Annotated in this window: 50 protein-coding genes, 3 tRNA genes and 3 rRNA genes; 23 read left to right on the forward strand and 33 right to left on the reverse strand. The window is 63.6% G+C overall.

Annotated elements, in window-relative coordinates; all coding sequences use genetic code 11:
• The 4 genes from DM872_RS10900 to DM872_RS10915 form a co-directional block, all read right to left on the reverse strand.
• The coding region (locus DM872_RS10900; protein ID WP_179059514.1) for a biopolymer transporter ExbD at positions 1-110 on the reverse strand (110 nt) is incomplete at its 3' end.
• A 1-nt stretch (position 111) separates the two neighbouring features.
• Complete coding sequence (locus DM872_RS10905; protein ID WP_179059515.1) at positions 112-819, reverse strand: MotA/TolQ/ExbB proton channel family protein; 708 nt, start codon at positions 817-819, stop codon at positions 112-114.
• Positions 820-834: 15 nt separating this feature from the next.
• On the reverse strand, positions 835-1,650 hold the full coding sequence (locus DM872_RS10910) for an energy transducer TonB (RefSeq protein ID WP_179059516.1): 816 nt from the start codon (positions 1,648-1,650) through the stop codon (positions 835-837).
• Between the two features lie 702 nt (positions 1,651-2,352).
• The gene (locus tag DM872_RS10915; protein ID WP_179059517.1) at positions 2,353-3,255 is read right to left on the reverse strand and encodes a TauD/TfdA dioxygenase family protein; all 903 of its coding nucleotides are present in this window, start codon (positions 3,253-3,255) and stop codon (positions 2,353-2,355) included.
• 163 nt (positions 3,256-3,418) lie between these two features.
• Between DM872_RS10915 and DM872_RS10920 the strand changes: the two genes are divergently transcribed.
• Positions 3,419-4,333: a LysR family transcriptional regulator gene (locus tag DM872_RS10920; protein ID WP_179059518.1), complete on the forward strand. Its 915-nt coding sequence runs from the start codon at positions 3,419-3,421 to the stop codon at positions 4,331-4,333.
• Positions 4,334-4,362: 29 nt separating this feature from the next.
• Here the strand turns inward: DM872_RS10920 and DM872_RS10925 are convergent, their stop codons facing one another.
• The 3 genes from DM872_RS10925 to DM872_RS10935 all read right to left on the reverse strand — a co-directional run bounded on the left by DM872_RS10925 (position 4,363) and on the right by DM872_RS10935 (position 6,160).
• On the reverse strand, positions 4,363-4,653 hold the full coding sequence (locus tag DM872_RS10925) for a type II toxin-antitoxin system RelE family toxin (protein WP_077521628.1): 291 nt from the start codon (positions 4,651-4,653) through the stop codon (positions 4,363-4,365).
• A complete protein-coding gene (locus DM872_RS10930; protein ID WP_179059519.1) occupies positions 4,646-4,921 on the reverse strand; it encodes a type II toxin-antitoxin system Phd/YefM family antitoxin in 276 nt (91 codons plus the stop codon). The genes DM872_RS10925 and DM872_RS10930 overlap by 8 nt, the downstream gene beginning before the upstream one ends.
• A gap of 186 nt (positions 4,922-5,107) precedes the next feature.
• Positions 5,108-6,160 (reverse strand): ABC transporter substrate-binding protein, encoded by a 1,053-nt coding sequence (locus DM872_RS10935; protein WP_179059520.1) that lies wholly within the window; start codon positions 6,158-6,160, stop codon positions 5,108-5,110.
• Positions 6,161-6,460: 300 nt separating this feature from the next.
• Between DM872_RS10935 and DM872_RS10940 the strand changes: the two genes are divergently transcribed.
• Together DM872_RS10940 and DM872_RS10945 are read left to right on the forward strand one after the other, a co-directional pair.
• Complete coding sequence (locus tag DM872_RS10940; RefSeq protein WP_179059521.1) at positions 6,461-8,047, forward strand: ABC transporter permease; 1,587 nt, start codon at positions 6,461-6,463, stop codon at positions 8,045-8,047.
• Complete coding sequence (locus tag DM872_RS10945) at positions 8,044-8,907, forward strand: ABC transporter ATP-binding protein (RefSeq protein WP_179059522.1); 864 nt, start codon at positions 8,044-8,046, stop codon at positions 8,905-8,907. The genes DM872_RS10940 and DM872_RS10945 overlap by 4 nt, the downstream gene beginning before the upstream one ends.
• Positions 8,908-9,070: 163 nt before the next feature.
• Here DM872_RS10945 and DM872_RS10950 read toward each other — a convergent pair whose 3' ends face one another.
• From DM872_RS10950 to DM872_RS10960, 3 genes are all read right to left on the reverse strand, one after another.
• Positions 9,071-10,042, reverse strand: coding sequence for a GGDEF domain-containing protein (locus DM872_RS10950; RefSeq protein WP_179059523.1), 972 nt, complete (start codon positions 10,040-10,042; stop codon positions 9,071-9,073).
• Positions 10,043-10,117: 75 nt separating this feature from the next.
• Positions 10,118-11,146, reverse strand: coding sequence for a DUF2955 domain-containing protein (locus DM872_RS10955; protein WP_179059524.1), 1,029 nt, complete (start codon positions 11,144-11,146; stop codon positions 10,118-10,120).
• Complete coding sequence (locus DM872_RS10960) at positions 11,146-12,207, reverse strand: HlyD family secretion protein (protein ID WP_179059525.1); 1,062 nt, start codon at positions 12,205-12,207, stop codon at positions 11,146-11,148. The genes DM872_RS10955 and DM872_RS10960 overlap by 1 nt, the downstream gene beginning before the upstream one ends.
• Positions 12,208-12,359: 152 nt before the next feature.
• Between DM872_RS10960 and DM872_RS10965 the strand changes: the two genes are divergently transcribed.
• Positions 12,360-13,325, forward strand: a complete 966-nt coding sequence (locus DM872_RS10965) for a LysR family transcriptional regulator (protein ID WP_179059526.1) — start codon at positions 12,360-12,362, stop codon at positions 13,323-13,325.
• An 89-nt stretch (positions 13,326-13,414) separates the two neighbouring features.
• On the forward strand, positions 13,415-13,618 hold the full coding sequence (locus DM872_RS10970) for a hypothetical protein (RefSeq protein ID WP_179059527.1): 204 nt from the start codon (positions 13,415-13,417) through the stop codon (positions 13,616-13,618).
• A gap of 498 nt (positions 13,619-14,116) precedes the next feature.
• Here the strand turns inward: DM872_RS10970 and desA are convergent, their stop codons facing one another.
• Positions 14,117-15,304, reverse strand: a complete 1,188-nt coding sequence (gene desA / locus DM872_RS10975) for a delta-9 fatty acid desaturase DesA (RefSeq protein ID WP_179059528.1) — start codon at positions 15,302-15,304, stop codon at positions 14,117-14,119.
• A 171-nt stretch (positions 15,305-15,475) separates the two neighbouring features.
• Here desA and dibA point away from each other — a divergent pair, with 171 nt between their 5' ends.
• The 7 genes from dibA to DM872_RS11010 all read left to right on the forward strand — a co-directional run bounded on the left by dibA (position 15,476) and on the right by DM872_RS11010 (position 22,755).
• The gene (dibA, locus tag DM872_RS10980; RefSeq protein ID WP_179059529.1) at positions 15,476-17,380 is read left to right on the forward strand and encodes a phosphodiesterase DibA; all 1,905 of its coding nucleotides are present in this window, start codon (positions 15,476-15,478) and stop codon (positions 17,378-17,380) included.
• A gap of 199 nt (positions 17,381-17,579) precedes the next feature.
• The gene (oscA, locus tag DM872_RS10985; protein ID WP_077524552.1) at positions 17,580-17,762 is read left to right on the forward strand and encodes a sulfur starvation response protein OscA; all 183 of its coding nucleotides are present in this window, start codon (positions 17,580-17,582) and stop codon (positions 17,760-17,762) included.
• A 127-nt stretch (positions 17,763-17,889) separates the two neighbouring features.
• Entirely contained in the window at positions 17,890-18,888 is a 999-nt protein-coding gene (locus DM872_RS10990) for a sulfate ABC transporter substrate-binding protein (RefSeq protein WP_179059530.1), read from the forward strand.
• Positions 18,889-19,090: 202 nt separating this feature from the next.
• Positions 19,091-19,909, forward strand: coding sequence for a sulfate ABC transporter permease subunit CysT (gene cysT, locus DM872_RS10995; RefSeq protein ID WP_077524550.1), 819 nt, complete (start codon positions 19,091-19,093; stop codon positions 19,907-19,909).
• Positions 19,910-19,919: 10 nt separating this feature from the next.
• The gene (gene cysW, locus DM872_RS11000) at positions 19,920-20,792 is read left to right on the forward strand and encodes a sulfate ABC transporter permease subunit CysW (protein WP_179059531.1); all 873 of its coding nucleotides are present in this window, start codon (positions 19,920-19,922) and stop codon (positions 20,790-20,792) included.
• Positions 20,793-20,797: 5 nt separating this feature from the next.
• Complete coding sequence (locus DM872_RS11005; RefSeq protein WP_179059532.1) at positions 20,798-21,787, forward strand: sulfate/molybdate ABC transporter ATP-binding protein; 990 nt, start codon at positions 20,798-20,800, stop codon at positions 21,785-21,787.
• A gap of 215 nt (positions 21,788-22,002) precedes the next feature.
• A complete protein-coding gene (locus DM872_RS11010) occupies positions 22,003-22,755 on the forward strand; it encodes a sulfite exporter TauE/SafE family protein (RefSeq protein WP_373273703.1) in 753 nt (250 codons plus the stop codon).
• A gap of 39 nt (positions 22,756-22,794) precedes the next feature.
• Here DM872_RS11010 and DM872_RS11015 read toward each other — a convergent pair whose 3' ends face one another.
• A complete protein-coding gene (locus DM872_RS11015) occupies positions 22,795-23,196 on the reverse strand; it encodes a hypothetical protein (protein ID WP_179059533.1) in 402 nt (133 codons plus the stop codon).
• A 125-nt stretch (positions 23,197-23,321) separates the two neighbouring features.
• Between DM872_RS11015 and DM872_RS11020 the strand changes: the two genes are divergently transcribed.
• Both DM872_RS11020 and DM872_RS11025 read left to right on the forward strand, forming a co-directional pair.
• Positions 23,322-24,110 carry an MmyB family transcriptional regulator gene (locus tag DM872_RS11020; protein ID WP_179059534.1) on the forward strand — a complete coding sequence of 263 codons (789 nt, stop codon included), beginning with the start codon at positions 23,322-23,324 and terminating at the stop codon, positions 24,108-24,110.
• 120 nt (positions 24,111-24,230) lie between these two features.
• Entirely contained in the window at positions 24,231-24,983 is a 753-nt protein-coding gene (locus tag DM872_RS11025) for a hypothetical protein (protein WP_179059535.1), read from the forward strand.
• 221 nt (positions 24,984-25,204) lie between these two features.
• Here the strand turns inward: DM872_RS11025 and DM872_RS11030 are convergent, their stop codons facing one another.
• On the reverse strand, positions 25,205-25,729 hold the full coding sequence (locus DM872_RS11030) for an Mpo1 family 2-hydroxy fatty acid dioxygenase (protein ID WP_179059536.1): 525 nt from the start codon (positions 25,727-25,729) through the stop codon (positions 25,205-25,207).
• 84 nt (positions 25,730-25,813) lie between these two features.
• Between DM872_RS11030 and DM872_RS11035 the strand changes: the two genes are divergently transcribed.
• On the forward strand, positions 25,814-26,509 hold the full coding sequence (locus DM872_RS11035) for a Crp/Fnr family transcriptional regulator (RefSeq protein WP_179059537.1): 696 nt from the start codon (positions 25,814-25,816) through the stop codon (positions 26,507-26,509).
• A 28-nt stretch (positions 26,510-26,537) separates the two neighbouring features.
• Here the strand turns inward: DM872_RS11035 and DM872_RS11040 are convergent, their stop codons facing one another.
• Positions 26,538-27,551 carry an AraC family transcriptional regulator gene (locus DM872_RS11040; RefSeq protein WP_179059538.1) on the reverse strand — a complete coding sequence of 338 codons (1,014 nt, stop codon included), beginning with the start codon at positions 27,549-27,551 and terminating at the stop codon, positions 26,538-26,540.
• Between the two features lie 100 nt (positions 27,552-27,651).
• On the opposite strand from DM872_RS11040, the gene DM872_RS11045 reads away from it, so the two are divergent.
• On the forward strand, positions 27,652-28,725 hold the full coding sequence (locus tag DM872_RS11045) for a fatty acid desaturase (protein ID WP_179059539.1): 1,074 nt from the start codon (positions 27,652-27,654) through the stop codon (positions 28,723-28,725).
• 96 nt (positions 28,726-28,821) lie between these two features.
• Entirely contained in the window at positions 28,822-28,986 is a 165-nt protein-coding gene (locus DM872_RS11050) for a rubredoxin (RefSeq protein WP_077524539.1), read from the forward strand.
• 65 nt (positions 28,987-29,051) lie between these two features.
• On the opposite strand, the gene DM872_RS11055 is transcribed toward DM872_RS11050, so the two are convergent.
• On the reverse strand, positions 29,052-29,975 hold the full coding sequence (locus tag DM872_RS11055) for an autotransporter outer membrane beta-barrel domain-containing protein (protein ID WP_179059540.1): 924 nt from the start codon (positions 29,973-29,975) through the stop codon (positions 29,052-29,054).
• Positions 29,976-30,121: 146 nt separating this feature from the next.
• Here DM872_RS11055 and DM872_RS11060 point away from each other — a divergent pair, with 146 nt between their 5' ends.
• Both DM872_RS11060 and DM872_RS11065 read left to right on the forward strand, forming a co-directional pair.
• Entirely contained in the window at positions 30,122-31,024 is a 903-nt protein-coding gene (locus DM872_RS11060) for a DMT family transporter (protein WP_179059541.1), read from the forward strand.
• Between the two features lie 60 nt (positions 31,025-31,084).
• Positions 31,085-32,005: a LysR family transcriptional regulator gene (locus DM872_RS11065; protein WP_179059542.1), complete on the forward strand. Its 921-nt coding sequence runs from the start codon at positions 31,085-31,087 to the stop codon at positions 32,003-32,005.
• On the opposite strand, the gene DM872_RS11070 is transcribed toward DM872_RS11065, so the two are convergent.
• On the reverse strand, positions 31,994-32,566 hold the full coding sequence (locus DM872_RS11070) for a TetR/AcrR family transcriptional regulator (RefSeq protein ID WP_179059543.1): 573 nt from the start codon (positions 32,564-32,566) through the stop codon (positions 31,994-31,996). The two genes, DM872_RS11065 and DM872_RS11070, sit on opposite strands and share 12 nt — an antisense overlap.
• Before the next feature lie 187 nt (positions 32,567-32,753).
• Between DM872_RS11070 and DM872_RS11075 the strand changes: the two genes are divergently transcribed.
• The 3 genes from DM872_RS11075 to DM872_RS11085 all read left to right on the forward strand — a co-directional run bounded on the left by DM872_RS11075 (position 32,754) and on the right by DM872_RS11085 (position 34,861).
• Positions 32,754-33,344, forward strand: a complete 591-nt coding sequence (locus DM872_RS11075; RefSeq protein WP_179059544.1) for a 2-hydroxychromene-2-carboxylate isomerase — start codon at positions 32,754-32,756, stop codon at positions 33,342-33,344.
• 80 nt (positions 33,345-33,424) lie between these two features.
• Entirely contained in the window at positions 33,425-34,165 is a 741-nt protein-coding gene (locus tag DM872_RS11080; RefSeq protein WP_179059545.1) for an SDR family oxidoreductase, read from the forward strand.
• Between the two features lie 105 nt (positions 34,166-34,270).
• The gene (locus tag DM872_RS11085; RefSeq protein WP_179059546.1) at positions 34,271-34,861 is read left to right on the forward strand and encodes a 2-hydroxychromene-2-carboxylate isomerase; all 591 of its coding nucleotides are present in this window, start codon (positions 34,271-34,273) and stop codon (positions 34,859-34,861) included.
• Here DM872_RS11085 and DM872_RS11090 read toward each other — a convergent pair.
• The 4 genes from DM872_RS11090 to gabD all read right to left on the reverse strand — a co-directional run bounded on the left by DM872_RS11090 (position 34,822) and on the right by gabD (position 40,612).
• On the reverse strand, positions 34,822-36,078 hold the full coding sequence (locus tag DM872_RS11090) for an HDOD domain-containing protein (protein WP_179059547.1): 1,257 nt from the start codon (positions 36,076-36,078) through the stop codon (positions 34,822-34,824). The genes DM872_RS11085 and DM872_RS11090 overlap by 40 nt on opposite strands.
• Positions 36,079-36,201: 123 nt before the next feature.
• Positions 36,202-37,413 carry an HDOD domain-containing protein gene (locus DM872_RS11095; RefSeq protein ID WP_179059548.1) on the reverse strand — a complete coding sequence of 404 codons (1,212 nt, stop codon included), beginning with the start codon at positions 37,411-37,413 and terminating at the stop codon, positions 36,202-36,204.
• A gap of 300 nt (positions 37,414-37,713) precedes the next feature.
• A complete protein-coding gene (gene gabT / locus DM872_RS11100; RefSeq protein ID WP_077524532.1) occupies positions 37,714-38,991 on the reverse strand; it encodes a 4-aminobutyrate--2-oxoglutarate transaminase in 1,278 nt (425 codons plus the stop codon).
• A 169-nt stretch (positions 38,992-39,160) separates the two neighbouring features.
• On the reverse strand, positions 39,161-40,612 hold the full coding sequence (gene gabD / locus DM872_RS11105) for an NADP-dependent succinate-semialdehyde dehydrogenase (protein WP_179059549.1): 1,452 nt from the start codon (positions 40,610-40,612) through the stop codon (positions 39,161-39,163).
• A 321-nt stretch (positions 40,613-40,933) separates the two neighbouring features.
• On the opposite strand from gabD, the gene DM872_RS11110 reads away from it, so the two are divergent.
• Positions 40,934-41,010 (forward strand) — tRNA-Arg (locus DM872_RS11110).
• 59 nt (positions 41,011-41,069) lie between these two features.
• On the opposite strand, the gene DM872_RS11115 is transcribed toward DM872_RS11110, so the two are convergent.
• The 13 genes from DM872_RS11115 to DM872_RS11175 all read right to left on the reverse strand — a co-directional run bounded on the left by DM872_RS11115 (position 41,070) and on the right by DM872_RS11175 (position 55,571).
• Complete coding sequence (locus DM872_RS11115) at positions 41,070-42,062, reverse strand: asparaginase (RefSeq protein WP_179059550.1); 993 nt, start codon at positions 42,060-42,062, stop codon at positions 41,070-41,072.
• Positions 42,063-42,124: 62 nt separating this feature from the next.
• A complete protein-coding gene (locus DM872_RS11120; RefSeq protein ID WP_179059551.1) occupies positions 42,125-42,982 on the reverse strand; it encodes an ABC transporter permease in 858 nt (285 codons plus the stop codon).
• 4 nt (positions 42,983-42,986) lie between these two features.
• Positions 42,987-44,000, reverse strand: coding sequence for an ABC transporter substrate-binding protein (locus DM872_RS11125; protein WP_179059552.1), 1,014 nt, complete (start codon positions 43,998-44,000; stop codon positions 42,987-42,989).
• Positions 44,001-44,034: 34 nt separating this feature from the next.
• Positions 44,035-46,689 (reverse strand): TonB-dependent receptor, encoded by a 2,655-nt coding sequence (locus tag DM872_RS11130; protein WP_256873368.1) that lies wholly within the window; start codon positions 46,687-46,689, stop codon positions 44,035-44,037.
• A gap of 113 nt (positions 46,690-46,802) precedes the next feature.
• On the reverse strand, positions 46,803-47,753 hold the full coding sequence (locus DM872_RS11135) for a FecR domain-containing protein (RefSeq protein ID WP_179059554.1): 951 nt from the start codon (positions 47,751-47,753) through the stop codon (positions 46,803-46,805).
• Positions 47,743-48,267, reverse strand: a complete 525-nt coding sequence (locus DM872_RS11140; protein WP_179059555.1) for a sigma-70 family RNA polymerase sigma factor — start codon at positions 48,265-48,267, stop codon at positions 47,743-47,745. The genes DM872_RS11135 and DM872_RS11140 overlap by 11 nt, the downstream gene beginning before the upstream one ends.
• 117 nt (positions 48,268-48,384) lie before the next feature.
• A complete protein-coding gene (locus tag DM872_RS11145) occupies positions 48,385-49,176 on the reverse strand; it encodes a phosphate/phosphite/phosphonate ABC transporter substrate-binding protein (protein WP_373273704.1) in 792 nt (263 codons plus the stop codon).
• A 3-nt stretch (positions 49,177-49,179) separates the two neighbouring features.
• Complete coding sequence (locus DM872_RS11150) at positions 49,180-50,124, reverse strand: fatty acid desaturase (protein WP_179059557.1); 945 nt, start codon at positions 50,122-50,124, stop codon at positions 49,180-49,182.
• Between the two features lie 290 nt (positions 50,125-50,414).
• A 5S ribosomal RNA gene (rrf, locus tag DM872_RS11155) occupies positions 50,415-50,530 on the reverse strand.
• Between the two features lie 136 nt (positions 50,531-50,666).
• Positions 50,667-53,557 (reverse strand): 23S ribosomal RNA (locus tag DM872_RS11160).
• 227 nt (positions 53,558-53,784) lie between these two features.
• A tRNA-Ala gene (locus tag DM872_RS11165) sits at positions 53,785-53,860 on the reverse strand.
• A gap of 32 nt (positions 53,861-53,892) precedes the next feature.
• Positions 53,893-53,969: transfer RNA gene (locus DM872_RS11170), tRNA-Ile, on the reverse strand.
• Between the two features lie 65 nt (positions 53,970-54,034).
• A 16S ribosomal RNA gene (locus DM872_RS11175) occupies positions 54,035-55,571 on the reverse strand.
• Together the 16S, 23S and 5S rRNA genes with 2 tRNA genes alongside form the textbook arrangement of a ribosomal RNA operon.
• Positions 55,572-55,674: the final 103 nt, after the last annotated feature.

Consider the following 55,674-nt stretch of genomic DNA (forward strand, 5'->3'; position numbering starts at 1 on the left):
AGCGGCGCGGTGACGATGAACACCACCAGCAGCACCAGCATCACGTCCACCAGCGGGGTGACGTTGATCTCGGAAAGGACTTCGTCGTTGTCCTGGGTGGAGAAGGCCATGTCAGGAGGCCTCCTTCACGGCCCCGGCGGCACGCGCCGGGGCCGGATTGACGAGCAGCTTGAAGGCGCTCTTCTGCGCCAGCAGGTAGAAGTCGTGGGCGAAGTCGTCGAGGTCGGCGGCAGTGAGCTTCAGGCTGCGCAGGAAGTAGTTGTAAACCAGCACCGCCGGCACCGCGACGGCGATGCCCACGCCGGTGGCGACCAGCGCTGCGCCGATGGGGCCGGCGACGGTTTCCAGGCTGGCCGAGCCGGCCGCACTGATACCCTTCAAGGCTTCCATGATCCCCCAGACGGTGCCGAACAGGCCGATGAAGGGCGAGGTGGAACCAATCGAGGCGAGCACCGCCAGGCCCGATTCCAGGGAACGCCGTTCGCGCTGGATCTGCTGGCGCAGGGCGCGCTCCAGGCGGTCCTGGTGGTTGATCGCCTGGCTCAGGTCGCCGGGCTGGCCGCCCTGCACCTGGATCGCGGCGAAGCCGGCGTGGGCCACGTGGGCGGCGGCCCCGGCATGTTGCTGCAGTTGCTCGGCGGCGCTGTCCAGGCTGGTGGCGCTCCAGAAGCGCTTCTGGAACTGGCGGTCGCGGCGCTTCAGGCGGGCGAACTGGATGCCCTTGACCAGGGCCAGGCCCCAGGTGACGACGGAGAAGCCGATGAGCAGCCAGATCACCAGGTGCTCGATGGAGGCGAAGGGATTGGTTAACAGGTCCATGGAGTCTTCCTCTGATCAGTTCAATTTGAAATCGATGGGCACGCTGACCCAGCCGTCGCGGGCGACCTCGCCCTGTTTCGCCGGCACGAAGGTCCAGCGCTTGACCGCGCGCACCGCAGCCTCGTCGAGCAGCTCGCGGCCGCTGCTCGTTTGCACCTGGACCTCGCTCGGCAAGCCGCTGGCCAGCACATGCACGCGCAGCAGCACGGTGCCCTCCCAGCCGCGCCGCTGGGCGAAGGCGGGGTACTCGGGCGCCGGGTTCTTCAGGTAGCCGGCATTAGCCGAGGGCGGCGTCACCGGCGCCGGCGCAGGTGGTACCGGCGGCGCGGGCGGGGCTTCGGCCTTGGGCGGCGCGGGCGGCGGTTCCACCGGCTTGGGAGCCAGCTTCGGCGCGGGCTTGGGCGGCTGCGGTTTCGGCTTGGGTTTGGCCACCGGCTTGGGCGGCGGCGGCTTCACGGCCAGCTCCTCCACCACCGGGGGCGGCGGCTCGATCACGGGCGGCGGCGGCTCCGGCAGTGGCGGTTCCACCACGGGCGGCGCCGGGGCGGTGAATTCGATGGTCATCGGCGGAATCTGCGGCGGCACTTCCGGCAGCGGCGGCGTGGGTTTCTGGCTCAGCCAGTGCAGCACGGCGCCATGCAGGACCAGGGCGAAGGCGCCCAGCAGCCAGGCTTCGCGGCGGCTGAGCACGCGGCTGTCGCCGGGACTGCGGAAGACCGTGCGGTCCAGCGCCTGGCGCACCGGCACGCCGAGGTCGCGGACCTCGCCTGGGCGGCGAACTTCCTGCCAGTGCAATTCACGGCCGCTGTCGGCTTCGAGGACATTGCCCATGGGCAAGACTCCTGGGGATAAAAAGGCCCGGCCTGTGCCACCGGGCTTGTTGAAATGGCAGCCGGCTCAAGACCGGCGAGATGGCCGAGCTAGAGCGGTCGGCCATGGAGGGATGATTGGGGGGCAGGCTTATCTCATAAAGTAATTTTTAATGATTTTATAATTACTTTTAGGAATATGTATTTTTTAAGTACATGAATTTAAAAGACAATTTCTTATGCATGCCTTGAGAACATCGAAAATATGCCCGGCAGGCATCGGAGGCCCCGTAGGTTGGTCCGAGCGCAGCGAGGCCCAACGCAGCAGCGATGAACCCCGAACGTTGGGCTTCGCGTAGCTCAGACCAACCTACGCTCAGCGCACTGCCTGCACCGCCAGCGCAAAGACCGAGAAGTGGCACCGTAGATTGGTCCGAGTGCAGCGAGGCCCGACATCGCGCGGTGTCGAATGCCTTTGTTGGGCTTCGCGTAGCTCAGACCAACCTACGCTCAGCGCACTGCCTGCACCGCCAGCGTAGTGACCGAGAAGTGGCACCGTAGGTTGGTCCGAGCGCAGCGAGGCCCAACATCGCGCGGTGTCGGATGCCACAAATCAGCCAAACCTGTCAGCGCGGTAGCCGCAAGGCTTCGGTGCGCGCGGCGCACCCTACAAACGCAAAAGCCCCCAGCGGATCACTCCGGTGGGGGCTTTTGATTGGAGCAATCAGCTCTTGCGAAGGGTCTGGCTGCGCTGCCCGTCGATGCTCACCGGCACGTCGCCGGCCAGGGTCACGCGGCGCACGATACGCGGCTGGGTGTCGTAGTCGTCGACGGCGTAGTGCTGGGTCGCGCGGTTATCCCAGATCGCCACATCGCCGGCCTGCCAGCGCCAGCGCACGGTGTTCTCCAGGCGAGTGACATGCCCCTGGAGCACGGAGAACAGGTGCGCCGAATCCGGCTGGGAGAAACCCTTGATGCGTTTGACGAAGTGCCCCAGCAGCAACGTCCGCTCGCCGCTCACCGGATGCACCCGCACCACCGGATGCTCGGTTTCATACACGGTGGAGGTGAACACCTTGCGGTACTGCTCCAGCTTCTCGGCGCTGACATGGGGGCGCGTGGCGGCATAGTCGTATTCGTTGCTGTGCACGGCCCAGAGCTTGTCGGCCAGCTCGCGCAGGGGTGCGGGCAGGTCCTGGTAGGCGGTGGCGGTGTTCGCCCAGACGGTGTCGCCGCCAGCGGCCGGGGCCGTCACGCTGCGCAGGATGGAGGCCTTGGGATAGGCGTCGACGAAGGTGACGTCGGTGTGCCAGGAGTTGGCGCGCTGCCCTTCGGCGCCGTCCAGTTGCAGCAGGTAATGGGTGCCCTCGCGCACTGGCACGGTGGGGTGCGCCACCGGCTCGCCGAGCAGCTTGGCGAAGGCTTCCTGGCCCTGGTCGTCCAGCTGGGTCTGGCCGCGGAAGAAGATCACCTTGTACTGGACCAAAGCGGCCTGGATGGCTTCGAGGGTGGCGGCATCGAGATTGCCGGACAGGGTCACGCCCCTGATCTCGGCGCCGATGCGACCGGCAACGGGATGGATGTCGAGTTCAACGGCCTGTTGTTGGGCCAGTGCGGCAGTGCTCATGGTGCGGTCCTCACGGTCAGGGGAGATGCGCCATATGCTTATTCGATATACGTCTAATAATTTATCGAATGTGCATTTGACGGAATAAGAGCTTGCATTTAAAACCCCACGCAATGCCGCGACAAATGCCTTCGCCCTATATTTTCGATGCCGGAAAAGCACCATGGACCTGCGCCAGCTCCGTTACTTCATCGCCCTGCTCGAACACCGCAGTTTCGTCCGCGCGGCCGACGCCATGGGGATTACCCAGCCGGCCTTCAGCCGCAGCATCCAGGGCCTGGAGCAGGACTTCGGCTGCCAGCTGGTGGACCGTGGCAGCAAGGACCTGCGCCCCACCCCGGAAGGCCAGGTGGTGCTGCAGCACGCCCTGCGCCTGGTACAGGGAGCGAGCAACCTGGCGCGCGAAATCGACCAGATGACCAAGCTGGATGCCGGCGAGTTGCACTTCGGCAGCGGCCCCGCGCCAGCCGCCAGGCTGGTGCCCGACGCCCTCGCGGTATTCATGCAGCGCTACCCGCGCATCCGCACCCATTTCGAGGTGAATAACTGGGAAGTGCTGGGACGCCGCCTGGCCCGGGACGAGATCGAATTCTTCATCGCCGACGTGCGCCAGTTCGAGGCCGACCCGAGCTTCCAGACCCGGCCGCTGACGCCCCGTTATGGCCGCTTCTTCTGCCGGCAGGGGCACCCGCTGCTGCTCAAGGAGAGCCTCTCCACCAACGACATGTTCGACTATCCGCTGGCCGCCACGCGGTTACCGGCGGGCATCCGCAAATTGCTGGCGAGCTATAGCGGCATGGTGGATTTCCAGCTCAGCCTGGAGTGCGACCACGTACCCACACTGGTCCAGGTGGTGCGCCAGACCGATGCCATCGGCATCGCCCAGCAGGAAACCATCGCCCCGCTGCTGGAATGCGGTGCACTGGCGCTGCTGCACTGGCGCAACCTGCCCGATCGGGTGGACAGCCTGGCCGCACGCTGCGGCATCGTCACCCGCACGGGTTATCGCCTGTCCCCAGCGGCGCGGGCCCTGATCGACGTGCTGCTGGAGATGGATTCGCTGGAGCAGGCGGCGTAGGGGTTGGGAAGGGACAGGCCTGCCAAGCGCTATTCAATGCGACCCTTGGCGGCCTCATAGACCTCTGAACGCTCACGCCTACCCACAGCGATGACCGTGACAACCAAGCGCTGATCCACCACCTCATAAACAAGGCGATAGCCCACCGAGCGCAGCTTGATCTTGTAGCAGTCCGGCATTCCCTTGAGTCGATCAGACTCGACTCGTGGGAGGTCGAGGCGTTCTTTCAGCTTCTTGGCAAACTGCAGCCGGATGGTGGAGTCCAGCTTGTGCCATTCCTTGAGCGCCTTGACGTTGAACGCCAGGCTGAACTTAGGCACGGCTATCGGTCGCTTGCGCGATCAACTCATCGATATCGACTGCGACCGTCGGTTCCCCCTGACGGGCGCGGACCAGTTCGGCCAGGCGCAGGTCGTCAATCAGCTCGAGCATGGCTTGATAACGAGCGGGCGGAACGGCGTAGAAAGCCGGTTCGTTGCGGTTGAGGATGACCACAGTTTCGCCGTGACCTTCGCGAATGGTTCCCATGGGATCACGTTTGAGGTCGGTTACGGAGGCGGCCACATCCGCCAGGATCTGGAAGGGCATTAGAGTCTCCTAAAAGCACCAATAAGAGCACCAATCACAGCACTGAAGAATAACTGTAGACGGTGCCTTCATGAAGCAGTTTTTCTGGAGAGCTCTCGTCGGCGCGAATGCCCTGTGGATAAAAAAGCCGCCTTGCGGCGGCTTCCACGACTCCCTGTAAAGGACCTCCCTGTCAGCGACTCCCTGTCAGCGCGAGGCCTGTCCCGGCCCCTGCAGCGCCGCGTCGAGGAAACGCGGCTCCACCCAGTCGGCAACCTGGAAACCACGGCGGATCAGGCGTTCCTTGGCCGCCAGGTCCACGCCCTGTTGCAGCAGGCCGATGAATTCGGCGTCCAGGTGAGGATCGAAGTAGCGATTCAGGCTTTCCTGGGCCAGGTCGCTGGCGAGGATGCCCGGCGGATAGCTGGCCAGGCTCGATACCAGTTCGACATAGGCCGCCTTGTTGGCATCGTCACGTATCCAGGTCACCGCCTTCTGTTGGGCCTTCACCAGGCGTCCCACCACCTCCGGGTACTGGCGGATGAAATCACCGGTGGCCACCAGCACAGCCTGGGTGCTGCCCGCGCCGTCGAGGTCGCGGGAGTTCAGCGGCAGTTCCGCAAGACCGCGTTCGCGAAGGGCGATCAGGTTGGAGAGCCCCCAGGTCGCGTCGATCTGCTTGGCGGCCAGGGCCGCGCTGGCGGCGTTGAAGTCGAGGTTGATCACCTTCAGATCACGCTCGCTGAGGCCCTGGCTGGCCAGGGCGCTGGCGAAGGAGAGTTGGAGGGCGGTGCCGCGAAACACCGCCACGCGTTTGCCCTTGAGGTCCTGCAGGCTCTTGATGCCCGAGCCCGGCACCACGCCGAGATAGCTCTTCACACCACGGGTGTTGGCGCTGATCACCCGGGTGTCCAACCCGTTGGCCTTGCCGACGATTGCGGCCAGGTCACCCAGGTAGGCGAAGTCCACCTGACCGTTTGCCAGGGCCTCGTTAACCACCGGGCCGGCGCCCTTGAAGAAGCGCCATTCGACGCGGATACCGTCCTTGGCGAATTCCTCCTCGAAGATTTTCTGATCGCGCAGCACGTCCACCACGCCACCCGCGCTGTGCTTCGTGCCAGCACTCAGATCCGGCACCGCGATGCGGATCGCTTCGGGCTTGGCCGCTTCGGCGTGGGCAACCATGGGGAATGCCCCGAGCACGCCGACCAGCAGGGGTGAGGCGAAGGCCCCGAGTATTTGGTTGAGCAGGGTTTTCATGGCGGTGGGCTCCTTGGCGGGCTGCCGCCGGCAGAGGCCGGCGCTGTGGAGCGGAAGCTAGGCGTGCGTCCTCAGGCAAAACAAATAATAAAAAGTCATTTTTTAATAATTTTTACGCCTAAGTCAGACGGGACGCCGGCTGCACGGGTGCATGCATAACGCGCATAAAAAATATGAGGCAAACGCATCGACCTATACCTTTCCGGCGCTATCGACTCGTGTTCTTATCTGTTTAAGTAATTAATCATAACTTTATTATTCTTTTTTTGAATAATCCAAGAACCCGTTCGGGAGATGGAAATGAGCCGAACCTTGACCTGGACACCCCCCGCGCTGGCTTTACCCGGCGGGTGGCGCGGCCATTCCGACACCCTTCTGCCCTGGCTGCTGCCCCTGGGCCTGGCCCTGCTCTGGGTGCTCGCGAGCCATTACCGCTGGATGAGCGAACAAATCCTGCCGGCGCCATCGTTGGTCTGGCAGAACGCCCTGGAGTTCGGCTCGGGCGAGCTCTGGACCCATCTGTGGATAAGCCTCCAGCGGCTGTTCTGGGGACTGCTGGCGGGCGTCGCCGGCGGACTCTTGTTGGGTACCTGGCTGGGTGCGTCGAAGCGCGCGGAGGCGCTGGTCTACCCCAGCTTCGTGGCCCTGGCGCAGATTCCTACCCTGGCGTGGATTCCGTTGTTCATGCTGTTCTTCGGCATCGGCGAGTTGCTCAAGCTGGTAGTGCTGATCAAAGCGGTAGTGGTGCCGGTGACCCTGCATACCCTGGTCGGTGTGCGCGATGCCCAGCCCAAGCTGCGCGAGGCCGCGGCCGTGTTGCGCCTGCCGCGTCACCTGCTGTTCCTGCGCCTGTTGCTGCCGGCCGCCCTGCCCGCCTTCCTCACCGGCTTCCGCCTGGCCCTGGCCACTGGCTGGACGTCGCTGCTGGCGGTTGAGCTACTGGCCTCCAGCGAAGGCCTGGGCTACCTGATGGTCTGGGGACGCCAGCTGTTCATGCTGGATCTGGTGTTCCTCTGCATCCTCCTCATCGGCCTTGTCGGCGCGCTGATGGACCGAGGCTTCGGGCTCGTCGAACGGCGCTTGCTGCACTGGCCGCAACCGGCCACTGGCGAGCAGCGCCGGCGCAACGATGCACGGGGTTGGCGCCGCCTGGAGGGCGCCCTGTTGCCCGCCGCGCTGCTGATTCTCTGGCAGGCCAGCAGCAGCCTCGGCTGGGTCGACCGCAATATCCTGGCTTCGCCGCTGGACGTGGTGCGCAGCCTGGCGGATGGATTCCAGGACGGCTCCCTGCCCCATGCCATGCAGCTCAGCCTGCAACGCGCCGTGGCCGGTCTGCTTGTCGGCGGTGGCGCCGGGCTCCTGCTGGGATTGCTGCTGGGGCTTTCCAATCGCACCGAGCGGGTACTGGGGCCAAGCCTGTCGGCGGTGCGCCAGGTCGCGCTGTTCGCCTGGGTGCCGCTGCTTACCGCCTGGTTCGGCCTGGGAGAACTGGCCAAGGTGGTGTTCGTCAGCCTGGCGGCCTTCTTCCCGCTCTTCATCGCCACCCAGCGCGGCATCGCCAGCCTGTCGCCGCAGTTGGGCGAGGCGGCCCGCACCCTGCGTCTGGACCTGCCCAAACGCCTGCAGTTGCTGATCCTTCCCGGCGCAGCCCCGGCCATCTTCGCCGGCCTGCGGCTTTCCCTGATCTACGCCTGGCTAGGGACCATCGGCGCCGAGTACTTCATGCCGTCCGATGGCGGCATCGCAAGCCTGATGCTCGGCGCCCAACAGATGTTCCGCATGGACCAGGTGATGGCCGCCATGGTGCTGGTGGGCCTGGTCGGCGCCCTGCTCGGCGCTCTCGGACAACGCATCGAAACGCGCGCGACGCGCTGGAGACACGCATGAATGCCTTCAATCCCTCGGCCCGGGAAGCGGCCAACCAGCCCCATTCCATCGCTCCCCTGGTCAGCTTCGACCGGGTCGGCAAGGTCTTCTCGGTGGATGGCCAGGCCTTCGAGGCCATCCAGGACTTCAGCCTGGCGATCAACGAGGGCGAGTTCATCGCCATCGTCGGCTCCAGCGGTTGCGGCAAGTCCACCCTGCTGCGCCTGCTGGTGGGGCTGGATACCGACTTCAGTGGCGAAATCCGCGTGGATGGCGCGCCGGTCCGGGGCATCGGCGGCGAGCGCGGCATCGTGTTTCAGGAGCACCGTCTGTTCCCCTGGCTGACGGTGGCGCAGAACATCGGCCTGGGGCTGGTAAACGAAAAACTGACCCAGGGCGAACGTGCCCGACGGGTCCATGAGTTCGTGCAACTGGTTGGACTGAACGGCTTCGAATCGGCCTACCCGCATCAGCTTTCCGGGGGCATGGCCCAGCGCGTGGCCATCGCCCGCGGCCTGGTGGCCAGCCCACGCATTCTGCTGCTGGACGAGCCTTTCGGCGCCCTCGATGCGCTGACCCGCCAGCAACTCCAGGACGAGCTGCTGGCCATCCGCGAACGCTCCGGCATCACCACCCTGCTGGTCACCCACGACGCCGAGGAGGCGATCTACCTCGCCGACCGCGTGGTGGTGATGGCGCCAAGGCCCGGTCGGATCAAGTCGGTGGTGGAGATCGACCTGCCACACCCACGGCAGCGTACGGGGGCGGACTTCCACAGGCTTCGGGAGCGATTGCTGCACCAACTCACCGGGGACGGCGACTACCTGCCGCCGCTGCTGCAGCGCGTGGAAGGCATGCGGCCGGAGTTCATTGCGCTCTGATCGATGTCCACGCCCGGAAACGTTGGGCTTCGCTGCGCTCTGCCCAACCTACGGAAAAGCGCATCGTTGATTGGGCCGATGGAGCCTCGCCATAACCGTAGGTTGCGGCTGAGCTACGCGAAGCCCAACGATTCCCCGCACCGTGTTGGGCTTTGCTGCATGATCAATCGGCCAGGACGATCTGGTTCTTGCCGCCGCGCTTGGCCTGGTACATGGCCGCGTCGGCACGGGCGTAGAGGCTGTCGAGGTTGCCGTCGTCGCGCAGGTTGGCCAGTCCCTGGCTGGCGGTGACGCCAAAACTCTTGCCGTCGACGGTGAAGCTCATCCGCTGCACTTCCCGCTGCAAGCGTTCGGCGATCTGCCACGCCAGCTCCGGCGGACAGCCGGGCAGGACGGCGGCGAACTCCTCGCCACCGATGCGGCCGAACAGGTCGCCCCGGCGCAGGGTGTTGGCGCCGCACTGGGCGATGCGCTGGAGTACCTGGTCGCCGGTCTGGTGGCCGTGGGTGTCGTTGATTTTCTTGAAGTCATCGACGTCCATCAGGATGAACGCCAGCGGGCTGCCGAACTGCACCGAGTGCTCGAACTCGCGCTGGGCGCATTCGAAGAAGTGCCGGCGGTTGCTGCTCTTGGTCAGCACGTCGGTGGTCGCCAGGCGATGCAGCTCGCCTTCCAATTGCTTCTTTTCGGTGATGTCTTCGGCGATACCGACCACGATGGTCGGCTGGCCTTCGCCGCCGCTCTGGCTGATGAAGCATTTGTCGCTGATCCAGCGCAGCTGGCCGTCGGCGCGGATGATGCGGTACTCGCGCGCCTCGATGGCGCCCTTCTCCAGCACCTCGGCAAAACTCTGCGCGGCGTACTCCAGATCATCCGGATAAATGCAGTTGCGCCATTCGTTGTAGTCCGCCAGCAGCAGGGCGGCGGAACGGCCGAACATGGTTTCGTAGGCGGGGCTGACGTAGATGATCCTCTGAGCCTCCCAGTCGAAGGCCCAGAGCACCGCATTCACGCTGCCGAGGAGGCTGCTGAAGATGACCTCGCGTTCGCGCAGCCGTTCGACCTCGCCCCGACTGTGAAGCAGGGCAAGGGTGAGTTTTTCCAGTTCGCTGGGCGATTCGAGGGACGTTTCCATTCGGCCACTACCTTCATAGGACCTGCCTTCGACAGATTAGGCAGGCAAAAGTGCGAACGGAGTATAAGCCGACGGTCAGGCGTGACTGGCATGACGGAAGGACGAAAAACGGTTGAGCAAACGGTGCAGGACGAACACCGCAACCAGCGTGAGGAATACCGAAACGCACACGGAACTCAGGCGGTAGGCGATGGAGTACACCACGTCGTGCTGCGGGGTGAGGTACTGGCCGAAGACGATGGCCAGGGTGGTCAATGCCCCGAAGCCGATGCCTTGGGCTCCTTCCAGCACGTGCAGGCGCGCGCAGCAGAACGCAGCGGTCCAATACATCAGGGTCACCAGGGGCAGCACGTCGTAGTGACTGTAGAGGACCAGTTGCAGCACCAGCCCGATGGCGCAGCCCAGCAGGGTGCCGAGGGCACGGATGCGACCGGCGAAGCGGATGCCATTCCAGTGCATGGGGAACAGCACCAGGATCGACGCCACCTGCGCCGACAGCGAATCCTTCAGGTCGAAGCTCTGGAACAGCATGAAAGACAGGGTGGCGATGGTCGCCCCGAGCACCGCTTCGTGACGCTGGCTGGGCAAGTCCTTGGCCGGCATCTGCCGGAACGGACGTGGCTCGGCATCGGGGAAGAGGAAGAACATCAGCCAGGCGATCAGCACCGTCAGGCTCGCCGCCACGAGGTTGCTGGTGACCAGGTCGTAGAGATGGGTTTCCGGGTAACTGGCGAAGTGCAGCTGGATGGAGAGGAACACACTGCCCAGGGCGCCGAACATGAACAGCGGCCCCTGGGCCATCAGGCGGAAGCGCCAGAAGAAGGCCAGGAACGCCAGCGGTACGATCATCTGCGGGCGGTCGCCGAACAGGCCGTAGATCACCAGCACCTCGACGCTCACCACCACCGCCTGAAGCAGGAACTGCCGCACGACATGGGCATTGATGACCGGCGTGAGGCCGAGCAGCAACATGGGGTAGACGCAGAAGAACGAGCCGTTGTCCCAGCCCATCAATTTGCAGATGAACAGCCCGAGGGTGCCGCCGCCAGCGAGACGCAGGCACTGCCTGAGATCGTTTTCCGTCAGAGCTGTCCTGCGGATCATCAGTACACGTAATGCAGGATGCTGATGGCGGCGATCTGCACGCGGCCGAACAGGTCCGCCAGGTGCGAGTCACCCGGGTAGAGCTGCACCGTTGCCTTGGCGCCGCTGGGCAGCGTGTAGGGCAGGGCTTCGGTGAGGCTGACATGCAAGCGCTGGCGCTGGGCATCGCGTACCCAGCGGTCGGAGACTGCAGGCGCGGCGAGGTCGCCGTTGGCGTCGAGCTGGCCTTCCTTCACGCCGGCATCGATGGCGCTGACCCTGGCTTGGAAGATGTGCCCGGGCAAGGCGTCGAACACCACCGCGGCGCCGTCTTCCAGGCGCACGTAACGCAGGGCCTTCTCGCGGAAATCGGCGCTGATATCCGCTTCGTCCGCCACCAGCGCGGCCACCGGGTTGCCGGCATGCAGGAAGGCGCCCGCGGACAGCTGCAGATTGCTCAGGGTACCGGCGCGCTCGGCGCGGACTTCGCTGTATTCCAGTTGCAGACGTGCCTGGTCCAACGCGTTTCGCGCCTGACGCAGGCGCAGGTTGTCGTCTCCGGCATCGCCGCGCTGGGCCATCAGCTCGCGAATGCGCGCCCCGGCGGCGCTCAGTTTGGCCTGGGCGGCCTGGCGCTGCGCTTCGGTCTGTTCGAAGAGTTGGCGCGACACGTGCTGGCTCTGTACCAGACGTCCGAGGCGTGCGGCCTCACGTTGCAGTTCACTGGCCGCAGCCTGGGCGGCGACCTGGTCGGCACGGGCGGCGGCGATGGCGGCGTCGAGCTGGCGGTTGTCCTGCTCGGCCTGCTCCAGCGCCAGCTCGGCAGAGCGCACGGCCAGGTGGAAGGGCTCGGGGTCGAGGCGGAACAGCACCTGGCCCGCGTCGACGTGCTGGTTGTTGCTGACGGCCACGTCCAGTACCTGGCCATCCACGCGGGGGGCAATGCGCAGCACTGGGCGAGTCAGTTGCGCCTGGGGCGTGATGGGCATCCACAGGTCCGCCGCGAGGAAGTAGGCGAACAGCAGGACGAACAGGACGATGGCCGCCTGGACCCGCCGGGCGAATCTTTGATCCGGAGTCATGCGTACCTCGAAGGGACCCGCAGCAGGTGCGGGTGGGGAAGACGGGAACGGCAAGAACTCGGCCATTGCCGCCCATGGGCACAAAGTATATTTACCTGAGAATCCGGGATAATCTCCCACTTGCGAGAAGCAGCCTTACACAAGGGGTAACAATGGACACGCTCCACAGCATGCGGGTTTTCGTGCGGGTGATAGACACCGGCAGCTTCACCGCCGCCGCCCAGGCCATGGACCTGTCCACCGCGCAGGTGTCGCGGCTGGTATCGGAGCTGGAACAACAGCTTCAGGCCCGCCTGCTGCATCGCACCACCCGCCGCCTGGCGCTGACCGAAGTGGGCGAGCGCTACCTGCAACGCTGCCGGCAGATCCTCGGTGAAGTCGACGAAGCCGCAGCCGAGGCGCGTGGCGCCCACCTCAAGCCCCATGGCCGCCTGCGTGTGCACACCATGACCGGCCTCGGCCTGCAGCACCTCACGCCGCTGGTGGCGCGCTACTCCGAACTCTATCCGGAAGTGGTGGTGGAACTGACCCTGTCGCAGCGCACCCCCGACCTGCTGGAGGACGGCCACGACGTCATCATCACCTTCGCCCGCGAGCTGCCCGATTCACAGATGGTCGCCCAGGTGCTGGGGCCGATGTTCAGCGTGCTTTGCGCAGCCCCCGCCTACCTGAAAAAACACGGCGTCCCCGTCAGCCCTGTGGACCTCCAGCATCACCGCTACCTGCGACTGCTGGACCCACTCTATGAGGACAGCTGGGTATTCAACGGCGAGCAGGGCGAATTCAACGTGCTCCCGGCCGAGAGCTTCCAGGTCAATGTCGCCGAGTCCCTCGCCAAGGCCGCGCAGGCGGGCATGGGCGTCTGCCTGCTGCCCTCCTTCGTCGCCTGCCCGCCCGTACGCGAAGGCAAGCTGCTGCGGCTGCTACCGGAATACCGCCTGCGCGAGCGCAACATCTACGCCATCTACCCGTCACGGCGCTTCCTCGATGCCAAGATCAAGACCTGGGTGGAGTTCCTCAAGGCTGAGCTGCCTCCGCTGCTGACTCAGGACGAAGCGCTGCTGGAGGACCCGAAGCGCTGGGCGATCAACGCGAAACTGTTGCGAAAAGAGAAATAGTTCTTCACTGAAACCGCTATTTTTCCGCTTTCCTGACCTCCCTAAGATGGCGCCATGTTTCGCAAGAAACCATCCGAGAGGTTCAAGATATGCAACGCAATGCACTTTTTACTGCCGTTTTCGCCGTATTTTCCCTGTTTTTCGCGCAACTGACGCTGGCTGAAGAATCCAACACCTTTGTTGCACGCAATGCAGCTCTGGCCGAACAGCGCGCCGATGCCGCCCAGCAGGAAGCCATCGCCAAGCAAGGCGCTGAGCAACAGCAGCAGTCCGACACCCACCAGGACAGCTGATTCCTGCATTCCCTGTTCTCCACCTCCTGACGTTGATGCGTGACAGCTCCTATATCGACGTCCTGTTCAGGCCGCTCATGATGAGCGGCCTTTTTTTGCCTGCAGGAAATGGCGGGGCCGGGGTGACCCGGGGCAGCTGCGCTGCCCTTGGCGATTGAAATCGCCCCCACAGGGAAAGCGAGCCCTTCCTGCTGCACCACGGCAGTTCGGTGCCCCGCCTTGTGGGGGCGAATTCATTCGCCAACCGAGCCGCAGGTTCGGCCTGCAATGCCCATCGCGATTGAAATCGCCCCCACCGGGAAAGCGAGCCCTTCCTGCTTCACCACGGCAGTTCGGTGCCCCGCCTTGTGGGGGCGAATTCATTCGCTAACCGGACCGTAGGTTCGGCCTGCAATGCCCCTCGCGATTGAAATCGCTCCCACAAAAAAGCCCCTCGCCGGCCCCAGAAAGCAAGAAGGCCGGCATTTCTGCCGGCCTTCTTGATGGATCTCGCAAACGTCAGGCCGCTGTGGCCGGACGCAGGGAGTAGGTCTTCAGCTGTTCGGCGAAGTCGCGCAGGGACTGGATGCCACTGGCTTCGGCGTCGTGGATCCACTGCTTCATCGCTTCCAGCATGTCGTGGCCGTTGGCGCTGGTCTTCACCCAGATCTGCTGCAGCGCCAGGCGCTTCTCGTAGATGACCTTGAGCGCCTGGCTCTGCTCCAGCATGGCGGCGATACGCGCCTGGTGGGTTTCGTCGAGCAGGCTGGTTTCGCGGGACAGCAGGCGCTTGGCGCGGCGGAACAGGTGGCGCACCGATTCGTCGGCCTTGGCCAGTTCCTGCTTCACCAGCGGAGCGATCACCAGCTTGCGGTACTGGGCCATGATCTGGAAGCGGTTGTTGAGGATGGCCATGGCAGTGTCCATGTCCAGGCTGCCCTTGCCTTCGACGCGGTGGGCGATGGGCGCGACGCGCTGCACCTTGGCCATGCCAAGGAAGCTGAACAGCTTGATCCAGGCCCAACCCATGTCGAACTCCCATTTCTTCACCGACAGCTTGGCGGAGTTCGGATAGGTGTGGTGGTTGTTGTGCAACTCTTCGCCGCCGATCAGGATGCCCCAGGGCACCAGGTTGGTGGCGGCGTCGCGGCATTCGAAGTTGCGGTAGCCAATGGCATGGCCCAGGCCATTGATGACACCTGCAGCCCAGACCGGGATCCACATCATCTGCACGGCCCAGATGGTGATGCCGGCGGCGCCGAACAGCGCCAGGTCGATCAGGGCCATCAGGGTCACGCCGCCAATCGGGTAGCGGCCGTAGACATTGCGCTCCATCCAGTCATCCGGGCAGTTCTTGCCATAGATGCGCAGGGTTTCTTCATTCTTCGCTTCTTCCGCGTACAGCTCCGCGCCTTTGCGCAAGACGGTGCCCAGGCCCTTGATCACTGGGCTGTGGGGGTCGTCAGCGGTTTCGCACTTGGCGTGATGCTTGCGGTGGATGGCGGTCCACTCGCGGGTGTTCATGGCGGTGGTCAGCCACAGCCAGAAACGGAAGAAATGCTTGAGCGCCGGATGCAGCTCCAGGGAGCGGTGCGCCGAGTAGCGGTGCAGATAGACGGTGACGCCGACGATGGTGATGTGGGTCATCACCAGGGTGACCGCCACCAGTTGCCACAGCGACAGGTCGAGAAAACCGTTGTACCACATGGATGGTATTGCCTCGGGTGAAGTGAATCGGGGCTTTGTTGCGCGAATCTGGCTCGAATTATCACAAAGCGCCGGTAGAAAACCATCCTCTCTTTTAGATAGAAGCCCCCCGGTCGTCGGTTGCTCCTATAATGCGCACCCCCGTATGACCTAGCCAGGACGGCCGCGCCCATGCGTTCCAAGTTCAGCGCCCTGCGACTGGTGCTGCCCTACTTCATCATCGCCAGTCTCTGGGTGCTTTTCAGCGACCGGGCACTGCTTGCCCTGGTGGGCGACCGCGTCCTGCTGGATGAGCTGCAGACCGCCAAGGGCCTTCTCTTTGTAGTGGTCACCAGCCTTCTGCTGTTCGCCCTTGTCTGCCTGCACTTGCGCCGCCTGAAGGACTATCTGGACGCGCGCCGCGCCCACGAAAGCAGCCTGCGCCAGGCCGCCGCCGTGTTCGACAGTACCCAGGAGGGCGTGCTGGTCACCGATGCCGACAGCCGCATCGTCCACGTCAACCGCGCCTTCTCCCGCATCACCGGCTTCGAGGAAGCGCAGGTGCTGGGCGAAAACCCGCGCATCTTCAGTTCCGGCCGCCACGCGCCGGCCTTCTACAAAGCCATGTGGAACGCGCTGGATCACCGCCGCGAATGGAGCGGCGAGGTGTGGAACCGGCGCAGGAACGGCGAGATCTATCCGCTCTGGCAAAATATCCGCGCCATCCACGACGAAGACGGCCAACTGACCCACTATGTGGCGGTGTTCTCCGACGTCAGCGCGATCAAGCGCTCGCAGCATGAACTGGATTTCCTCGCCCACCACGATCCGCTGACCAACTTGCCCAACCGCCTGCTCTTCACCGAACGCGTCGAGCAGGTGCTGGAACGTGCTCGCCGTGAGAAGCAGAACGGCGCGTTGCTGCTGCTGGACCTCGATCACTTCAAGCACATCAATGAAAGTTTCGGCCACTCCCATGGCGACCTGCTGCTGAAGATGGCTGGCGTGCGCCTGCAAGGACTGATGGAAGGCGGCATGACCCTGGCGCGCCTGGGCGGTGACGAGTTCGGCGTGCTCTGGGACAACTGCCCCCAGGCCGATCAGGCCGCGGCGCTGGCAGAGCGCATCCGCACCGAGCTGGCGACCCCGTTCCGCCTGGGCGGCCATGACCTGTTCATCAGCACCAGCCTCGGCATCAGCCTGTTCCCGGACACCGATGCCAATGTCGAGCAGGTGATGCGCAACGCCGACTCTGCCCTGTTCAAGGCCAAGGGTTCGGGACGCGATGCCTATGCCTTCTACAGCCAGGAACTGACTGAACAGGCGCGCCAGCGTGTCGAGCTGGTCAGCGCCCTGCGCCAGGCCCTGGAACTGGGGCAGCTGCGGGTCCACTACCAGCCCATCCAGCGCCTCGCCGATGGCCAACTGATCGGTTTCGAGGCGCTGGTGCGCTGGGCGCATCCCGAGCGTGGTCTGGTACCGCCTGGGGAGTTCCTGCCGATCGCGGAACAGAGCGGGTTGATCGCCAGCATCGATGCCTGGGTACTGGAACAGGCCTGTCACCAGATGCGCTGCTGGCTGGAACAGGGGCGCGCCCTGTCGTTCGTGGCGGTGAACCTGTCCTGTCGGCTGTTCCACCGCACGGAGCTCGATAGCGAGGTGGCGCGGGTGCTGGCCGCCACGGGCCTTGCGCCGGAATACCTGGAGCTGGAAATCACCGAAAGCGCGGTGATGGAAGACCCGGACACCGCCGAAGCCCTGCTGGGGCGATTGCGCGCGCTGGGCGTGCGCCTGGCCATCGACGACTTCGGCACGGGCTACTCCTCGCTGCAGCGCCTCAAACGCCTGCCGGTGCAGAAGCTGAAGCTCGACCAGAGCTTCGTGCGCGGCTTGCCGGACGACAGGAACGACATCGCCATCGCCCGCGCCGTTACCGCCCTGGGCCACAGCCTGGGCATCAGCGTGCTGGCCGAAGGTATCGAGGTGGACGCCCAGGCCAGCTTCCTTCGCGAACTGGGCTGTGACTATGGACAGGGCTACCTGTTCAGCCGCCCGTTGCCGGTGGAAGCGCTCGAGAGCCTCTGGTCAGCAGCCTGAAGGCGGACATGTTCGAACGTGCCTGGCATGGGGCGCACCGGCCCGCCGGCGCCTGAGCGACGCGCAAGTTAATTCGGTTATATAAAAATTCTTAAATAGTATTTTTAAGAATATTCCCTGCTTGCTTAAGATTCGCTCCACGCCACGCGGAATACCCTTCCTGACCCACGCCGCGGGCCCCATTTCTAGGAGCACGACCATGAGCGCAACCCTTCGTAGCGTGGAAGGCCAGGACGAGGCCAGCATCCTGCGTGAAATCCAGAGTGCCCTGCACGGCCTGCGTTTCGGCTCGGTGGAGATCACCGTGCACAACGGCCAGGTGGTGCAGATCGAACGCAAGGAAAAATTCCGCCTGCAGCAACCGAACCAGCGCGGTAACTGATTCAAAGGACACCGTTCGAGCCTCGACAGGCTTGAAGCCCGACCGGACTGCCGGAGGGCGTTTCGACGAACACCACCAAACAGCCCTAGCCAACACCTAAAAAAATTCAGTTCCAGGAGCTTTGATAATGTCGATTCGCCGTTTCGCCCTCGCCGCCCTCGCCAGCGCCCTGATCGCCGGCCCGGCCGCCGCCGCCACCGAACTGCTCAACGTGTCCTACGACCCCACTCGTGAGCTCTACCAGGAATACAACGCTGCCTTTGCCAAGCACTGGAAGACCGAAGGCGGCGACGACCTGAAAATCCAGCAATCCCACGGTGGCTCCGGCAAGCAGGCCCGCGCCGTGATCGACGGCCTGAAGGCCGACGTGGTGACCCTGGCCCTGGCCGGCGACATCGACGAGCTGCAGAAGCTCGGCAAGCTGATCCCGGCAGACTGGCAGGCACGCCTGCCGCAGAACAGCACCCCCTACACCTCGACCATCGTGTTCCTGGTACGCAAGGGCAACCCCAAGGGCATCAAGGACTGGGGCGACCTGACCAAGCAAGGCGTTGAAGTCATCACCCCGAACCCGAAGACCTCCGGCGGCGCCCGCTGGAACTTCCTGGCCGCCTGGGCCTGGGCCAAGAAGCAATACGGTAGCGACGCCAAGGCACAGGAATACGTGAAGGAGCTGTACAAACACGTACCGGTGCTGGATACCGGCGCCCGTGGCTCGACCATCACCTTCGTCAACAACCAGATCGGCGACGTGCTGCTGGCCTGGGAAAACGAAGCCTTCCTGGCGCTGAAAGAGCAAGGCGGCGAGAACTTCGAAATCATCGCGCCGAGCCTGTCGATCCTGGCCGAGCCGCCGGTGTCGGTGGTCGACAAGAACGTCGACAAGAAGGGCACCCGCAAGGTCGCCGAAGCCTACCTGCAGTACCTGTACAGCGAGGAAGGCCAGCGCATCGCGGCGAAGAACTTCTACCGCCCGCGTAATGAGAAAGTCGCGGCCGAGTTCGCCAAGCAATTCCCGAAACTGGACCTCGTGACCGTGGACAAGGACTTCAACGGCTGGAAGGAAGCCCAACCCAAGTTCTTCAACGACGGCGGCATCTTCGACCAGATCTACCAAGCGCAGTAACGATGATGGGTTTCGCAAGCTCTACCCATCCTACGAGACCAGTTCCGTAGGATGGGTAGAGCGGAGCGAAACCCATCGAAAAGTGCTTCAGGGAAGGAGCGAAAACCAGGCCTGATCCACGGATCGGGCCTGTTTGCTGGAAGCGGCTCGACGGGGCCGGCTCCGGAAAACCAAGCGTTCCAACGCAGAGTAAGGACAGAACATGTCACGACGCATCTCCCCGGTCATACCCGGCTTCGGGCTGACCCTGGGATACACCCTGGTGTATCTCAGCCTGCTGGTCCTGATTCCCCTGGGTGCCCTGTTCCTCAAGACCACCGAGCTGACCTGGGTCCAGTTCTGGACCATCATCAGCGCCCCCCGCGTGATCGCCGCCCTCAAGCTCAGTTTCGGCACCGCCCTGGCTGCCGCCGTGATCAACGGCATCATCGGCACCCTGCTGGCCTGGGTCCTGGTGCGTTACGACTTCTTCGGCCGCAAGGTCATCGACGCCATGGTCGATCTGCCCTTCGCGCTGCCCACCGCAGTCGCCGGCATCGCCCTTACCGCCCTCTATGCACCCGCCGGCCTGGTGGGCCAGTTCGCCACCGACCTCGGTTTCAAGATCGCCTACACCCCGCTCGGCATCACCCTGGCGCTGACGTTCGTCACCCTGCCCTTCGTGGTGCGGACGGTGCAGCCGGTGCTGGCCGACATTCCCCGCGAGGTGGAGGAAGCCGCCGCCTGCCTCGGCGCCAAGCCGCTGCAGATTTTCCGCCATGTCCTGCTGCCGGCCCTGCTACCCGCCTGGCTGACCGGTTTCGCCCTGGCCTTCGCCCGTGGCGTGGGTGAGTACGGCTCGGTGATCTTCATTGCCGGCAACATGCCGATGAAGACCGAAATCCTGCCGCTGCTGATCATGGTCAAGCTGGACCAGTACGACTACACCGGCGCCACCGCCATCGGCGTGCTGATGCTGGTCGTCGCCTTCGTCCTGCTGCTGCTGATCAACCTGCTGCAACGCCGCATCGAGACCCCGTGAGGAGAGCGCCATGAGTTCCGCAAGCCTGACCGCCGCGTCCTCCGCCAACGCCGCCCGCCGGGGCAGCGCGCTGGGTCGTCGCATCCTGATCATTTCCGCCTGGCTGGCCTTCGCCCTGTTCCTCCTGCTGCCGCTGCTGGTGGTACTGAGCGAAGCATTGAAGGACGGCCTGGGTACCTTCTTCACCGCCATCTTCGAGCCGGACGCCCTTTCCGCGCTGAAGCTGACCCTGATCGCCGTGTTCATCTCGGTGCCGCTCAACCTGGTGTTCGGCGTCGCCGCCGCCTGGTGCGTGAGCAAGTACGAGTTCCGCGGCAAGAGCCTGCTGGTCACCATGATCGACCTGCCGTTCTCGGTATCTCCCGTCATCGCCGGTCTGATCTACGTGCTGCTGTTCGGCGCCCAGGGCTACTTCGGCGAATGGCTGCAGGACCGCGATATCCAGATTGTCTTCGCCGTACCCGGCATCGTCCTGGCCACGATTTTCGTGACCTTCCCCTTCGTCGCCCGTGAACTGATCCCGCTGATGCAGGAACAGGGCACGCAGGAAGAGGAAGCCGCACGCCTGCTTGGCGCCAACGGCTGGCAGATGTTCTGGCACGTGACCCTGCCGAACATCAAATGGGGCCTGATCTACGGCGTGGTGCTGTGCACCGCGCGGGCGATGGGCGAGTTCGGCGCGGTGTCGGTGGTGTCCGGCCACATCCGCGGCGTCACCAACACCCTGCCGCTACATGTCGAGATCCTCTACAACGAGTACAACCACGTCGCCGCCTTCAGCGTCGCCAGCCTGCTGCTGGTGCTCGCCCTGTGCATCCTTCTGCTCAAGCAGTGGAGCGAGTCGCGCCTGTCCCGTCTCAAGTCGAATGCTGATGAGGAGTAACCACCGTGAGCATTGAAATCCGCAACGTCAGCAAGAACTTCAACGCCTTCAAGGCCCTCAACGAAATCAGCCTGGATATCCACAGCGGCGAACTGGTGGCGCTGCTCGGCCCGTCCGGCTGCGGCAAGACCACCCTGCTGCGGATCATCGCCGGCCTGGAAACCCCGGATGTGGGCAGCATCGTGTTCCACGGCGAAGACGTTTCCCAACACGACGTGCGTGATCGCAACGTCGGCTTCGTGTTCCAGCACTATGCCCTGTTCCGCCACATGACGGTGTTCGACAACGTCGCCTTCGGCCTGCGCATGAAGCCCAAGCGCGAGCGTCCGAGCGAGTCGGCGATCAAGGCGAAGGTCCACGAGCTGCTGAACATGGTGCAACTGGACTGGCTCTCCGACCGCTACCCGGAGCAGCTCTCCGGCGGTCAGCGCCAGCGCATCGCCCTGGCCCGCGCCCTGGCGGTGGAACCGAAGATCCTGCTGCTCGACGAGCCCTTCGGCGCCCTCGACGCCAAAGTGCGCAAGGAGCTGCGCCGCTGGCTGGCGCGCCTGCATGAGGAGATCAACCTGACCTCCGTATTCGTGACCCACGACCAGGAAGAAGCCATGGAAGTGGCCGACCGCATCGTGGTGATGAACAAGGGCGTGATCGAGCAGATCGGCGCACCGGGCGAGGTCTACGAGAACCCGGCCAGCGACTTCGTCTACCACTTCCTCGGCGACTCCAACCGCCTGCACCTGGGCGACGATCAGCACCTGCTGTTCCGTCCCCATGAAGTCTCGCTTTCGCGCTCCGAAGTGGCCGAACACCGCGCCGCCGAAGTCCGCGATATCCGCCCCCTGGGCGCCATCACCCGGGTGACCCTGAAGGTGGACGGCCAGGACGAATTGATCGAGGCCGAAGTGGTGAAAGACCACGACAGCCTGGTCGGCCTGGTGCGTGGCGAAACGCTGTTCTTCAAGCCCAAGGCCTGGCAGAAGGCGGCGGGGTTCTAATTCCTTCCCTGTAGGTTGGGCTGAGCGAAGCGAAGCCCAACGCAACGGAGCCCACTCCCGAACGGTGTTGGGCTTCGCTTCGCTCTGCACCAACCTACGTAGCCATCCTGCATTCCACACTTCGCCCCACTCCGAATCGTCCCGATTCAGCGCCACGGATACTGGCCACGAATTCATCGGCGCGCCAACATGCGCCCCACACAAGGAGTGAACCCGTGGCCGATTCCCTGATTGCCTACTTGCCGCTGATTGCCGCCACCTTCCTGCTCGCGGGCACCGTGAAGGGCGTGGTTGGCCTTGGCCTGCCCACCATTTCCGTCGGCTTGCTGGGGCTGGTGATGCCACCCATGCAGGCCGCCGCCCTGCTGATCGTGCCGTCCATGGTCACCAACATCTGGCAGCTCGCCGCTGGCAGCAGTCCGTTGGCCATGCTGCGGCGTCTGTGGCCGATGCTCGCCGGCATCTTCGTCGGCACCTGGGCCATGGCCTGGGTGGTGAACGCCACTGACCTGCCCGGCGCGACCTCGATACTCGGTATCGCGCTCGTGGTTTATGCAGTGCTCGGGCTGGCATCGGTGCGCTTCGCCGTGGCACCGGCCAATGAAGGCTGGCTGGGGCCGGTGATCGGCGCGGTGACTGGCGCCCTGACGGCGCTGACCGGGGTTTTCGTGATCCCGGCGGTGCCTTACCTGCAGGCCATCGGCCTGGAGAAGGACGAACTGGTGCAGGCCCTGGGGCTGTCCTTCAGTGCCTCCACCATTGCCCTGGCGGTGAGCCTCGGTCACAGCGGCGAGCTGCTGCAACCGGCGGTGCTGGGCGCTTCCCTGCTGGCCCTGGTGCCGGCACTGCTAGGCATGGCCGGCGGCCAGTGGCTGCGCAAACGCATCAGTGCCGAACGCTTCCGCCGCTGGTTCTTCATCGGCCTGCTGCTACTCGGCAGCGACCTGGCCCTGCGCGGCCTGTTCTGAGCCATAGGCGCCGGCCACACAGGCCGGCGCCGTTTCCCATCACGCGACCGCTTCCTGGCAACGCCGCAGGCCGAAGAATTCCAGCTCGGCGAGTACGGCCACCGCCACGGCCTGGCCGATCACGAAGACCTTACCCAGCAGGGTCGGCTCCACCCAGCCCACCGCCAGTAGCGAGAGGCTGTCCACCACCCACACGGCGTTGATCGCCAGTACCGCCCAGATCCAGCCACGGCGCACCGTCGCCCGGTTGGCCAGCCAGCCGAGCGCCAGGGCGAAGGGCAGCAACCCGATGCCCGCACCCAGCAACAGCGAACGCGGCAGGCCCAGCAGTTCTTCCAGGGGGCCGGCGGCCAGCGCCAGCAACAGGCCCATGACACCACTGGCGAGGGCATCAGCTTGCAGGGCACGGCGCAGCAGCGGGGACATATCGAGATGAGTCATGGTGGTTCTCCTGTCGAATGAGGCGCCGACGTGGCGCTTGGCGACAGATTTCCGCGAAACCCGCAGCGGGTCGATTACCTGCCAGGTAATGGCCGGGATTCCCTCCCTGGACTATCGTCGGTGCCATGAATACTTCTGCCCACCCCGTCGGCGCCCTGTTGCGCCAATGGCGTCAGCGACGCCGCCTGAGCCAGCTCGACCTCGCCTGCGACGCAGAGATTTCCACGCGTCACCTGAGCTTCGTCGAGACCGGTCGCGCTCATCCCAGTCGCGAGATGCTGCTGCACCTGGCCGAGCAACTGGAAATTCCCCTGCGTGAGCGCAATCGCCTGCTGACCGCCGCCGGCTATGCGCCGCTGTTTTCCCAGCGTGCGCTCGATGACCCGGCGCTGGCCGGCGCGCGCACGGCGGTCGAGCAGTTGCTCAAGGCCCACGAACCCAACCCGGCGCTGGCGGTGGACCGGCACTGGAACCTGCTGGCGGCCAATGGCGCCGTCGCGCCGCTGCTCTCGGGAGTTGCGCCGGAACTGCTGGCACCGCCACTCAACGTGCTGCGCGTGTCCCTTCATCCACAGGGCCTGGCGCCTCACATCGTCAACCTCGGCCAGTGGCGAGCGCACCTGCTGGAGCGCCTGCATCGGGATATCGAAGTCAGCGGCGACGCGGAGTTGCAGGCCCTGTTCGATGAACTCGACGGCTACCCCGCGCCACCTCCGCCGGAAGGACCGCCCAGCGACGCGGTGCTCGTGCCGTTGCAGTTGCGCACGCCGGTCGGGATCATCAGTTTCATCAGCACCATCACGGTGTTCGGCACCCCAGTGGACGTCACCCTGGCCGAACTGGGACTGGAGACCCTGTTCCCGGCCGACCCAGCCAGCGCCGAGCTGCTGCGTAAATTGCAGGGCGGAGCCTGAAAACATCGATTCCCCCACAACAAATCATTCTTTCGGGTAGTAGCGTGAAACCCACGGCGCAGTAGGCTGTGCCGGCACCCCTATCGACTCCTCAGAACAACAAGAACAGGAGCACCCAACATGATCCGCAAGGTTCTGCTGTCCCCGCTGCTCGGCCTTCTCCTGGGCGTCGCCATGCCCATCCTCGCCGCCGAGCTTCCGCCCCTTGAACTGGTACAGGTTCACGCCAGCCGCGCCACGGCCAGCCTGCTGCTGTATCGCGGGGAAGGCTTCCAGGATGTCCATGCCGAACGAATGCGCAGCGACCTCAAGGCGCTGGATGCCGACTACCTGCGCATCTCCACGCCCAGCGAGGACTTGCGCAAGGCCCATGACGCATTTGTTACCCAGCTCGAACAGGGCGTTTCCTACGGCCACAAGGAAGAAGACGTGCCGTGGCGCTATCCCCAGGAGCTGTCCAAGGCATTGCGCGACCTCCTTATCGCCGCCCGCGCCCAGGCCGGCACCAGCGAGGCCGAGGCGCTGCCCGCCAAGGTCGAGTACCTCAACGTCCAGTACCTGAGCCGGTCCTACATCGGCACCTTCGAGATTTCCCGCGAGAACGGCGACACCTATATCGGCCAGGACGAACGCCGCCTGCTGCCGGCCATCGATGAGGAGTTGGCACCGCTGGATGAAAAGGCCGACCCGTCGCTGGCCAAGCTGAAGACGCGCTGGGGCTTCCTGCGGACCGCGCTGAACGACCTGAACAGCGGGAACAACACGATGGTCAGCGCCTCCGGCCGGCCCTACGCACCGATGATGGTGGACCGCCAGGCGCGGTCGATGAGTGGGCAGTTGCTGGTGTTGGGCAACCTTTCCCCCACGCCCTGAATTGCGGCACTAACCCTGTAGGGGCGAATTCATTCGCCAAGCAGGCCGAAGGCCTGCCGCTGTGGGAGCTTTGTAGGGTGGGCTTTAGCCCACGCTGACCCGCGACGGTGGGCTGAAGCCCACCCTACGAGCTGGATGGCCAGTGAGTGCCATGCGCGAGTCACCCCTCTCCCTCTGGGAGAGGGGCCGGGGGTGAGGGAAGTCGGATATCCCTCGATACATCAAACCGCCGCCTTCTTCTCCCGGATGCAAGTCGGGCCCGCACGCTCTTCCACCGCGTGCTCGACCTCCTTGCGCAGCCCCAGCAGGAAGCCCAGTTCGGCCACCACGAACAGCGGCCCGATGATCAGCCCGGTGAGATCATCGACGAAGGCCGGCTTGCGGCCCTCGTAGTAATGCCCGACGAACTGGATCACCCAGCCCACGACGAACAGCCCCAACCCGGCGCCGAGCCAGGTGGCGGTGCCCTGGACGGCGAGGGCCGCGCCGATCCACAGACTCACTGCCAGCAGCACGGCCATCACCAGGCCGTAACGCACATCGAGGCGGAAGTAGTAGAGCGCCGAAGCCAGGCTGACCAACGCCGCCGGCGACAACCAGAGGCCGAAGGCTTCCGTCCCCGGACGGGACAGCAAGACAGCGACGGCGACCACGATCAGCGGAATGCCGACGAAATGGGTCGCGATGTTGCGGCGGTCACGGTGGTACTCGGCGTACTGGCCAAGTTGGTCGATGAGGGTTTTCATTGTTGTGTCCTCAGGTTTGCAGGCAATTGCGCCGATAATGGCGCCATGCCCCAGACAACCTCTGTCAGCTAGCCGACAAAGACCATGACCGAATTCAAGCACCATCGCGACCTCCTGCTGACCGGCCAATGGTTCAGCCTGTTGCCCGCCGCCCTGCAGGACGAGCTCCTGGCCATGGCTCAGTTGCGCCGGCTGGAGCCTGGCCAGCGCCTGTTCCGCCGGGGCGATCCGCCCTGTGGACTCTATGCAGTGCTGGAGGGTGCGGTCCGCGTCGGGAGCATCAGCGAGAGTGGCAAGGAGGCCTTGCTGGTGCTGGTGGAACCGCCCCACTGGTTCGGCGAAATCTCCCTGTTCGACGGTCAGCCACGGACCCACGATGCCTTCGCCGACGGCCAGGTGACCCTGCTCCACTTACCCCAGGCGCCGCTGCTGGCCCTGCTCGAGCGACAGCCTTCGCGCTGGCGCGACTTCGCCCTGCTGATGAGCCAGAAGCTGCGCCTGGCGTTCATCGCCCTGGAGGAAATGAGCCTGCTGCCGGCACCCCAGCGCCTGGCGCGGCGGCTGCTGATGATCGCCGAGGGGTATGGCGGCCTGACGGTGCGCCGGCGCTCGATCCACCTTGCCCAGGAGCAACTGGCGTTGATGCTGTCGATCTCCCGCCAGACCACCAACCAGATCCTCAAGGAACTGGAGGCACAGGGTGCGTTGCGCCTGAATTACGGGGAGATCGAGATTCTCGATCCGGACCTGCTCAAGCGCGCAGCACAGGGCAAGGCGTAGCCCTTCAACTGTGGGAAACCAGCTGCGCTCAACGACCTGCGGTGAGGCTTTCGCGATACTGGCTCGGGCTCTGCCCCGTCCAGCGCTTGAAGGCGCGGCTGAAGCTGCTGGTGTCGGCGAAGCCGAGCAGGTAGGCGATCTCGCTGATGGAGCAGCGCGGGTCACGCATATGGACCAGCGCCAGCGCCTGGCGCGTATCGCCGAGAAGCTGCTCGTAGTTACAGCCCTCATCCGCCAGGTGCCGCTGCAGGCTGCGCAGGCTGAGGTGCAGGGATTGGGCGATGCGCTCGGCGGAAGGCTCGCCATTGGGCAACTGCGCCTCCAGGCAGGCCCGCACCTTGCGCGACCAGGTGGGCTGCTGAAGCTGCTCCAAGGTGCGCTTGAGCACCGCCTCGTTGTGCTCGGCCAGTTCCGCATTGGCATCGTCCAGCGGCCGTTCGAAATCCTCGGCGGCGAACTCCAGCAGGTTTTCCTCGGCACCGAAGACCAGCGGCGCGCGGAACACCTGGTGCCAGGGCTGCGGGTTCACCGGCTGCGGACGGCGCAGGTGTACGGCGAGCGGCGCGTAGTCCCGGCCGATACGATTGCGGCAGGTGCGCACGTAGATGGCGGCGAAGGCATCCACCGCTTCCGGCGCCGGCTCGAAACCGTCGTCACGCACCCGCAGACGGAACAGATAGCGCTCGCCCTGGCGACTGAGCTCCAGCTCCAGCGCGTCGCTGACCACCTGGTGGTATCGCACGATGCGTTCGAAGACTTCCCGCAGGCTGCCACTGGCCACCAGCGCGTAGCCCAGGGCGTGGAAGGTGGTGGGGCTGACGTAGGTGGAAATCTTCAGGCCAAGCGCCGGGTCGCCACTGGCCTCGACCGCCAATTGCCAAAGCCGGGTGGTGGCGGACAGGGGATAGCGTGCGTTGGGGTCGTCCATCAGCGCCGGGTCGAGCTGCGCCTGCCGGCACAGGTCGGCGCTGTCGAGGCCGAGCGCATCCAGCTGCTTGCGCAGGGCGCGGGTCCAACTGGCGAGGGTAGTGGGTTCGCTCATGCAGGTTGGCGTTTCCGGTCAACAGGTTGGCGTGCTCGGTCGGGCGCGACGGCAGCCCGGAACGGCACAGTAGAACCATCTCCAATAAGAGGATGGAAGCATGTCCGCCAAGCCCGCAAGCCCCCGCTCGCTGAATGACCAGCAGCGATCAGCGCATATTCGTGAAGTGGTGATGGCCCGCGGCAACGAGCTGCGCCAGCGCTACCCCGTGCTGAACCACCAGGACGCCATCGGCGCCGGCATTCTCGCCGTCGCCCTGGCCGGCATGCTGGGCTCCGCCCTGCTCTACCTGAACGACCAGATCGCCTGGTGGGCCTGCCTGCTACTCAACGCCTTCTTCGCCTCGCTGACCCACGAGCTGGAGCACGACCTGATCCACAGCATGTACTTCCGCAAGCGCAAGGTGCCGCACAACCTGATGATGGCGCTGGTCTGGATGGCGCGGCCGAGCACCATCAACCCCTGGGTCCGCCGCCACCTGCACCTCAACCACCACAAGGTTTCGGGCACGGAGACCGACCTGGAGGAACGTGCCATCACCAACGGCGAACCCTGGGGCCTGGCGCGGCTGCTGATGGTGGGAGACAACATCATGTCGTCGCTGATCCGCATGCAACGGGCCAAGACCTGGGCGCTGAAACGCAGCATCCTCTGGCGCACCCTGAAGGTCTACGCACCGCTGGCCCTGCTGAACTGGGGCACCTGGTACGCATTCCTCGGCTTCCACGTCATCGACACCCTGGCCTGGGCCCTGAATGCGCCCATCGCCTGGTCGCCAGGCACTCTGGAGGCGATGAACATCGTCAACATCGCGGTGGTGGTGCTGGTGGGCCCGAACGTGCTGCGCACCTTCTGCCTGCACTTCGTCAGCTCCAACATGCACTACTACGGCGACGTCGAACTGGGCAACGTGATCCAGCAGACCCAGGTGCTCAATCCCTGGTGGATGTGGCCGCTGCAGGCGTTCTGCTTCAACTTCGGCAGCACCCACGCCATCCACCATTTCGTGGTCAAGGAACCCTTCTACATCCGCCAGCTGACGGCGCCGGTGGCGCACCGGGTGATGCGCGAGATGGGCGTGCGCTTCAACGATTTCGGCACCTTCGCCCGCGCCAACCGCTGGAACCCGAAGGAGCACGCGGCCGAACAGCCAGCCCAACCCACCCTTGGATAGGGCACGGGCGACGCAACGCCGCCCCTATGATCGCGACACCGCGCGCTTCCGGGCGCGCGTCTTCCCCGAGCACAGCTGCAAGCATGAGGTAGCGGCATGAAAACCTGGATTTGTGTGGTCTGCGGCCTGATCTACGACGAAGCCAAGGGCTGGCCTGACGAGGGCATCCCCGCCGGCACCCCCTGGAACGACGTACCGGATGACTGGATCTGCCCGGACTGTGGCGTCGGCAAGAACGACTTCGATATGCAGGAAATCTGAGGACGACGCGATTCGAGGCTCTCTCGTAGGATGGGTTTCGCAAGCTCAACCCATCCTACAAGGGGTCAGAATCTCAGGCTCACCCGCGCCGTCAGGCCGTTGTCCCGCGCGTCCTCGGCGTAGGTGCCGTTGTAGAACAGCCCGGCGTAGGCCTGTTCGGTGAGCTGGTAATCCAACCCCGCATCCAGCCTGAAAGTGTCGCGGGTCAAGGCCACGGCGGCGCCGCTCTCATCTTCTAGTCGGCTATCGCTGTAGGCATGGCGCCAGCCGGAGCTGATGCGTGCCGTCAAGCGCCGCCCCGAAGCCAGTTCGATACGCGTGGTGCCGCGCAGGCCGAAGGTGCTGTAGCCGATTTCGTCGCGCTGGCTACCCAGGGCGCCGAGGGCGTCGCTGTCCTGCCGAACATAGGCCAGCTCGCTGAAACCCTCGGCACTGAAGTCGCGAAAATCCAGCGAGTAGCTGAGTTCGCCAAACACCTGGCCGCCATCGGCGTCGGCCCCGCGCCGGTCACCGTCGTGGCCGCTCCAGGCTGCCCCCAGTTTCACGCCGATCTGGTTGTAGATCTTTGTCCCGGCATAGGCCCCCAGGTGCAGGCTGTGGATATCCGCATCGACGTCCTGCACCTCCACCGAGGTAGCCGAATAGCCGCCCATGGCACCGATGAACCAGGTGACCAGCTTGCGCTCACTGCCGATCAGCAGTCCGCCGGTATCCCGCTCACGACGAGGTGCCCGGTGGTCTCCATCAGCCGAACCATGGCTGCCGAAGGCCCGCGCCCAGGCCGGCGACTGCCCCTCGTCCAGAGGCGGTTCGCGGAAGGAAAAGCGGATCTGCTGGATGCGCTCAGAGGCGGCGTCACGGAGGAAATGGCTGTCTTCCAGCAAGTAGGCGCGGCTCGACGCGGCCAGGGAATCGCCGAGGGCCGGCGCGCTCACAAGCAGGGCACAAAGTCCGGCAAAGGCAGCGCATGACGCTTGATCCTGACCCATGACGGGTATCTCCAGGCGGGGGCATGTGGATAACTCTAGCGGCATGCTGAGCAATTCAATTTCCCGAATCCACCCCCGAGTTTCTGATTTGCCGGAGATTTGCTGCGCTGGCGCAATGGCCGCCTGCACACAGAAGGAGCCTCGCCATGCGCCCATTGCTTTCTCCCGGCCTCAATGCCCACGTCTCGATGCTGCTCTGGGCAGTGCTGGTGGCGCTGTCTTTCTTCGCCGCCGCCGAGGTGAGCCCGGCGCTCGACGCGCTGCCGCTCACTGCGCTGCGCCTACTGCTGTCGGGAAGCCTGTTCCTGCCCTTCCTGCTGCTCCGCCATCCCGGTCTTCCTGGCGGGCGCGCACTGCTGGCCCACGTGGTACTGGGTGGCTTGCTCGCACTCTATTTCGGCAGCCTGTTCGAAGCGTTGAAACACACCAAGGCACTGGACACCGCGCTGCTGTATGTCAGCGTGCCGCTGCTGACCCTCGGCGGTGAACGCCTGCTGCTGGGTAAACCGGTGCTGCAACGACTGTGGCCAACCCTGATCGCTGCGCTTGGCGCCCTGGCCCTGCTCGGCCTCGACAATGCCCACTTCGATACCTATGGCTATACGGTCTACGCCATTGGCTGCCTGGCCATGGCGCTCTACGCCCCCCTCAGCCAGCGTCTGAAACCCTGGCTCGGCGCCGACCGGAGCGCCGCTTCCCTGGCTTGCGGCAATCTGTTGGCGGGCGGCCTGCTACTGGCCCTGGTCAGCACCCTCGGCCAGCGCTGGGATGGGCTGCAAGGCATGACCCTGCGCGACATCGGCTGGCTGTTCTACCTGGCCCTGACCGCCACCCTGGCGACCTTCTGGTTGCTGCACCGGGCCATCCACTGGCTGCCGCCGGCCACGGTGATCGCCTACAGCTACCTGAGTGGCCTGTTCGCCCTGCTGCTGCAAAGCTTCTGGCTGCACAAGGCGCCTGCGCCGCTGGCCTGGGCGGGTGCTGTACTGATCGTCCTCGGCATGCTCTGGCTGGCGCGGTTGAGCCCGGCGCGCACGGCGGCCGCCTGAGTGCTTGCCATGTCGACTGGCACGGGTTCTGATGGCGCTCCCGCCCAATGGAACCCGGCCATGCTGCTCGCGAACGGACTGCGCAAGATCGATATCCAGGACCTGCTGGTGTTTCTCGAAATTCATGAGCGGCAGCACCTGGGGGACGTGGCGGAAGTACTGAACCTCAGCGCCTCCAGCGTCAGCTACAGCCTGAAGAAACTGCGCGGCACCCTCGACGATGAACTCTTCATCGCCACCCGCAGCGGCATGCGCCCCACCCGCAAGGCAATGGCCATGCGCCCCCACGCGCGCGCCATGATCGAATTGATGAACGCCTGCTTCAGCGAGTCCCGCGCCTTCGACCCCAGCCAGGCACCGCGCACCTTCCGCCTCTGCGCGCCGGAGTATTTCGAGCTGCTGATCCTGCCGCCATTGCTGCGCCGGCTGAGCGACGCCGGCTACCCGGTCAGCCTTGACGTTCAACGCCTCGGGCGCGAAATCCCCGCCGAGGCGCTGGTTCACGGGGAACTGGACCTGGCCCTGGGATTCGGCCCGCACCAGCACCGCGCCCATCCCGGACTGGTAAGCCTGGCGCTACTGAAAGATGACTTGCTCTGCGTACGCGCCGCCGGCACTGCGGTCGTGGAGGATCTGGATGCCTTCTGTGCGCGGCGCCAGGTATTTCCCACGCCCTGGGACTCGGACCGCAACATGATCGATGGTTGGCTGCAGCAGCAGGGCCGCTCGCGACAGATCGCCGCCCGGACCAACAACTACCTGGCGGCCTTGCAACTGATCCCCGCCAGCGAGCTGCTGATGGTCATGCCGGCGCGCGTTCATGAACGCCTGGGCGACGCCCGTACCGCGACGAGCCGGCTGCCCGACTTGCCGAGCTTTTCCCTGGAACTCCTCTGGGCGCAGCCTTTCGATCAGGACCCCGCGAATGTCTGGCTGAGGGAGCAGATTCTGAGCGTCTGCGCGGAGCAGTCACTTCTGTAGCCGGTCATCCACCACCCGACCGAGGAAACCCCGGCTGGCATCCAGCACTTCGGCCTGGATCTCTTCGCGGGCGAGCATGCGCGCCACCACCAGGGCCCCGACGCACTGGGAAATCAGCGCCCAGGCCAGTTCGCGGTCTTCGAGGATATCCGCCCAGGCGCGCTGCAACTGCAGCATCCAGTGCTCGGCCTCCTCGCGCACGGAAAGATCGGCGCGAGCGATTTCTGCCCCCAGCGCGGGGATGGCGCAGCCCGTGTCGGGGTTCTGCAGATGGGCCATGCTCAGGTAGCGGTCGAGGCAGCGCTCCAGCTTGTCGCGGCAGAAGCCTTCGCCACGAGCGACATGGCCGATCAGGCTTTGCGAAAGCTCGCGCTGGACGATGGCGGTGAAGAGGTCGTTCTTCGACGGGAAGTGGCTGTAGAAAGCGCCACCGGTGAGGCCAATGGCTTTCATCAGGCCGTCGACGCCGGTGGTGGAAAACCCGCCGCGCTTGGCGATCGAACCGCTGCTTTCCAGCAGCTTCTGGCGGGTTTCTTCCTTGTGGGTGGCTGAGTAACGCACGACGACCTCCGGTGGACTGGCTTGACGCGTTGGCGAGCATAGCATAACGTCCGTTCAGCTAACGATCGTTTATCAATAAATCCACGGCCGCCCAGGCTTGGTGTGCAACTTGGTCCGGATACCAGCAAGAGCGCATCAACCGCAGGAAAAATGGGCGCTACCGATACCTAAAGGCAAGGGACGCGAAATGAACAATTCCGTTGAGTTCTTCTTCGACTTTGTAAGCCCGACGAGTTATCTGGCTAACACCCAGCTTCCATCGATATGCGTCGGAGCTGGTGCCCGACTGGTTTACCGCCCGGTCTTCTTGCGCACCCTCTTCGAAGCCACCGGTAACAGCTCACCCGTTCGAATCCCAGCCAAAGGCCGCTATTTGTTCAATGACTTCCAACGCTTTGCTAAACGCTACGACGTCGCGTTGTCATTCAATTCGAATTTTCCGATCAACACCTTGCCGCTGATACGCGGAGCCATCGCCTTGCAACTGCAAGGTGATGAGCGCTTTACAGACTATCTGGAGGCAATGTTCCGGGCCATCTGGGTTGAAGCACGAGACCTGAACGACCCAGTTGTGATTGCCGAAACGCTGCACGAGAACGGCTTCGACCCGGAAATGTTTCGAGCCAACGCGTCGAGTGAGGAGATCGACGCCTTACTAGAAGCGAATATCAAGGACGCGGTAGCACGCGGCGTATTTGGCGTGCCAACCATGTTTGTCGGCGATGAAATGTTTTTCGGTCAAGACCGGCTGGACTTCGTGTCTGAGGCCTTGGCCTGAAAAATTCCAGCAGTGGCGGCGGGCCCACCCGGACTCGATCGCCGTCCATATCCGCAACAACTACCTGGAGAGCACCCACCATGGCGTCAACGGGCAACAACAAGAAAGTCGTACTGGTAATTGGTGCAGGCGACGCCACGGGCGGTGCCATCGCCCGGCGCTTTGCCCGCGAGGGATACGTCGCCTGCGTGACCCGACGCAGCGCCGACAAGCTGCAGCCGTTGGTGGATGCGATTCGCGCCGAAGGTGGCGAGGCTCACGGCTTCGCCTCAGATGCGCGCAAGGAAGAGGATGTTGCGCAACTGGTGGAAACTATCGAGCGCGACATCGGCCCCATCGAAGCCTTCGTCTTCAACATCGGCGCCAATGTGCCCTGCAGCATCCTTGAAGAGACGGCGCGCAAGTACTTCAAGATCTGGGAGATGGCCTGCTTCTCCGGCTTCCTCACCAGCCAGGCGGTGGCCCGTCGCATGGTCACCCGCGAGCGCGGCACCATCCTCTTCACCGGCGCCACCGCCGGCCTGCGCGGTGCCGCCGGGTTTGCCGCCTTCGCCGGCGCCAAGCATGGCATCCGCGCCCTGGCCCAGAGCATGGCGCGCGAGTTGGGACCACGGGGCATCCACGTCGCCCATGTGGTGGTGGACGGTGCCATCGACACCGAATTCATCCGCGACAACTTCCCCGAGCGTTACGCACTGAAGGATCAGGACGGCATTCTCGACCCCGAGCACATCGCCGAAAACTACTGGTACCTGCACAGCCAGCCGCGCGATGCGTGGACGTTCGAGCTGGATCTGCGGCCCTGGATGGAGCGCTGGTAACCCTGTAGGAGCGAGCTTGCTCGCGAAATGCCCCGCACGGCCTCGTTCGCGAGCAAGCTCGCTCCTACCTGGTCGTAGCCGATAACCAACGACGAGAATGCACCCATGACCAAAACGGTCGAATTCTTCTTCGACCTCGGCAGCCCGGCCAGTTACCTGGCCTGGACCCAGCTGCCGGGGATCTGCGCCAGGACTGGCGCCACGCTGCGTTACCGCCCGATGCTGCTGGGCGGGGTGTTCCAGGCCACCGGTAATGCCTCGCCGGCCGCAGTCCCGGCCAAGGCGCGCCACACCATGATCGACATGCAGCGCTTCGCCCGTCGCTATGGCGTGCCGATGCACTTCAACCCCTTCTTCCCCATCAACACGCTGACGCTGATGCGCGCCGCCATCGGCGTGCAAATGCGCCAGCCGGAGCGCTTCGGGGCTTACCTGGATGCGATGTTCCGCGCGCTCTGGCAGGACAAGCGCAATCTCGGCGACCCCGCCGTGCTGGCTGCCGTCCTGCAGGAAGCCGGCTTCGATCCCCAGGTGATGCTGGCGCTGGTGGGCGATCAGGAGGTGAAGGACGCGCTCAAGGCCGCTACCGAGGAAGCGGTGAAGCGCGGCGTATTCGGCGCGCCCACCTGCTTCGTCGGCGAAGAGATGTACTTCGGTCAGGACCGGCTGGATTTCGTCGAGGAGGCACTGGCCTGAGCTGACACCGCGAGATTCGGCAGCGACGCCAGCAGTGCGGCGTCGAGGCCGAGCATCCGCGCGGCCTTGTGATTGGCGAGCTGCGCTGCGTCTTCGCCTTCCGGAAGTTCGGCGGCCAGCTTGGCGATGTGCACGATGAGCGCGTCCTTTGAATAGACTCCGCCGCCCAACTGGTATGCGGCAGCAATCAGTTGGCGCAGTTCCAGGGGCAGGCGCCAGCGCGTGCGAAGGGCCGAACCGAACGGCGCGGCGTGGATGCGCAGAGCCTCCTCCACCTGCTCGGCGGTCAACTCTTCGCCACCCAGGTCACGCCAGCTCTGGATACTGCGCAGTACCGCCAGATCACCCAGCAAGTGCAGCAGGCCCGCCGCGTAGCAACGCTCACCATCCCCTTCCAGGCATTGGGCCAGCCAACGTGCCAGCTCGGCGGTGCGTTGGCATTGCTGCCAGATGCGCTCGCCATGGGGTAACAGCAGCGGATCGGTGAGGTCGACGCTGCGTTGCAACGCCAGCCCCAGCGCGAGGTTGAGGCTGTGCTGCGACCCCAGCCGGCCCAGGGCTTGCTCCAGGGTCTGGCAGCTATTGCCGAGGTGCTGGCCCGCGCTGTTCGCGGCGGCGATCAACTGCCCGGTAAGCTGCGGGTCCTGAAGAAACAGCGGCTGCAGCTCGGCCAGGTCGCGTTGGTGGGCCTGCATGGCGTGGTCCAGTGCCTCACGCACGACTTTCAGCAACGGCGCACCGGATGAGGTTTCCCTCGCCTCGGCCAGATACTCCTCCAGGCGCTGCATGGGCGGGCTGGACGGCAGCGGGCAGGCGACCTCCTCGCCCGGTTCCAGCAGCAGATTGCGCAGGCGCTGCAACAGGTCCTCGGCATTGAAGGGCTTGGCCAGGTAGGCGGTGGGGGCCAGCGGCAAGGCGGCGCGAACGCTGGAGGCGTCCACCCGATCAGTGATCAGGAAGAAGGGGACGGGCGGATGGCGACGCTGGCGCCGGACTTCGCGCAGCAGCTCCAGGCCACCGATGCCCGGCAGGCCATAGTCGACGATCAGCAGGTCAGGCCAGCTCGCACTGCAATGCTCGAGCACACTCTGGCTGTCCTGCAGCACCTCGAGATGTGCATCGCAACGCGCCTTGCGCACCAGCTCGACAAGCAGCTCGGCACTCCAGCGATCAGGGTCGGCAATCAGCACCTTGGGTGCCCGTAGGGTTTCAGCCATGCATGGCCTCGGTTATCCAGTTCCGTGCAACTCCCGGAGAAAATCCTGTACGGCTCGTACAACTGTTACGGGCACTTCAGCAGACTAGACAATGCCGGTGCCCGCGCGCCAGCCCGGACGGCGTCAGGACAGCAGGCGCGCCGGGAGACGCTCCAGCAGTGCCGGATCGAGCCGCAGCAGGCGCGCCGCGCGCTCGTCCATCAGGCCTGCCGGCGCTTCGCCGTGCGGCAGGCGCAGCAGGACGGCGCAGAGGTTGAGTACCAGGGCCTCGCGGGAGAACACGCCCGCGCCCAGACCGTGGAAAGCCGCCACCAGTTCGCGCAGGCCGAAAGGCAGACGCCAACGGATGCGCAGGGCCGAGCCGAAGCCCGCTGCCCTTCGCTGCATCACATCCTGCAGTTCTTCGTTGCCGAGGCTGCCGCCGGCGTCCTGCCAGTCCTGCAGGCTGCGCAGCAGAGCCAGTTCGCCCATGTTGTGCAACAGTCCGGCGGTGTAGCAGAGCTCGGCGTCCAGCTCCAGTTCGCTGGCCATCCAGTAGCCCAGTTCGGCGCTGCGTTGGGCGGCCTGCCAGACCAGATCGGCCAGCTCCGCCAGGCGCGGGTCGTGCAGCCGGGCGTTACGCTGCAGGGCCATACCAAGGACGAGATTGAGCACGCGGGTGACGCCGAGCCGCTGCATGGCCTGAGCCAGCGTCTGACAGGGCATCCCGAGGTGTTGGGCGGCGCTGTTGGCGGCGGCGATCAGCCGCGCCGTGATCTGCGGGTCGCGGGAGAAGATTTCGTCGAGGTCGCGCAGATCGACCTGATCGGCCTGCAGGCACTGGCTGACCGCCTCGCGCACATCATCCAGCAACGGTGCGCCCTGCCCCTCTTCGCGCACGCTGTCGAGGTATTCCTTGAGGCTGTTTACCAGCAGCGCAGGCACCTGCTGGCCGACGGCGGATTCACTGGCCGGCAGCAGGGTGCTGAGACGCTTTCGCAGCTTGGCGGCATTGAAGGGTTTGCCGAGGTAAGCGGAGGGTGCCAGCGGCCGCACCGCCCGCACGCTGGCGGCATCCACGCGGGCGCTGATCAGGACGAAGGGCAATGCCGGTGTGCGCGGGTGGCGGCGCAGCTGACGCAGCAGTTCGACGCCATCGATGCCGCCCAACTCGCCATCGGCGATCACCAATTCCGGCAGACGCCGCTTGCAACGCGCCAGCGCCTCGCGGCCGTCAGCCACCTGCACCACCTTGGCATCACCGCGGATGTCCAGGACCAACTGGGCCAGCAGATCGGCCGTCCACGGGTCGGCCTCGGCAATCAGGATTTCCGGGACCTGGGCGGTGGAGGGCATGGCTACCTCGAATGGCGGAAGGGTCGTCCCTGACAACCCATCGCCAAGCCAGGAATTGGCTGAAGGAGGGGTCTGATTCGTCGTCAGAAGTGAAGCGAGCAGTCTAAACCGCGGCTTGGGGGCGGGATAGTGGTGTAGACCAAGGTTGAACGCAGCGCAGGAAAGCTCCAGCGGCACGAAGCATCGCCCGCACCTGTAGGGGCGAATTCATTCGCCAAGCAAGCCGAAGGTCGGCCAGCAACCATTCCCGCAGGCAAAAAAAGACCCGCCGAAGCGGGTCTCTTTTCACTACCTGAGCAATCAGGCCAGTTCGTCGAAGCACTCGGCGACAATGGCGATGCCCTTGTCCAGTTGTGCGTCGGGAATGGTGACCGGCATCAGGAAGCGGATGACGTTGTAGTAGGTGCCGCAGGACAGCAGGATCAGGCCCTTCTCGCGAGCCTTGGCCACGATCTTGCCAACCAGTTCGGCAGCCGGCTTGCTTTCGTCGCCGCCTTCGAACAGCTCGATGGCAACCATCGAACCCAGGCCACGAACATCGCCGATAACCTTGTGCTTGGCTGCGATTTCACGCAGGCCGGCCTTCAGGCGCTCGCCTACAGCCTGGCTGCGCTCCAGCAGTTTCTCTTCGTCGAACACTTTCATCACAGCCAGGGCTGCGGCGCACGCGATCGGGCTGCCGGCATAGGTGCCGCCCAGGCCGCCGGGAGCGATGCTGTCCATGACTTCGGCCTTGCCGACGACGCCGGAGATCGGGAAGCCACCGCCAACGGACTTGGCGAAGGTGGTCAGGTCAGGCACGACGCCCAGTTGTTCGGTGGCGAAGAAGGTGCCGGTACGGCCAGCGCCAGTCTGCACTTCGTCGGCGATCAGCAGGATGCCGTGCTGGTCGCACAGGGCGCGCAGACGCTGCATGAACGGCTTGGAGTTGACGTAGAAGCCACCTTCGCCCTGAACCGGCTCGATGATGATGGCAGCGATGTCCTGCGGCTGGGCATCGTTCTTGAAGATGCGCTCGATGCTGGCGATGGACTCGTCTTCGCTGATGCCGTGCAGTTCGCACGGAGCCAGGGCACGGAACACGCCGCCCGGCATCAGGCCCATGCCGGCGGAGTACGGAACCACCTTGCCGGTCAGGGACAGGGTCATCATGGTGCGGCCGTGGTAGGCGCCGGTGAAGGCAATCACGCCGGCACGGCCGGTGGCGCCGCGGGCGATCTTCACGGCGTTCTCAACGGCTTCGGAGCCGGAGGTCACCAGCAGGGTCTTCTTGGCGAAGTCGCCCGGTACGCGCTTGGCGATCTCTTCGCAGAGCTCGATGTAGGGCTCGTAGGCCAGAACCTGGAAGCAGGTGTGGGTCAGCTTGGTCAGCTGCTCCTGAACGGCCTCGATCACCTTCGGGTGCAGGTGGCCGGTGTTCAGTACGGCGATACCGCCGGCGAAGTCGATGTACTCGCGACCGTCGACGTCCCAGACGGTGGCGTTTTCGGCGCGCTCGGCGACGATCGGGTGGATCTGGCTAACACCGCGGGCAACGGCAGCGGCACGGCGTTTCAGCAGGGATTCGTTCTTGCTCATAAGTTCCTCACGGCCGCTCATCGGGCGGCGCACTCTCAAGGATTAATGCCCCCGGTAGGGGCCAGCGCAGCATTCGATGATCGACTGCGCGGGCTTGCCGGAGGCTCGCTTGCTTTAGGGGTGGAGCTGGGGCGCCGCGCGCTCTTTCGCGCCTTGCCCCGTCTTTGGATCAGATACCGCCGAGGCAGAGATACTTGATCTCCAGGTAGTCCTCGATGCCGTATTTGGAACCTTCGCGGCCCAGGCCAGAGGCCTTCACGCCGCCGAAGGGCGCCACTTCGTTGGAGATCAGGCCGGTGTTGATACCCACCATGCCGTACTCCAGGGCCTCAGCCACGCGGAACACGCGGCCCAGGTCACGGGCGTAGAAATAGGAAGCCAGGCCGAACTCGGTGTCGTTAGCCATTGCCACGACATCGGCCTCGTCCTTGAAGCGGAACAGCGGAGCCAGCGGGCCGAAGGTTTCTTCCTTGGCCACGGCGGCGTTCTTCGGCACGTCGACCAGGATGGTCGGCTCGAAGAAGGTGCCACCCAGGCTGTGCGGCTTGCCGCCGGCAACCACTTTGGCGCCCTTGGAAACGGCGTCGGCGATGTGCTCCTGGACCTTGGCCACGGCCTTCTCGTCGATCAGCGGGCCAGTGGTGGTGCCATCTTCCAGGCCGTTGCCGATCTTCAGCTTGGCCACAGCGGCCTTCAGCTTCTCGGCGAAGGCGTCATAGATGCCGTCCTGAACATACAGGCGGTTGGCGCAGACGCAGGTCTGGCCGTTGTTGCGGTACTTGGAGATCAGCGCGCCTTCTACAGCAGCGTCCAGATCGGCGTCATCGAAGACGATGAAGGGTGCGTTGCCGCCCAGTTCCAGGGATACCTTCTTGATGTCCTTGGCGCATTCGGCCATCAGCTGGCGACCGATTTCGGTGGAGCCGGTGAAGGACAGCTTGCGCACGACCGGGTTGCTGGTCAGCTCGCCGCCGACTTCGCCAGCGCTGCCGGTGACCACGCTCAGCACGCCTTTCGGAATGCCGGCACGCTCGGCCAGTTCGACCAAGGCCAGGGCGGAGTACGGAGTCTGGGAAGCGGGCTTGATCACCATGGTGCAGCCGGCGGCCAGAGCCGGGCCGGCCTTGCGGGTGATCATCGCAGCGGGGAAGTTCCACGGGGTTATGGCAGCGGTCACACCGATCGGCTGCTTGATCACGATCAGGCGCTTGTCGGGCTGGTGGCCGGGGATCACGTCACCGTAGACGCGCTTGGCTTCTTCGGCGAACCACTCGATGAAGGAAGCGGCGTAGGCGATCTCGCCCTTGGCTTCGGCCAGCGGCTTGCCTTGTTCGATGGTCATCAGGCGGCCCAGGTCGTCCTGGTTCTCCATCAGCAGTTCGAACCAGCGACGCAGTTTGTTGGCGCGTTCCTTGGCGGTCAGCGCACGCCAGGCCGGCAGAGCACGCTCGGCAGCCTCGATGGCGCGGCGGGTCTCGGCGGTGCCCATCTTCGGCACGGTGCCGATGATTTCGCCAGTGGCCGGGTTGTTGACCTTGATGGTCTGGCCGCTGTCGGCGTCCAGCCAGGTGCCGTCGATATAGGCTTGCTGGCGGAACAGCTTGGCGTCTTTCAATTGCATCTCTGTCTCCTTCACACCGGCGCTGCACGGGCACCGGGGCAGGTTGTGGTTCTTCAGCCAATGCGGGATTGGCCAGGACGGAGTGATTGGAACGGCCCGACTTATGGAGGGGCGAGGGGGCGTTTGAAATCTCAAACGGAATCCTAGGGTGCGAAAAACTTAAGGGCAATAGGCCGTTCGATAAAATCAACAAAAAGTGGGTGCAGTTTGTCGAAATCCTGATCAAAGATGACCAGAAGCGGCACCATCGTTCAACATTGCGAACAAGGTTATGCCGCATGGACGCAAGGGTCTGACATGGGTATCATGGCGCCCCCATACGCATCCGTAGCTCAGCTGGATAGAGTACTGCCCTCCGAAGGCAGGGGTCGTGGGTTCGAATCCCGCCGGATGCGCCAAATCAGAAAGCCCGCCTAGTGCGGGCTTTCTCGTTTCTGCTCGTCAGACGGGCGCGCTGTCAGCCAACCGATTCCCCGCAAAGGTCGAGCGCAAGCCAGCGCTCCACTTCTGCCTGGGCAAGGCCGGCGCCAAGCAGGCTGAAAAGCTTGGCCAGGGCGGCTTCGCGGGTCATGCCGTCGCAGGAGACCAGGCCGCTGCTGGCCAACTGGCTGCCAGCGGCATAGACGCCGAACTCCACCGAGCCCTCCGGACATTGGCTGATGGCGGCCAGGACCACGCCGCGCGCATGGGCGTCCTTGAGGACGCTGAGGAATTCGGCGTTGTCCGAAGGGCCGGTGCCGCTGCCATAGCATTCCAGCAGGAGCCCCTGGACGCCGCTCTCCAGCACCGCGCGCAGCTGCGTGGCGGCGAGGCCGGGAAACAGCGGCTGCACGGCGAGACTCACCGGCCGGCGCTGCACGCGGTAGTCCAGTTCGGCCGGGAATGTCGACGCGCGCTGCCCAGTGCGCGAACGGCGGGCCTCGATGAAGGCGTCGAAGGCATTGCTCTTCTGCTTGCTGGCGCGGGCGCCATTGAGCAGCAGGCCGTTGAAGTAAAGGTGCACGCCGGGGACGACGCCCGTAGCCAGCAGCGCCAGGGCGCCGAACAGGTTGGGCCAGGCGTCGCCGCCTTCGACACCGGCGGGCTGCATCGAGCCGGTGAGCACGACCGGCACCCGGAGACCGAGGAGCAGGAAGGACAGCGCAGCGGCGCTGTAGGCCAGGGTGTCGGTGCCATGCAACACCAGCACCGCGTCGCAACCGTCCTGCTCCACGCCTTCGACGATGGCATTGCGCAGGGTCAGCCAGTTGGTCTGGGTCATGTTGGCGCTGTCCAGCAGCGGCAGCAGTTCCCGGAACACCCACGGTGGTGTCGGACGCTGCGGCTGCGCGGCCTGCTCGGCGCGCAGCCGGGCCTCGAATCCCGAGGCTGGTGCCAGGCCGGCTTCGGTCATCTGCATGCCGATGGTGCCACCGGTGTAAAGCACCAGGAGTTTGCGGGCGGGGGACATGGTTTCTCCGTTCTTGTTGGTACTGCAGTCCCCCGCATCCTAATCCCGCGCCTCCCGGCGGCCTACCTGATTCTGCCGTCCCGTTGCGCCGGATCGCCGTAGCCCTGGGTGATGCGATCGATCACCACGGCCAGCGCCACGATGGCCAGGCCCGCCTCGACACCCAGTCCCACGTTCAGGGTCTGGATGCCGGTCAGCACGTCCTCGCCCAATCCACGAGCACCGATCATGGACGCGACCACCACCATGGAGAGGGCCATCATCACCGTCTGGTTGAGGCCGGCCATGATGGTCGGCAGGGCCAGGGGCAACTGCACGTGGCGCAGGCTCTGCCAACGGTTGGCGCCCAGGCAGGCGGCAGCCTCGGTGACCGAAACGTCGACCTGGCGGATACCCAGTTCGGTGAGACGGATCAGCGGTGGCAGGGCATAGACCAGGGTGGCAAAAATGGCCGGCACCTTGCCCAGACCAAAGAGCATCAACACTGGAATCAGATAGACGAAGCTGGGCAGCGTCTGCATGACATCCAGCAGCGGCATCAGCAGGCGGCGCGCCAGTGGCTTGCGCGCCAGGAGGATGCCGATGGGCACGCCAATCAGAACGCTCAGCAAGGTGGCCACCAACACCAGGGCGCAGGTCTGCAGCAGCTTGTCCCAGAGTCCGACCACGCCGATGAGAAAGAGCAGCCCCACCAGCACGGCCGCCCGACGCCAGCTGCGCGAGGCATGCCAGGCGAGGCCGCCAACCAGGGCCAGAAGCAGCCACCAGGGACAGAGGCGCAGCAGGCCTTCGATGCCGGCGACCAGTTGCAGCAGGTGGTCGGAGACCTCGCGGAAGGCATCGCCGTAATGGAGAACGAGCCAGTCGACGAAGCGATTCACCGCGTCGGCAATGGAGTAGTGCAGGGCTTGCGGGAACATGGCGTCAAAGGCTCCCGCTCACGCGCGCAGCGACGTCGGCCGGCACCCATGCCTGCCAGATGGCCGGCTGTTCGCGAAGGAAACGTTCGGCGACCTGCCGCGGTGGCAGTCGCTTCTCGCTCATGTCCGCCAGGTTGCTGTTGAGTAGCCCGATGGGCAGGTCGACTTTCTCGAAAAAGGCCACCAGCTCGGGGTACTCGGCGCGGAAGGGTGCGGAGACGCCGATGGTCAGCCGCGCCGGCATGGAGCGCGTGCCACGCGGGTTGGGGTATCGCGCATCGGCCAGGGTTTTCCACGCCGCGGCGTCGAACGGTGGCTCCTCCAGCTGTACCAGCTTGTAGCGGCCCAGCAGCGGGGTCGGCGACCAATAGTAGAAGAGCACCGGTTTGCCACGGCGGATGGACGAGCTGATTTCAGCATCCAACGCGGCGCCGGAGCCCGTGCGGAAATTCACGAAGCTGTCGGTCAGGCCATAGGCCTTGAGCTTCTGGCTGTTGACGATTTCCGAAGTCCAGCCGGTGGGGCTGTTGAGGAAACGGCCCTTCTCCGGACTTTCCGGGTCGCTGAAGACCGCCTTGTAGCGCGGCAAGTCCGCTACCGAGCGCAGGTCCGGTGCCAAGGCTGGGATGCCACGCTCCGGGTCGCCCTTGATCACGTATTCGGGCACCCACCAGCCTTCGGTGGCGTGCTTGACGGTATCGCCGAGGGCGAACACCTTGCCCTCGCCTTCGGCCTTGATCCAGGCCGGGCTGCGTCCGGCCCATTCCTCGCCAATGACTTGCACGTCGTCCCGGGCCAGCGCCGCCTCCAGGCTGACGGTGCTGCCGGGCAGCGTCTCGGTGCGGTAGCCGTAGCCTTTTTCCACGAGCAGGCGAAGCAGCTCGGTGATCAGGCTGCCGCTCTCCCAGGTGAGGTCGGCGAAATGGATGGGTTGGCGCTGCTCCGCCGCCGGCAGGGGCTGCGCGAGCAGCCCCAGGACCAGCAGCGAGCCGCCCAGCAGGTTCTTGATGTTGGTCATGGGCACCTCATAGCGTCCTTGGATGGGTGACCGGTCAGAAGTCGTAGCTGAGCCGGGTGTAGTAGAAGGCCCCTTCCGGCGCCGCCGGAGCCAGGTAGCTGTATTGCTGCGCCGGGGTCTGCCGCAGGCGCGGATTGAAGTCGTCGGGATGGCTGTCGAACAGGTTGTTGGCGCCCACCGACAGGCGCAGTTGCTCGGTGAAGGCGTAGTTCACGTCCAGGTCGGTTACCCACTGGGCGGAGAAGGTCTGGTCGAACTGGGCATTGCTGGCGGAGGCGGCGTACTTGCGGTACTCGCCGTAGCGGGTCTGGTAGAGGCTGACCGTCCAGGGGCCCAGGCGGTGCACGGCGCCCAGCACTAGCTTGTCTTCCGGGTAGCCGTGCTCCAGGTACCCACGGGATTCGCGGGTGACCGTCTCGAAGCCATGAGGGTTGGCATGGACCTTCTCGATGCGGGTGCGGGTGCGCGTGTAGCCGGCGGAGAGGTCGAGGTCGCCGTAGGCCGCCAGGTCGATGTCGTACTTGCCGACGATGTCGACGCCGCGGGTGCGGGTATCGGCGGCGTTGGTCATGAACTGCGCCCAGGCGTACTGGCCAAAGCCCGCTGCGGCGAGAATCGCCTCGGCCTCCGGGCCGGAGATACCGCCGCTGAAGAGGATGCGATCGCGGATATCGATCTGGTACGCATCGATGGTCAACGAAGCCCGGTCGCTGGGGCGGAACACCAGGCCGACGGAATAGTTGGTGGATTTCTCCGGCTTGAGGTCCTGGGCGCCAAGTGCCTGCGCAGCCGGGTGGCTGACCGGCAGCATGCGGGTGAGCACGGGGTTGCCGTTGGCGTCGACGTTGGTGGTGGTGGTCCAGGAGGTGCCGATCTGCCCCAGGGTGGGCGCACGGTAGGCATTGTTGAGGGTGCCGCGAATGCCGATCTCCGGGGTCAGCTCGTAGCGCGCCGAGATCTTGCCCGTGCTGGTGGTGCCGAAATCGTCGTAGTGCTCGGTTCGTCCGGCCAGGCCGAACTGGAATTTTTCGGTGAGCTGGGTCTCCAGGCCCAGGTAGATGCCGCCGACCTTGCGTTTGTAGGTGCCGGCATCGTCCGGCTGCAGGCCGGAAGCTTGCACGGCACCCACTTGCACGCCATCGATACCGCCGAAGGAGTAGGAAGCGAAGTCGCCGTCCTCCAGCCGGTACTCCTCTTCGCGCCAGGCGGCACCGGCGGAGAAGGTCAGCGGACTGGCGGCCCAGTCGACATCGAGGTCACGCACGTAGTCCAGGGCCAGATTGGTCTGTTCGTTGATCAGGGTGGCGACTTCGAATCGCGTCGGGCTAGCGGCGCCGTAACTCGGGTTGACGGTGTTGAAGGCCTTCTCGTCGTGCTTGTCGCGCCCATAGGTGGCGCTGAGATCGAGGCGGCCGATGCCGGCGTCCTCGAAGCGGGAACCCACGGTTAGCGCACCGTCTTCATAGCGATAGCGATACTTGGGAATGGTGCCGTCGGGGTAGATCGCCGGCACGTTGTTCGGGCTGCCGGCCAGCAGCGGCGGGGTGTTGTTGAAGGACTCGTCCTGGCCGTAGGTGGCGAAACTGTAGAGCCGCCAGCGGTCGTCCAGGCCGATCTCAGCGTTAGCGGCGAGGTTGTATTTCTCGCGGCTGGCACCGCCCCAGCGCGGGTCCTGGACCTTGCCTTCGGCGATGAACTTGTCGCCGATATCGGTGGGCTTGTTGTTCAGGCCATTGGCGCTGAGGGTGAGGAAACCATCACCGGGTAAAGCCAGGCCGTGCCAGACATCCGCCGACTTGCTGAAGCCATCGCCCTGGCCGTACTGGCCGATGCGCGCGTTGGCCTGGCCACCGTTGTCGCGTTCCTTGAGGACGATGTTGATCACCCCGGCCACGGCGTCCGAGCCGTACTGCGCGGAGGCGCCATCGCGCAGCACTTCGATATGGTCGACGGCGCTGATGGGGATCATGTCCAGGTCCACCGGCTGGGCGCCGATGAAAGGAACGCCGCCGGAGATGTTGACCACCGCCGAAGCATGCCGGCGCTTGCCGTTCACCAGCACGAGGGTCTGGTCCGGCGACAGGCCGCGCAGGGACGCGCCCTTGGGGTCCTGGCCGCGGGTGGCGCTCTGGTTTTGCGGGAAGTTGAACGAGGGCAGCAACTGGAACAGCGCCTGGTTGAGGCTGGTGGCGCCGATGCGGACCAGTTCCTTGCTGTCGATGACATCCACCGGGGCTGCGCTGGTCAGGGCAGTGGTGTCGTGACGGCGGGTGCCGACGGAGATCACACGCTCCAGCACGGGTTCTTCCGGCACGGCAGCCGGCGGTGTGACCTGGCTCGACGCTGGCTTGGCGGGACGTACGCCACCGCCCTTGACGATGAAGGCGCCGGCCGGGCTGACCTGTAGCTCGAGCCCCGTACCACGCAGGGCGGCGTTCACAGCCTGGGCGGCCGAGAGATCGCCCTCCACGGCAGCGGCGGAGAAGCGGCCCACATCGGGCGTGAAGGAGATGACCTGGCCGCTCTGGCGACTGATGTTGAGGAGCACTTCATCCAGCGGACCGGGAGCGATGTGGTAGCTGTGCCGGGCTTCTTCGGCCGCGTGTGCGCACGTGAAAATGAAACTGGCCAAAGGGCCGAGGGCAAAGGCCGCAAGACGGCGGCGATGCGAAGCAGCGATAGGACGCAAGATGACTCCCCCAAGGAATCCGTTATGGCGCTGCTCCCTGCAGCGCCTTCGCATGGGGTGTGCATCGGCGCTGCGGAATCTTGCAGATCGTTTGGTTATGGCCTTAGAACCGATCAGGCCGGGAGCAGGCTTATCCACAGGTCGGTCCGGCGGACGATGCGCAGCGGCAGGGTGCGACTGAGGGCGTCCAGCACCTGATCGCTGGCGTCCAGGCGGAACAGGCCGCTGACGCGCATGCCTTCAAGGCTTGGGTGCACACGCAAGACGCCTGCCCGGTAGGGGCGCAGCGCTGTAATCACGTCCCGCAACGGGCTGTCGCGAACTTCCAGCAGGCCATCGACCCAGGCAGTTTCGCCAAGCCTCGCCTGCAACGCCGGGCCGAAGCGATGGGGGCCGAAATCCACAGCCTGGCCGGCCGGTAGTCGCAGGCGAACGCCGCTGCGGTTAACCAGTTCCAGCGGGCCGCCGAGGGCGAGAACGCGGCTCCGGCCATCCCGCTCGGCGACCATCATGCCGGCACCGGCGGAGGACACCTGGCCCATGCCGGTATGTACGATGAAGGGCCTGCGATCGGCGCGAGCCACTTGGGCAAGGAGCTCACCACCCCGCAAGCGTACAAGTCGTCTGTTGATATCGAAATCGAGGTCCACCGCGCTGCGCGCATTGATCACCAGTCTGCTGCCGTCTTCTGCATGCAGGCTACGGCGCTGGCCGGTGCCGGTGCGCAAGTCGGCGGTCAGCTCATCCAGCGGGGTGACACGGTTGCCCAGCAATCCAGCACCGACCATCAGACCACTGCCCACGAGCGCCCTCTGCAGCAGTTGCCGCCGGCTGGAGGGTGCCTGGAGCACCCGTTGCAGCAACTCGCCACCGGCGTCCTGTACGACCGGGCGCCTGAAAACGCCCAGGGCTTGCTCGAGATGCGTACAGAGGCGTTCGTGGCGCGGGTCCTGCGCACGCCAGGCGCTGAACGCGTAGAAGTCTTCGTCGCTGGCCGCTCCGGAACGCAACAGCACTATCCAGCGCGAAGCCTGTTCGATCAGGGCGTCCTGGTCATTGCTCATGTCGGTAATCCAGGCTGGCACGGAGACAGCGGGTGATGGCCTTCCCCATGTAGTCGCTCACCGAGCGCAGTGATATGCCCAGTTCGGCAGCAATTTCGGGGTAGGTCAGGCCGTTGACCTGCGACAGCAGGAAGGTGGCTTTGACCTTGGCGGGGAGGCCGTCCAGCAGGCGGTCGATCTCCTCCAGCGCCTGGGTCATCTGGGCCAGCGTTTCGGGCGAAGGCGCATCGTGTTCGGGCTCGTTGAGCAGGGCGTCGAGGTATGCGCGCTCCAGATCACGGCGACGCCAGACCTGGTAGACCAGGCGCTGGGCAATGGTGGTCAATAACGCGCGAGGCTGGCGGATCGGCTCGATGCGCGGCGCGCTGAGCAACTGGACGAAGGTGTCGGCAGCAACGTCTTCGGCGCTGGCCGCGGAATCCAGATAGCGGCGCAAGCGTCCGCAGAGCCAGTTGTAATGACTGCTGAATAGCGTGCCCACGTAAAGGCTGTGGGAGTTCTCGGCACCGGACATGGCCACTCCATAAATCGGTCAATGCAGGGAGGGTCCGGTGTTCCGGTGGGTGAATCCTAACAAGGCGTCTTATTCTTCAAAAATATTTAAATTCTATTTTTATAGATCCATTTGGAATTATCGAAGTTCGGCAAAGCCTTGGGCGACGGCCTGCTGCTGGTAGTCGAGGAGGATCCGGTAGTCGTCGTCCTTCGCGGGCAGGACTTTACGGATAGCCAGGATGTTGGCCACCTGGGGGAGGTCGTCCAGCGCCTGGTTCATGGCCTCGCGTACCCGCACAGCCTCGGCGTCACTGAGGTTGGCCCTGCCGATATAGGGGAGGTTGGGACTGGGGGCGCTGCGCTCGATCAAGCGCAAGTCGGCCACTTCAGTCGGCGCGTAACGAGCCAGGTAGGCGTAGGTGACGCTGTCTACCGCGGCCAGATCGGCCTGGTTCTCCCGCAACAGGCGCAGGCTTTCACGGTGGCTGCCGCTGTGGATAACGCTGGAGAAGAAGGAGCCACCTTGCTGTAACGGTGCGAGGCGATGGCGGAAGAGGTTCATGCCGGTATTGGAGCCGGCGTCGTTGATCGCACCGCGACTGCCGAGGAAGGCATCGAGGGTGGTTCGGGCGTCCTCTGCGCGGGCGAGGATCAGGCTGCAATGCCAACCGTCTGCACTGTCGGGGAGCACGTAATCGGGGCGGCCCAGCACGCGGACTTGCCCGCGCAGTTGGGTCATCAGCGGATATCCACAGGTCTGGGTCAGCAACAGGCGGGGAGAGGTCCAGAGCTCTGGGAGGCTGAGTCCATCGGCGGCAAGTCGCTCCTCGCCAAGCAATTCGAGTATCCGCCGTAACCAGGCGACGTTGGCGTCCTCCACACATTGCGGAGCGACGTACATCAGCAATTCCGTGTGGCGCATGACGATTCCTCACTGAGCACTGGGGTGGCGGGGGCTATCGATAGGGCGTAGTCCGTGGCGGCGGAAAAATTCGCCATAGCCGCGCACGTGAAACCCACCGCTACGCGCTACCCATCGCTCACGGCGTGCGCGGAATACCCGTGGCAGGTAGTACCAGGGGAGGCCAGGCAGGTCGTGGTGAACCAGGTGCAGATTGATGTGGAGAAAGAGCCAGCTCCAGGGCCAGGCGGCCTCGTTGATCACCGTCCGCTGTTCCGGGAGCGCCGCAGGGCGATGTTCGTAGAAGGAACGGACCATGGCCAGGGAAAGCGCGGGAACGCTGACCAGCAGCAGGTAGTGCCAGACAGGCAGCAGGCTATAGCGAGCGATGAAGATGAGCATTAGCACGGTAGCTGCCCCGTGGACGCTCCACATGGACCAGGCCTTGATGTCCCCCTTGAGCAGGCGAGCAGCCTCTTCCCTGGCCAGCGATGCCAGGGTCAAAGGGGGGCCAAGGAGCAGTCGACCGAGCAATGTCTTATCGAGCCAGCGCAGCGTGCGGGAGAGCCTGGGGCTGGTGCTCCATTGGTGCTGGCCGAGGTAGCGGCTTTCGGGATCGAGGCCCGGCATGGTCAGGTCCTCATCGCGGTGGTGACGCAGGTGGGTATCGCGATAGAGGGTATAGGGATACCAGACCGCAAACGGGGCATAGCCGAGCAGCTTGTTGATGAGGGTCCAGCGGGTCGGGTGACCATGCAGCAGCTCGTGTTGCACGGATAGCCAGAGCACTACCACAGGGATCAACAGTACGGTCGTCAGCCCTAGGCCGAGGTGCGGGCTGGCTAGGTGCAAGGTAATCCAGCCGGTGTAAACGCCGATCAGCAGTAGCCAGGTCGGCCAGTCGGTCCTTGCTGTCAGGCTGCGCTGCAAGCACTCGACCTGCCGGCGTTGCGCATCATCGAGATAGCGGGGCATGGCTAGCCTCGGCTATCGGCTGGGGATAAACGTGAATCATGGAGACTCCTGCGGGGGCTCAGTGGGAATGGCCGGCGGCCTGTATTCCCGTCTGTGCAACGACGCAGGAAAAACATGCAGAACGATTGGTTATTGGTTGCTAACTGGAGGCTCTATCAGCGATGTCGCCGCATTCTGCCGCTATGGGAGGGCTGTAACGGTTTGGGCGATCAGGCTGGTGCGAAGGGTTTTTCTCGCGCCCAAAGACAAACCCCCGAACCGTTTTCACGGATCGGGGGTTTGGGATAGAAGCTTGACGATGACCTACTCTCACATGGAGAAGCTCCACACTACCATCGGCGATGCGTCGTTTCACTGCTGAGTTCGGGATGGGATCAGGTGGTTCCAACGCTCTATGGTCGTCAAGCAATTCGGCTGGGATCTCGTCGATGACGCGATCCCGAATCAGGTATGTGACAGTCTGTCTTTGCGGTTCAGGCCAATTTTCGGTCTGTCGACTTCAACCAGTCGCACCCACAATCACCAGATTGTTTGGGTGTTATATGGTCAAGCCTCACGGGCAATTAGTATTGGTTAGCTCAACGCCTCACAGCGCTTACACACCCAACCTATCAACGTCGTAGTCTTCGACGGCCCTTTAGGGGATTCAAGATCCCAGTGAGATCTCATCTTGAGGCGAGTTTCCCGCTTAGATGCTTTCAGCGGTTATCTCTTCCGAACATAGCTACCCGGCGATGCCACTGGCGTGACAACCGGAACACCAGAGGTTCGTCCACTCCGGTCCTCTCGTACTAGGAGCAGCCCCTCTCAAATCTCAAACGTCCACGGCAGATAGGGACCGAACTGTCTCACGACGTTCTAAACCCAGCTCGCGTACCACTTTAAATGGCGAACAGCCATACCCTTGGGACCGGCTTCAGCCCCAGGATGTGATGAGCCGACATCGAGGTGCCAAACACCGCCGTCGATATGAACTCTTGGGCGGTATCAGCCTGTTATCCCCGGAGTACCTTTTATCCGTTGAGCGATGGCCCTTCCATACAGAACCACCGGATCACTAAGACCTACTTTCGTACCTGCTCGACGTGTCTGTCTCGCAGTCAAGCGCGCTTTTGCCTTTATACTCTGCGACCGATTTCCGACCGGTCTGAGCGCACCTTCGTACTCCTCCGTTACTCTTTAGGAGGAGACCGCCCCAGTCAAACTGCCCACCATACACTGTCCTCGATCCGGATGACGGACCAGAGTTAGAACCTCAAGCATGCCAGGGTGGTATTTCAAGGATGGCTCCACGAGAACTGGCGTCCTCGCTTCAAAGCCTCCCACCTATCCTACACAAGCAGGCTCAAAGTCCAGTGCAAAGCTACAGTAAAGGTTCACGGGGTCTTTCCGTCTAGCCGCGGATACACTGCATCTTCACAGCGATTTCAATTTCACTGAGTCTCGGGTGGAGACAGCGCCGCCATCGTTACGCCATTCGTGCAGGTCGGAACTTACCCGACAAGGAATTTCGCTACCTTAGGACCGTTATAGTTACGGCCGCCGTTTACCGGGGCTTCGATCAAGAGCTTCGCTTGCGCTAACCCCATCAATTAACCTTCCGGCACCGGGCAGGCGTCACACCCTATACGTCCACTTTCGTGTTTGCAGAGTGCTGTGTTTTTAATAAACAGTCGCAGCGGCCTGGTATCTTCGACCGGCATGGGCTTACCGAGTAAATCGTTCACCCTCACCGGCGCACCTTCTCCCGAAGTTACGGTGCCATTTTGCCTAGTTCCTTCACCCGAGTTCTCTCAAGCGCCTTGGTATTCTCTACCCAACCACCTGTGTCGGTTTGGGGTACGGTTCCTAGTTATCTGAAGCTTAGAGGCTTTTCCTGGAAGCATGGCATCAACCACTTCGCGTTCTAAAAGAACGCTCGTCATCAGCTCTCGGCCTTGAACACCCGGATTTGCCTAAGTGTTCGGCCTACCACCTTAAACTTGGACAACCAACGCCAAGCTGGCCTAGCCTTCTCCGTCCCCCCATCGCAATAACTAGAAGTACGGGAATATTAACCCGTTTCCCATCGACTACGCATTTCTGCCTCGCCTTAGGGGCCGACTCACCCTGCGTCGATTAACGTTGCGCAGGAACCCTTGGTCTTTCGGCGTGCGAGTTTTTCACTCGCATTGTCGTTACTCATGTCAGCATTCGCACTTCTGATACCTCCAGCAAGCTTCTCAACTCACCTTCACAGGCTTACAGAACGCTCCTCTACCGCTCGTCTTACGACGAACCCGTAGCTTCGGTGTCTAGTTTGAGCCCCGTTACATCTTCCGCGCAGGCCGACTCGACTAGTGAGCTATTACGCTTTCTTTAAAGGATGGCTGCTTCTAAGCCAACCTCCTAGCTGTCTAAGCCTTCCCACATCGTTTCCCACTTAACTAGAACTTTGGGACCTTAGCTGACGGTCTGGGTTGTTTCCCTTTTCACGACGGACGTTAGCACCCGCCGTGTGTCTCCCACGCTGACACTTCCAGGTATTCGGAGTTTGCATCGGTTTGGTAAGTCGGGATGACCCCCTAGCCGAAACAGTGCTCTACCCCCTGGAGTGATACGTGAGGCGCTACCTAAATAGCTTTCGAGGAGAACCAGCTATCTCCGAGCTTGATTAGCCTTTCACTCCGATCCACAGGTCATCCGCTAACTTTTCAACGGTAGTCGGTTCGGTCCTCCAGTCAGTGTTACCTAACCTTCAACCTGCCCATGGATAGATCGCCCGGTTTCGGGTCTATACCCAGCGACTAAACGCCCTATTAAGACTCGCTTTCGCTACGCCTCCCCTATTCGGTTAAGCTCGCCACTGAATATAAGTCGCTGACCCATTATACAAAAGGTACGCAGTCACCTAACAAAGTAGGCTCCCACTGCTTGTACGCATACGGTTTCAGGTTCTATTTCACTCCCCTCTCCGGGGTTCTTTTCGCCTTTCCCTCACGGTACTGGTTCACTATCGGTCAGTCAGTAGTATTTAGCCTTGGAGGATGGTCCCCCCATATTCAGACAAAGTTTCACGTGCTCCGTCCTACTCGATTTCACTTCCTGGACCCTTTCGCGTACGGGGCTATCACCCACTATGGCCGCACTTTCCAGAGCGTTCCGCTAAAATCCAAGAAGCTTAAGGGCTAATCCCCGTTCGCTCGCCACTACTAAGGGAATCTCGGTTGATTTCTGTTCCTCAGGGTACTTAGATGTTTCAGTTCCCCTGGTTCGCCTCTTGCACCTATGGATTCAGTACAAGATACCTAGGTTATCCTAGGTGGGTTCCCCCATTCAGAGATCTCCGGATCAAAGTCTGTTTGCCGACTCCCCGAAGCTTATCGCAGGCTACCACGTCTTTCATCGCCTCTGACTGCCAAGGCATCCACCGTATGCGCTTCTTCACTTGACCATATAACCCCAAGCAATCTGCTCGTGATCATAGGGGTGAAGACGACATTCGCCGAAAATTCGCGCTTGAACTCGCAAATTTTACCTTGAATTATTGAGTGCAGTGAAACACTCAACAAGTCACTTCTATCACATACCCGAATTTTTAAAGAACGATTCTGAAGCAAAGTTCAGAATTCAATATCCCACTACGGATATTCAATTCTGGACTCTTGGTCAGCCTGGAGATGGTGGAGCCAAGGAGGATCGAACTCCTGACCTCCTGCGTGCAAAGCAGGCGCTCTCCCAGCTGAGCTATGGCCCCAATGTCAACCGGTCATACGACCCCGCGACAATTGGTGGGTCTGGGCAGATTCGAACTGCCGACCTCACCCTTATCAGGGGTGCGCTCTAACCAACTGAGCTACAGACCCAATCGCCTTCGCAATTGAATCAAGCAATTCGTGTGGGAACTTATGAAGAAGCTGAAGTCTTCGATTAAGGAGGTGATCCAGCCGCAGGTTCCCCTACGGCTACCTTGTTACGACTTCACCCCAGTCATGAATCACTCCGTGGTAACCGTCCCCCTTGCGGTTAGACTAGCTACTTCTGGAGCAACCCACTCCCATGGTGTGACGGGCGGTGTGTACAAGGCCCGGGAACGTATTCACCGTGACATTCTGATTCACGATTACTAGCGATTCCGACTTCACGCAGTCGAGTTGCAGACTGCGATCCGGACTACGATCGGTTTTATGGGATTAGCTCCACCTCGCGGCTTGGCAACCCTTTGTACCGACCATTGTAGCACGTGTGTAGCCCTGGCCGTAAGGGCCATGATGACTTGACGTCATCCCCACCTTCCTCCGGTTTGTCACCGGCAGTCTCCTTAGAGTGCCCACCATAACGTGCTGGTAACTAAGGACAAGGGTTGCGCTCGTTACGGGACTTAACCCAACATCTCACGACACGAGCTGACGACAGCCATGCAGCACCTGTGTCTGAGTTCCCGAAGGCACCAATCCATCTCTGGAAAGTTCTCAGCATGTCAAGGCCAGGTAAGGTTCTTCGCGTTGCTTCGAATTAAACCACATGCTCCACCGCTTGTGCGGGCCCCCGTCAATTCATTTGAGTTTTAACCTTGCGGCCGTACTCCCCAGGCGGTCGACTTATCGCGTTAGCTGCGCCACTAAGATCTCAAGGATCCCAACGGCTAGTCGACATCGTTTACGGCGTGGACTACCAGGGTATCTAATCCTGTTTGCTCCCCACGCTTTCGCACCTCAGTGTCAGTATCAGTCCAGGTGGTCGCCTTCGCCACTGGTGTTCCTTCCTATATCTACGCATTTCACCGCTACACAGGAAATTCCACCACCCTCTACCGTACTCTAGCTCAGTAGTTTTAGAGGCAGTTCCCAGGTTGAGCCCGGGGATTTCACCTCTAACTTGCTGAACCACCTACGCGCGCTTTACGCCCAGTAATTCCGATTAACGCTTGCACCCTTCGTATTACCGCGGCTGCTGGCACGAAGTTAGCCGGTGCTTATTCTGTTGGTAACGTCAAAACAACCAGGTATTAACTAGCTGCCCTTCCTCCCAACTTAAAGTGCTTTACAATCCGAAGACCTTCTTCACACACGCGGCATGGCTGGATCAGGCTTTCGCCCATTGTCCAATATTCCCCACTGCTGCCTCCCGTAGGAGTCTGGACCGTGTCTCAGTTCCAGTGTGACTGATCATCCTCTCAGACCAGTTACGGATCGTCGCCTTGGTGAGCCTTTACCCCACCAACTAGCTAATCCGACCTAGGCTCATCTGATAGCGTGAGGTCCGAAGATCCCCCACTTTCTCCCGTAGGACGTATGCGGTATTAGCGTCCGTTTCCGAACGTTATCCCCCACTACCAGGCAGATTCCTAGGCATTACTCACCCGTCCGCCGCTCGCCGGCATCCCGAAGGACCCGCTGCCGCTCGACTTGCATGTGTTAGGCCTGCCGCCAGCGTTCAATCTGAGCCATGATCAAACTCTTCAGTTCAATACTGCTTGGGTTTTGAGAAAACCCTAAACTTGGCTCAGCAATCGCAAATAAACTCTCGAATTCACGAGTGTTACTTGTGATGCTGATAATCAGTTGACTA

Origin of the sequence: Pseudomonas taiwanensis (assembly GCF_013393345.1) — a bacterium.
GTDB lineage: Bacteria > Pseudomonadota > Gammaproteobacteria > Pseudomonadales > Pseudomonadaceae > Metapseudomonas > Metapseudomonas resinovorans_C.

What these genes read in the sequence shown, in the direction of transcription:
- DM872_RS11115 (WP_179059550.1), bottom strand. Translation starts at nt 42,062, where the DNA reads ATGTCCCCCGCCCGCAAACTCCTGGTGCTTTACACCGGTGGCACCATC.
- DM872_RS11030 (WP_179059536.1), bottom strand. Translation starts at nt 25,729, where the DNA reads ATGAAAACCCTCATCGACCAACTTGGCCAGTACGCCGAGTACCACCGT.
- DM872_RS11040 (WP_179059538.1), bottom strand. Translation starts at nt 27,551, where the DNA reads ATGAGCGAACCCACTACCCTCGCCAGTTGGACCCGCGCCCTGCGCAAG.
- DM872_RS11020 (WP_179059534.1), top strand. Translation starts at nt 23,322, where the DNA reads ATGAATACTTCTGCCCACCCCGTCGGCGCCCTGTTGCGCCAATGGCGT.
- gabD (WP_179059549.1), bottom strand. Translation starts at nt 40,612, where the DNA reads ATGCAATTGAAAGACGCCAAGCTGTTCCGCCAGCAAGCCTATATCGAC.
- cysW (WP_179059531.1), top strand. Translation starts at nt 19,920, where the DNA reads ATGAGTTCCGCAAGCCTGACCGCCGCGTCCTCCGCCAACGCCGCCCGC.
- DM872_RS10930 (WP_179059519.1), bottom strand. Translation starts at nt 4,921, where the DNA reads ATGCCCTTCCAGATCCTGGCGGATGTGGCCGCCTCCGTAACCGACCTC.
- DM872_RS11090 (WP_179059547.1), bottom strand. Translation starts at nt 36,078, where the DNA reads ATGGCTGAAACCCTACGGGCACCCAAGGTGCTGATTGCCGACCCTGAT.
- DM872_RS10950 (WP_179059523.1), bottom strand. Translation starts at nt 10,042, where the DNA reads ATGGAAACGTCCCTCGAATCGCCCAGCGAACTGGAAAAACTCACCCTT.
- DM872_RS11015 (WP_179059533.1), bottom strand. Translation starts at nt 23,196, where the DNA reads ATGACTCATCTCGATATGTCCCCGCTGCTGCGCCGTGCCCTGCAAGCT.
- DM872_RS10965 (WP_179059526.1), top strand. Translation starts at nt 12,360, where the DNA reads ATGGACACGCTCCACAGCATGCGGGTTTTCGTGCGGGTGATAGACACC.
- oscA (WP_077524552.1), top strand. Translation starts at nt 17,580, where the DNA reads ATGAGCGCAACCCTTCGTAGCGTGGAAGGCCAGGACGAGGCCAGCATC.
- DM872_RS10910 (WP_179059516.1), bottom strand. Translation starts at nt 1,650, where the DNA reads ATGGGCAATGTCCTCGAAGCCGACAGCGGCCGTGAATTGCACTGGCAG.
- DM872_RS11135 (WP_179059554.1), bottom strand. Translation starts at nt 47,753, where the DNA reads ATGAGCAATGACCAGGACGCCCTGATCGAACAGGCTTCGCGCTGGATA.
- DM872_RS11150 (WP_179059557.1), bottom strand. Translation starts at nt 50,124, where the DNA reads ATGCCCCGCTATCTCGATGATGCGCAACGCCGGCAGGTCGAGTGCTTG.
- DM872_RS11085 (WP_179059546.1), top strand. Translation starts at nt 34,271, where the DNA reads ATGACCAAAACGGTCGAATTCTTCTTCGACCTCGGCAGCCCGGCCAGT.
- DM872_RS11120 (WP_179059551.1), bottom strand. Translation starts at nt 42,982, where the DNA reads ATGTTCCCGCAAGCCCTGCACTACTCCATTGCCGACGCGGTGAATCGC.
- DM872_RS11065 (WP_179059542.1), top strand. Translation starts at nt 31,085, where the DNA reads ATGCTGCTCGCGAACGGACTGCGCAAGATCGATATCCAGGACCTGCTG.
- DM872_RS10960 (WP_179059525.1), bottom strand. Translation starts at nt 12,207, where the DNA reads ATGACTCCGGATCAAAGATTCGCCCGGCGGGTCCAGGCGGCCATCGTC.
- DM872_RS10920 (WP_179059518.1), top strand. Translation starts at nt 3,419, where the DNA reads ATGGACCTGCGCCAGCTCCGTTACTTCATCGCCCTGCTCGAACACCGC.
- DM872_RS11045 (WP_179059539.1), top strand. Translation starts at nt 27,652, where the DNA reads ATGTCCGCCAAGCCCGCAAGCCCCCGCTCGCTGAATGACCAGCAGCGA.
- DM872_RS10905 (WP_179059515.1), bottom strand. Translation starts at nt 819, where the DNA reads ATGGACCTGTTAACCAATCCCTTCGCCTCCATCGAGCACCTGGTGATC.
- DM872_RS11125 (WP_179059552.1), bottom strand. Translation starts at nt 44,000, where the DNA reads ATGACCAACATCAAGAACCTGCTGGGCGGCTCGCTGCTGGTCCTGGGG.
- DM872_RS11050 (WP_077524539.1), top strand. Translation starts at nt 28,822, where the DNA reads ATGAAAACCTGGATTTGTGTGGTCTGCGGCCTGATCTACGACGAAGCC.
- DM872_RS11035 (WP_179059537.1), top strand. Translation starts at nt 25,814, where the DNA reads ATGACCGAATTCAAGCACCATCGCGACCTCCTGCTGACCGGCCAATGG.
- DM872_RS10915 (WP_179059517.1), bottom strand. Translation starts at nt 3,255, where the DNA reads ATGAGCACTGCCGCACTGGCCCAACAACAGGCCGTTGAACTCGACATC.
- DM872_RS11080 (WP_179059545.1), top strand. Translation starts at nt 33,425, where the DNA reads ATGGCGTCAACGGGCAACAACAAGAAAGTCGTACTGGTAATTGGTGCA.
- DM872_RS11075 (WP_179059544.1), top strand. Translation starts at nt 32,754, where the DNA reads ATGAACAATTCCGTTGAGTTCTTCTTCGACTTTGTAAGCCCGACGAGT.
- cysT (WP_077524550.1), top strand. Translation starts at nt 19,091, where the DNA reads ATGTCACGACGCATCTCCCCGGTCATACCCGGCTTCGGGCTGACCCTG.
- DM872_RS10990 (WP_179059530.1), top strand. Translation starts at nt 17,890, where the DNA reads ATGTCGATTCGCCGTTTCGCCCTCGCCGCCCTCGCCAGCGCCCTGATC.
- DM872_RS11055 (WP_179059540.1), bottom strand. Translation starts at nt 29,975, where the DNA reads ATGGGTCAGGATCAAGCGTCATGCGCTGCCTTTGCCGGACTTTGTGCC.
- DM872_RS11140 (WP_179059555.1), bottom strand. Translation starts at nt 48,267, where the DNA reads ATGTCCGGTGCCGAGAACTCCCACAGCCTTTACGTGGGCACGCTATTC.
- DM872_RS10945 (WP_179059522.1), top strand. Translation starts at nt 8,044, where the DNA reads ATGAATGCCTTCAATCCCTCGGCCCGGGAAGCGGCCAACCAGCCCCAT.
- dibA (WP_179059529.1), top strand. Translation starts at nt 15,476, where the DNA reads ATGCGTTCCAAGTTCAGCGCCCTGCGACTGGTGCTGCCCTACTTCATC.
- desA (WP_179059528.1), bottom strand. Translation starts at nt 15,304, where the DNA reads ATGTGGTACAACGGTTTTCTCGACCTGTCGCTGTGGCAACTGGTGGCG.
- DM872_RS10940 (WP_179059521.1), top strand. Translation starts at nt 6,461, where the DNA reads ATGAGCCGAACCTTGACCTGGACACCCCCCGCGCTGGCTTTACCCGGC.
- DM872_RS11025 (WP_179059535.1), top strand. Translation starts at nt 24,231, where the DNA reads ATGATCCGCAAGGTTCTGCTGTCCCCGCTGCTCGGCCTTCTCCTGGGC.
- gabT (WP_077524532.1), bottom strand. Translation starts at nt 38,991, where the DNA reads ATGAGCAAGAACGAATCCCTGCTGAAACGCCGTGCCGCTGCCGTTGCC.
- DM872_RS11095 (WP_179059548.1), bottom strand. Translation starts at nt 37,413, where the DNA reads ATGCCCTCCACCGCCCAGGTCCCGGAAATCCTGATTGCCGAGGCCGAC.
- DM872_RS10970 (WP_179059527.1), top strand. Translation starts at nt 13,415, where the DNA reads ATGCAACGCAATGCACTTTTTACTGCCGTTTTCGCCGTATTTTCCCTG.
- DM872_RS10955 (WP_179059524.1), bottom strand. Translation starts at nt 11,146, where the DNA reads ATGATCCGCAGGACAGCTCTGACGGAAAACGATCTCAGGCAGTGCCTG.
- DM872_RS10935 (WP_179059520.1), bottom strand. Translation starts at nt 6,160, where the DNA reads ATGAAAACCCTGCTCAACCAAATACTCGGGGCCTTCGCCTCACCCCTG.
- DM872_RS11060 (WP_179059541.1), top strand. Translation starts at nt 30,122, where the DNA reads ATGCGCCCATTGCTTTCTCCCGGCCTCAATGCCCACGTCTCGATGCTG.